General features: G+C 65.1%; 55 protein-coding genes (1 of these 55 only partly in view). 15 read left to right on the top strand and 40 right to left on the bottom strand.

Features of this window, described 5'->3' with window-relative positions; translation table 11 throughout:
• The 7 genes in view from arnF to arnB are tightly spaced (each overlapping or abutting the next) and all read right to left on the bottom strand, a layout consistent with a single transcriptional unit that may run on beyond the window.
• Positions 1-89 carry the start of a 4-amino-4-deoxy-L-arabinose-phosphoundecaprenol flippase subunit ArnF gene (arnF, locus tag F3J45_RS23435; RefSeq protein WP_167068643.1) on the bottom strand. Its footprint begins 325 nt before the window's first position, so 89 of the gene's 414 nt are visible here — the first part of the coding sequence; its start codon is at positions 87-89; the stop codon falls past the left edge of the window.
• On the bottom strand, positions 86-430 hold the full coding sequence (arnE, locus tag F3J45_RS23430; protein ID WP_167068640.1) for a 4-amino-4-deoxy-L-arabinose-phosphoundecaprenol flippase subunit ArnE: 345 nt from the start codon (positions 428-430) through the stop codon (positions 86-88). Before arnE ends, arnF begins: the two co-directional genes overlap by 4 nt.
• Entirely contained in the window at positions 427-2076 is a 1650-nt protein-coding gene (gene arnT / locus F3J45_RS23425; protein WP_167068637.1) for a lipid IV(A) 4-amino-4-deoxy-L-arabinosyltransferase, read from the bottom strand. The genes arnE and arnT (F3J45_RS23425) overlap by 4 nt, the downstream gene beginning before the upstream one ends.
• On the bottom strand, positions 2073-2960 hold the full coding sequence (gene arnD / locus F3J45_RS23420) for a 4-deoxy-4-formamido-L-arabinose-phosphoundecaprenol deformylase (protein WP_205300654.1): 888 nt from the start codon (positions 2958-2960) through the stop codon (positions 2073-2075). Before arnD ends, arnT (F3J45_RS23425) begins: the two co-directional genes overlap by 4 nt.
• Complete coding sequence (gene arnA / locus F3J45_RS23415) at positions 2957-4963, bottom strand: bifunctional UDP-4-amino-4-deoxy-L-arabinose formyltransferase/UDP-glucuronic acid oxidase ArnA (protein ID WP_167068631.1); 2007 nt, start codon at positions 4961-4963, stop codon at positions 2957-2959. The genes arnD and arnA overlap by 4 nt, the downstream gene beginning before the upstream one ends.
• Positions 4960-5982: an undecaprenyl-phosphate 4-deoxy-4-formamido-L-arabinose transferase gene (gene arnC / locus F3J45_RS23410; protein ID WP_167068628.1), complete on the bottom strand. Its 1023-nt coding sequence runs from the start codon at positions 5980-5982 to the stop codon at positions 4960-4962. The genes arnA and arnC overlap by 4 nt, the downstream gene beginning before the upstream one ends.
• Complete coding sequence (gene arnB / locus F3J45_RS23405; protein ID WP_167068717.1) at positions 5979-7127, bottom strand: UDP-4-amino-4-deoxy-L-arabinose aminotransferase; 1149 nt, start codon at positions 7125-7127, stop codon at positions 5979-5981. The genes arnC and arnB overlap by 4 nt, the downstream gene beginning before the upstream one ends.
• A 102-nt stretch (positions 7128-7229) precedes the next feature.
• Here arnB and F3J45_RS23400 point away from each other — a divergent pair, with 102 nt between their 5' ends.
• Positions 7230-7409: a hypothetical protein gene (locus F3J45_RS23400; RefSeq protein WP_167068625.1), complete on the top strand. Its 180-nt coding sequence runs from the start codon at positions 7230-7232 to the stop codon at positions 7407-7409.
• Between the two features lie 102 nt (positions 7410-7511).
• On the opposite strand, the gene F3J45_RS23395 is transcribed toward F3J45_RS23400, so the two are convergent.
• From F3J45_RS23395 to F3J45_RS23385, 3 genes are all read right to left on the bottom strand, one after another.
• Positions 7512-9026 carry a glycosyltransferase family 39 protein gene (locus F3J45_RS23395; protein ID WP_167068622.1) on the bottom strand — a complete coding sequence of 505 codons (1515 nt, stop codon included), beginning with the start codon at positions 9024-9026 and terminating at the stop codon, positions 7512-7514.
• Positions 9023-10744, bottom strand: a complete 1722-nt coding sequence (gene arnT / locus F3J45_RS23390) for a lipid IV(A) 4-amino-4-deoxy-L-arabinosyltransferase (RefSeq protein ID WP_167068619.1) — start codon at positions 10742-10744, stop codon at positions 9023-9025. Before arnT (F3J45_RS23390) ends, F3J45_RS23395 begins: the two co-directional genes overlap by 4 nt.
• Before the next feature lie 587 nt (positions 10745-11331).
• Positions 11332-11499, bottom strand: a complete 168-nt coding sequence (locus F3J45_RS23385) for a hypothetical protein (RefSeq protein ID WP_167068616.1) — start codon at positions 11497-11499, stop codon at positions 11332-11334.
• Positions 11500-12190: 691 nt separating this feature from the next.
• Here F3J45_RS23385 and F3J45_RS23380 point away from each other — a divergent pair.
• Positions 12191-12385: a hypothetical protein gene (locus tag F3J45_RS23380; protein WP_167068612.1), complete on the top strand. Its 195-nt coding sequence runs from the start codon at positions 12191-12193 to the stop codon at positions 12383-12385.
• 116 nt (positions 12386-12501) lie between these two features.
• Here the strand turns inward: F3J45_RS23380 and F3J45_RS23375 are convergent, their stop codons facing one another.
• Positions 12502-13422, bottom strand: a complete 921-nt coding sequence (locus tag F3J45_RS23375; RefSeq protein WP_167068609.1) for a LysR family transcriptional regulator — start codon at positions 13420-13422, stop codon at positions 12502-12504.
• A gap of 100 nt (positions 13423-13522) precedes the next feature.
• On the opposite strand from F3J45_RS23375, the gene F3J45_RS23370 reads away from it, so the two are divergent.
• Positions 13523-14284: a TSUP family transporter gene (locus F3J45_RS23370; protein ID WP_167068606.1), complete on the top strand. Its 762-nt coding sequence runs from the start codon at positions 13523-13525 to the stop codon at positions 14282-14284.
• Position 14285: 1 nt separating this feature from the next.
• Here the strand turns inward: F3J45_RS23370 and F3J45_RS23365 are convergent, their stop codons facing one another.
• The 4 genes from F3J45_RS23365 to F3J45_RS23350 all read right to left on the bottom strand — a co-directional run bounded on the left by F3J45_RS23365 (position 14286) and on the right by F3J45_RS23350 (position 20262).
• Entirely contained in the window at positions 14286-15695 is a 1410-nt protein-coding gene (locus F3J45_RS23365) for a GGDEF domain-containing protein (protein ID WP_205300651.1), read from the bottom strand.
• Between the two features lie 155 nt (positions 15696-15850).
• Positions 15851-17680 (bottom strand): SLC13 family permease, encoded by a 1830-nt coding sequence (locus F3J45_RS23360; protein ID WP_167068600.1) that lies wholly within the window; start codon positions 17678-17680, stop codon positions 15851-15853.
• 113 nt (positions 17681-17793) lie between these two features.
• Entirely contained in the window at positions 17794-19101 is a 1308-nt protein-coding gene (locus F3J45_RS23355; protein ID WP_167068597.1) for a substrate-binding domain-containing protein, read from the bottom strand.
• Between the two features lie 66 nt (positions 19102-19167).
• The gene (locus F3J45_RS23350) at positions 19168-20262 is read right to left on the bottom strand and encodes a tartrate dehydrogenase (RefSeq protein ID WP_167068594.1); all 1095 of its coding nucleotides are present in this window, start codon (positions 20260-20262) and stop codon (positions 19168-19170) included.
• Between the two features lie 97 nt (positions 20263-20359).
• Here F3J45_RS23350 and F3J45_RS23345 point away from each other — a divergent pair, with 97 nt between their 5' ends.
• On the top strand, positions 20360-21271 hold the full coding sequence (locus F3J45_RS23345; RefSeq protein WP_167068591.1) for a LysR substrate-binding domain-containing protein: 912 nt from the start codon (positions 20360-20362) through the stop codon (positions 21269-21271).
• Positions 21272-21886: 615 nt separating this feature from the next.
• Here the strand turns inward: F3J45_RS23345 and F3J45_RS23340 are convergent.
• The 5 genes from F3J45_RS23340 to ribBA form a co-directional block, all read right to left on the bottom strand.
• Positions 21887-23035, bottom strand: coding sequence for an ABC transporter ATP-binding protein (locus F3J45_RS23340; RefSeq protein WP_167068588.1), 1149 nt, complete (start codon positions 23033-23035; stop codon positions 21887-21889).
• Positions 23036-23054: 19 nt separating this feature from the next.
• The gene (locus F3J45_RS23335; protein WP_027919924.1) at positions 23055-23864 is read right to left on the bottom strand and encodes an ABC transporter permease; all 810 of its coding nucleotides are present in this window, start codon (positions 23862-23864) and stop codon (positions 23055-23057) included.
• Between the two features lie 6 nt (positions 23865-23870).
• Complete coding sequence (locus tag F3J45_RS23330; RefSeq protein WP_167068585.1) at positions 23871-24788, bottom strand: ABC transporter permease; 918 nt, start codon at positions 24786-24788, stop codon at positions 23871-23873.
• A complete protein-coding gene (locus tag F3J45_RS23325; RefSeq protein ID WP_167068582.1) occupies positions 24785-25810 on the bottom strand; it encodes an ABC transporter substrate-binding protein in 1026 nt (341 codons plus the stop codon). The genes F3J45_RS23330 and F3J45_RS23325 overlap by 4 nt, the downstream gene beginning before the upstream one ends.
• Positions 25811-26096: 286 nt before the next feature.
• Positions 26097-27218: a bifunctional 3,4-dihydroxy-2-butanone-4-phosphate synthase/GTP cyclohydrolase II gene (ribBA, locus tag F3J45_RS23320; protein WP_167068579.1), complete on the bottom strand. Its 1122-nt coding sequence runs from the start codon at positions 27216-27218 to the stop codon at positions 26097-26099.
• Positions 27219-27296: 78 nt separating this feature from the next.
• Between ribBA and F3J45_RS23315 the strand changes: the two genes are divergently transcribed.
• The gene (locus F3J45_RS23315) at positions 27297-27590 is read left to right on the top strand and encodes a DUF1330 domain-containing protein (RefSeq protein ID WP_060510889.1); all 294 of its coding nucleotides are present in this window, start codon (positions 27297-27299) and stop codon (positions 27588-27590) included.
• Between the two features lie 80 nt (positions 27591-27670).
• On the opposite strand, the gene F3J45_RS23310 is transcribed toward F3J45_RS23315, so the two are convergent.
• On the bottom strand, positions 27671-28393 hold the full coding sequence (locus tag F3J45_RS23310) for a pirin family protein (protein WP_167068576.1): 723 nt from the start codon (positions 28391-28393) through the stop codon (positions 27671-27673).
• 250 nt (positions 28394-28643) lie between these two features.
• On the opposite strand from F3J45_RS23310, the gene F3J45_RS23305 reads away from it, so the two are divergent.
• Complete coding sequence (locus tag F3J45_RS23305; RefSeq protein ID WP_167068572.1) at positions 28644-29993, top strand: PAAR domain-containing protein; 1350 nt, start codon at positions 28644-28646, stop codon at positions 29991-29993.
• 37 nt (positions 29994-30030) lie between these two features.
• On the top strand, positions 30031-30429 hold the full coding sequence (locus F3J45_RS23300) for a hypothetical protein (protein WP_167068569.1): 399 nt from the start codon (positions 30031-30033) through the stop codon (positions 30427-30429).
• A gap of 224 nt (positions 30430-30653) precedes the next feature.
• Here the strand turns inward: F3J45_RS23300 and F3J45_RS23295 are convergent, their stop codons facing one another.
• Positions 30654-31673, bottom strand: a complete 1020-nt coding sequence (locus tag F3J45_RS23295; RefSeq protein WP_167068566.1) for an alpha/beta hydrolase — start codon at positions 31671-31673, stop codon at positions 30654-30656.
• A gap of 146 nt (positions 31674-31819) precedes the next feature.
• On the opposite strand from F3J45_RS23295, the gene F3J45_RS23290 reads away from it, so the two are divergent.
• A complete protein-coding gene (locus tag F3J45_RS23290; RefSeq protein ID WP_167068563.1) occupies positions 31820-32704 on the top strand; it encodes a LysR family transcriptional regulator in 885 nt (294 codons plus the stop codon).
• Between the two features lie 76 nt (positions 32705-32780).
• Here the strand turns inward: F3J45_RS23290 and F3J45_RS23285 are convergent, their stop codons facing one another.
• Genes F3J45_RS23285 through purU form a run of 6 tightly spaced genes read right to left on the bottom strand, consistent with a single transcriptional unit; the run spans position 32781 to position 39573 of the window.
• Positions 32781-33356 carry a sarcosine oxidase subunit gamma gene (locus F3J45_RS23285; protein WP_167068560.1) on the bottom strand — a complete coding sequence of 192 codons (576 nt, stop codon included), beginning with the start codon at positions 33354-33356 and terminating at the stop codon, positions 32781-32783.
• A 3-nt stretch (positions 33357-33359) separates the two neighbouring features.
• Positions 33360-36263, bottom strand: a complete 2904-nt coding sequence (locus F3J45_RS23280) for an FAD-dependent oxidoreductase (protein ID WP_167068557.1) — start codon at positions 36261-36263, stop codon at positions 33360-33362.
• Complete coding sequence (locus tag F3J45_RS23275; RefSeq protein WP_167068554.1) at positions 36260-36565, bottom strand: sarcosine oxidase subunit delta; 306 nt, start codon at positions 36563-36565, stop codon at positions 36260-36262. The genes F3J45_RS23280 and F3J45_RS23275 overlap by 4 nt, the downstream gene beginning before the upstream one ends.
• Positions 36566-36575: 10 nt before the next feature.
• Complete coding sequence (locus tag F3J45_RS23270; RefSeq protein ID WP_167068551.1) at positions 36576-37817, bottom strand: FAD-dependent oxidoreductase; 1242 nt, start codon at positions 37815-37817, stop codon at positions 36576-36578.
• Complete coding sequence (gene folD, locus F3J45_RS23265) at positions 37799-38710, bottom strand: bifunctional methylenetetrahydrofolate dehydrogenase/methenyltetrahydrofolate cyclohydrolase FolD (RefSeq protein ID WP_167068548.1); 912 nt, start codon at positions 38708-38710, stop codon at positions 37799-37801. The genes F3J45_RS23270 and folD overlap by 19 nt, the downstream gene beginning before the upstream one ends.
• Positions 38707-39573: a formyltetrahydrofolate deformylase gene (gene purU, locus F3J45_RS23260; RefSeq protein ID WP_167068543.1), complete on the bottom strand. Its 867-nt coding sequence runs from the start codon at positions 39571-39573 to the stop codon at positions 38707-38709. Before purU ends, folD begins: the two co-directional genes overlap by 4 nt.
• 233 nt (positions 39574-39806) lie before the next feature.
• On the opposite strand from purU, the gene F3J45_RS23255 reads away from it, so the two are divergent.
• The 5 genes from F3J45_RS23255 to F3J45_RS23235 all read left to right on the top strand — a co-directional run bounded on the left by F3J45_RS23255 (position 39807) and on the right by F3J45_RS23235 (position 43081).
• Entirely contained in the window at positions 39807-40208 is a 402-nt protein-coding gene (locus F3J45_RS23255; RefSeq protein ID WP_167068540.1) for a hypothetical protein, read from the top strand.
• A 244-nt stretch (positions 40209-40452) separates the two neighbouring features.
• Positions 40453-40674, top strand: coding sequence for an MbtH family protein (locus F3J45_RS23250; RefSeq protein ID WP_016711157.1), 222 nt, complete (start codon positions 40453-40455; stop codon positions 40672-40674).
• A complete protein-coding gene (locus F3J45_RS23245) occupies positions 40671-41390 on the top strand; it encodes an alpha/beta fold hydrolase (protein ID WP_167068537.1) in 720 nt (239 codons plus the stop codon). Before F3J45_RS23250 ends, F3J45_RS23245 begins: the two co-directional genes overlap by 4 nt.
• A gap of 57 nt (positions 41391-41447) precedes the next feature.
• A complete protein-coding gene (locus tag F3J45_RS23240) occupies positions 41448-41999 on the top strand; it encodes a hydrolase (protein ID WP_167068534.1) in 552 nt (183 codons plus the stop codon).
• A complete protein-coding gene (locus F3J45_RS23235) occupies positions 41996-43081 on the top strand; it encodes a DUF1615 domain-containing protein (RefSeq protein WP_205300653.1) in 1086 nt (361 codons plus the stop codon). Before F3J45_RS23240 ends, F3J45_RS23235 begins: the two co-directional genes overlap by 4 nt.
• A gap of 104 nt (positions 43082-43185) precedes the next feature.
• Here the strand turns inward: F3J45_RS23235 and F3J45_RS23230 are convergent, their stop codons facing one another.
• The 9 genes from F3J45_RS23230 to F3J45_RS23190 all read right to left on the bottom strand — a co-directional run bounded on the left by F3J45_RS23230 (position 43186) and on the right by F3J45_RS23190 (position 50773).
• The gene (locus F3J45_RS23230) at positions 43186-44055 is read right to left on the bottom strand and encodes a metal ABC transporter solute-binding protein, Zn/Mn family (RefSeq protein ID WP_167068531.1); all 870 of its coding nucleotides are present in this window, start codon (positions 44053-44055) and stop codon (positions 43186-43188) included.
• The gene (locus F3J45_RS23225) at positions 44052-44951 is read right to left on the bottom strand and encodes a metal ABC transporter permease (RefSeq protein ID WP_167068528.1); all 900 of its coding nucleotides are present in this window, start codon (positions 44949-44951) and stop codon (positions 44052-44054) included. The genes F3J45_RS23230 and F3J45_RS23225 overlap by 4 nt, the downstream gene beginning before the upstream one ends.
• Positions 44951-45697 carry a metal ABC transporter ATP-binding protein gene (locus tag F3J45_RS23220; protein WP_167068525.1) on the bottom strand — a complete coding sequence of 249 codons (747 nt, stop codon included), beginning with the start codon at positions 45695-45697 and terminating at the stop codon, positions 44951-44953. The genes F3J45_RS23225 and F3J45_RS23220 overlap by 1 nt, the downstream gene beginning before the upstream one ends.
• Positions 45694-46596: a metal ABC transporter substrate-binding protein gene (locus tag F3J45_RS23215; RefSeq protein ID WP_167068522.1), complete on the bottom strand. Its 903-nt coding sequence runs from the start codon at positions 46594-46596 to the stop codon at positions 45694-45696. The genes F3J45_RS23220 and F3J45_RS23215 overlap by 4 nt, the downstream gene beginning before the upstream one ends.
• A gap of 17 nt (positions 46597-46613) precedes the next feature.
• Positions 46614-47198 carry a DUF6162 family protein gene (locus tag F3J45_RS23210; protein ID WP_205299835.1) on the bottom strand — a complete coding sequence of 195 codons (585 nt, stop codon included), beginning with the start codon at positions 47196-47198 and terminating at the stop codon, positions 46614-46616.
• An 11-nt stretch (positions 47199-47209) separates the two neighbouring features.
• Entirely contained in the window at positions 47210-47530 is a 321-nt protein-coding gene (locus F3J45_RS23205) for a hypothetical protein (protein WP_167068516.1), read from the bottom strand.
• The gene (locus F3J45_RS23200) at positions 47530-48078 is read right to left on the bottom strand and encodes a thiamine pyrophosphate-binding protein (protein WP_167068513.1); all 549 of its coding nucleotides are present in this window, start codon (positions 48076-48078) and stop codon (positions 47530-47532) included. Before F3J45_RS23200 ends, F3J45_RS23205 begins: the two co-directional genes overlap by 1 nt.
• Positions 48075-49268, bottom strand: coding sequence for a PepSY domain-containing protein (locus F3J45_RS23195; RefSeq protein WP_167068510.1), 1194 nt, complete (start codon positions 49266-49268; stop codon positions 48075-48077). Before F3J45_RS23195 ends, F3J45_RS23200 begins: the two co-directional genes overlap by 4 nt.
• Positions 49269-49438: 170 nt before the next feature.
• Entirely contained in the window at positions 49439-50773 is a 1335-nt protein-coding gene (locus tag F3J45_RS23190; protein WP_167068507.1) for a lysine N(6)-hydroxylase/L-ornithine N(5)-oxygenase family protein, read from the bottom strand.
• Positions 50774-50972: 199 nt separating this feature from the next.
• On the opposite strand from F3J45_RS23190, the gene F3J45_RS23185 reads away from it, so the two are divergent.
• Positions 50973-51422 carry a hypothetical protein gene (locus tag F3J45_RS23185; protein ID WP_167068504.1) on the top strand — a complete coding sequence of 150 codons (450 nt, stop codon included), beginning with the start codon at positions 50973-50975 and terminating at the stop codon, positions 51420-51422.
• 52 nt (positions 51423-51474) lie between these two features.
• On the opposite strand, the gene pbpG is transcribed toward F3J45_RS23185, so the two are convergent.
• The 3 genes from pbpG to F3J45_RS23170 all read right to left on the bottom strand — a co-directional run bounded on the left by pbpG (position 51475) and on the right by F3J45_RS23170 (position 53263).
• A complete protein-coding gene (pbpG, locus tag F3J45_RS23180) occupies positions 51475-52401 on the bottom strand; it encodes a D-alanyl-D-alanine endopeptidase (RefSeq protein WP_167068501.1) in 927 nt (308 codons plus the stop codon).
• A gap of 255 nt (positions 52402-52656) precedes the next feature.
• Entirely contained in the window at positions 52657-52839 is a 183-nt protein-coding gene (locus F3J45_RS23175; RefSeq protein WP_167068498.1) for a hypothetical protein, read from the bottom strand.
• Between the two features lie 94 nt (positions 52840-52933).
• Complete coding sequence (locus F3J45_RS23170; RefSeq protein WP_167068494.1) at positions 52934-53263, bottom strand: hypothetical protein; 330 nt, start codon at positions 53261-53263, stop codon at positions 52934-52936.
• 160 nt (positions 53264-53423) lie between these two features.
• Between F3J45_RS23170 and F3J45_RS23165 the strand changes: the two genes are divergently transcribed.
• Complete coding sequence (locus F3J45_RS23165) at positions 53424-54245, top strand: shikimate 5-dehydrogenase (protein ID WP_167068491.1); 822 nt, start codon at positions 53424-53426, stop codon at positions 54243-54245.
• Positions 54246-54588: the final 343 nt, after the last annotated feature.

Below are 54588 nucleotides of genomic sequence, written 5' to 3'. Positions count from 1 at the left end.
CGGGTCATGCTCCAGCGCATGGCCAGCTGCGCGCTGCTTACCAGCAGCACGCTGCCCAGGGCGTAGGTGATGCCCAGGCGCGGGTTCATGCCTGTTGCCCCAGCAAGGCCACGCCGGCAATCACCAGCGCCACGCCCAGCCAGTGGCGGCGGTCCACCGGCTCATGGAAGGCGAAGCGGGCAATCAGGGTGACCAGCACGAAATTCAGGCTGAGCATCGGGTAGGCGATGCCGACCTCCATGCGCTGCAGCACCAGCAGCCACACCAGCAGGCCGCTGCCGAGTGCGGCGAGGGCCAGCCACAGCCATGGCGAGCGCAGTTTGCCGGCCCAGCCGCTGGGCTGGGCACGCCAGCTTTCCACGGCGAATTTCTGCGCCACCTGGCCCAGGCAGGTCAGCAGGCAGGCACTGAGCAGCAACAGCCAACTCATGGCGCAGCTCCTGGAAGTATCACGATCACCAAGTTGCCTTGCTGATAGCGCGTGCCATCGTCTGGCAGCAAGTCGAGATCATGGCGATCATCTTTGTCCTTCACACGCATGAGCACTGCGACCGAACCGTTTCGGCGGGCATCGGCCACCCATTGCCGCAGCTGTTCGCTGGCGACGTGGCGTGCGGCTGCCTCAGGATAGGCCAGGCCATATTTCAGTTCGCCGATGGTGTTGATCAGCGTCACGTCGTTGCGCTTGAGGCGCCAGGCCAGTGCCGACGCCGCGCCCAGGTCGTTGCTCATCAGGTAGGTGGCGCCGGCCAGCTCGCCCTGGTGTTGCAGCACGAACTGGTCGGGGGTTTTGCTGGCCTCCACCGCCTTGGGCAGTGCCGCCGGCAGCAGGCCGACCAAAAGCAGGCTGCCCAGCGCCGGCGCGGCCCAGCAGCGCAGCGGCGACAGCGCCTGGGCCAGGCTGCTGACCAGCCAGCCGGCCAGGCCCACGCACAGCCACAACAGGCTGGGCAGTTCGTGCTCGTACACCGGTTTTTTCAGCTGCAGCCAGGCCAGGGCGACCAGGGCAACCGCCCCCAGCGCGACATTGAGCCAACCGTTGAGGCCCAAGGCACGGCCTTGCTGCGCGTGCAAACGCTCGCCCAGGGCGTGGCCCAACAGCAGGGCCAGGGGCAGCAGGCAGGGCAGGATGTAGGTCGGCAGCTTGCCTTTGCTCAGGCTGAAGAACAGCAGCGGCATCAGCAGCCACAGCAGCAGGAAGCCGATGCTGGCCTGGGCGCGGCTGTGCCAGGCCTGTTTCAGCGCCGTGGGCAGCAGCCCGGCCCAGGGCAGGCTGAATGCCACCAGCAGTGGCAAGTAGAACCACCAGGGCGCAGCATGCTGGGCATCTTCCCCGGCAAAGCGGCGGATGTGCTCATGCCAGAAGAAGAACCGCCAGTAGTCCGGTTCCTGGGCGTGCACGGCCAGCACCCAGGGCAGGCTCACCAGCACCGCCACGGCGATGGCCAGCGGGCCGTATACCAGCAGCTCGCGCCAGCGTTTCTGCCACAGCATCCACGGCAGGGCGATCAGCACCGGCAAGGCCCAGGCGAGAAAGCCCTTGGTCATGAAGCCCATGCCACAGGCCAGCCCCAGCACGGCCCAGGCGGCCAGGCGCTGGCCGCCGCCGTGGCTGGTCAGGGCGAACCACAGGGCCACCAGGCTGAGGTTGACCCACAAGGTGAACTGCGGGTCGAGGTTGGCGTAGCCGGCTTGGCCTGCAACCATCACGAAGCTCATGTACAGCAGGGCGCTGGCCAGGCTCTTGCGTGGGTCGTTCCACAGCCGCCGTGCCACCACGTAGCACAGCAGCACGCTCAAGCCTGTGGCCAGCGCCGAGGCGAAGCGCGCACCGAACAGGTTCTGGCCGAACACGCCTTGGCCAAGGGCAATCATCCAGTAGCCGGCGATGGGTTTTTCGAAGTAGCGCAGGCCCATGAAGTGCGGCGAGATCCAGTCGCCGGTCAGCAGCATTTCCTGGCTGATTTGCGCATAGCGGGTTTCATCGGGAATCCACAAGCCATGGCTGCCCAACGGCAGCAGGTAGGCAAGCACGAACAGGCCCAGCAGCAACGGTAGCGTCCAGCGTTTGCTCATGCCCCTTGCACTCCCAGCCAGCCTTCACGGCCGCCGAGGGTGCCGCGTTGCACGCAGGCAACGGGCAAGCTGTCGAGCGAGGCGGGCAACAGCTCGCCCAGCGGTTTGAACGTGATGCCTTGCTGGCGTGCAGTGGCCAGCAACTGGCGAAAATCCTCGGCCATCAGAATCCCTTCTACCTCTGCGTGAATGGTGTAGACGTTGAGTGCCTGGGGCAGGAACTGCCTCAGGATGAAGGCGTTGAAGTCGGCGGCGGCCACCTGCGGGCCCACCACCTCGTCGAAGGTGGGCAAGTCCACCGGTATTTGCGGCGCCCCCGGCGAGCCGTCGGCCAGGCGCGGGCGGAACAGGCTGGCGCCGCGGCAGTCGCTGTTGTAGCGAAAGCCGAACGCCTGCTTGGCCTCGATCACCCGCTCGTCGGCACGCCAGCCGGCGGCGGCCGAGCAGTCCACCTTGGCCCCCAGGATGTCGCTGAGGGTGTCGACCCCACGGCGGATCTGCTCGCCCAGCTGCGCCGCCGTCCAGCGCCCGGCATTGGCCTGCCAGCCGTGGTGGTCCCAGGCGTGCAGGCCCACCTCATGGCCGGCCTCGCGGGCGCGGCGCATCAGGTGGCCGAGGTCGCGGCCAATCGGCTTGCCGGGCCAGGCGGTGCCGGCCAGCAGAATGTCCCAGCCGTACAGCCCGGCCGCATTGGAGCGCAGCATCTTCCACAGGAACTGTGGCCGCACCAGGCGCCACAGGTGGCGGCCCATGTTGTCCGGGCCGACACTGAAGAAGAACGTTGCCTTCACCTGCGCTTCGTCCAGCAGCTCCAGCAAGCGCGGCACACCTTCACGGGTGCCGCGGTAGGTGTCGACATCGATGCGTAGCCCGGCCTGCATCAGCGTGCATCTTCTGCCGGGCGGGCTTCGACCTCGCGCAGGGCTTCGCGCAGGAAGAAGTCCAGCGTGTTGCCGATGGTTTCGCGCATCTCTACGGTCGGTTCCCAGTTCAGCAGGCGCTTGGCATTGGCAATGCTTGGCTTGCGGTGGGACACGTCCTGGTAGCCGCCGCCGTAGAACGCCTTGCTCTCGACATCGCGGAAACCGGCGAACGGCGGGAAGTGGCTGCGCAGCGGGTGGGCTTCGAACTGGCGCAGCAGTTCTTCGCCCAGCTGGCGAATGCTGGCTTCGTTGTCCGGGTTGCCGATGTTGATGATCTGGCCGTTGCAGGCATCGCCGTCGTTGTCGATGATCCGTGCCAGGGCCTCGACGCCATCGGCGATGTCGGTGAAGCAGCGCTTCTGCGCGCCGCCGTCGAACAGGCGGATCGGCGTGCCTTCCACCAGGTTGAGGATCAACTGGGTGATGGCCCGGGAGCTGCCGATGCGCGCCGAGTCCAGGCGGTCCAGGCGCGGGCCCATCCAGTTGAAGGGGCGGAACAGGGTGAAGTTCAGGCCCTTCTGGCCATAGGCCCAGATCACCCGGTCGAGCAGCTGCTTGGACACCGAGTAGATCCAGCGCTGCTTGTTGATCGGCCCGACCACCAGGTTGGAGGTGTCTTCATCGAAGTTCGGGTCCTGGCACATGCCATAGACTTCCGAGGTGGACGGGAAGATCACGCGCTTGTTGTACTTCACGCAGTAGCGCACCAGGCGCAGGTTTTCCTCGAAGTCCAGCTCGAACACGCGCAGCGGGTTGCGGGTGTATTCGATGGGCGTGGCGATGGCCACCAGCGGCAGCACCACGTCGCACTTCTTGATGTGGTATTCGATCCACTCGGAATGGATGCTGATATCGCCTTCGACGAAGTGGAAGCGCGGGTGGTTGCGCAGGCGTTCGATGGCGTCGCAGCCGATGTCCAGGCCGTACACCTCATAACGCTCGTCGCTGAGCAGGCGTTCGGACAGGTGGTTGCCGATAAAGCCGTTCACACCCAGGATCAGCACCCGGGTGCGGCGAACGGCGCGGCGTGAGTCGGCGGCGCGCAGCAGCGAGCCCTCGACCAGGCCCAATTCACCGGCCAGTTGCGGGCCGCTCAGGTACAGGCCGTTGTCGTTGCGCTGGCCGGCGTGGATCACCAGCGAATCCTCGCCACAGGCAACGCGCAGCGGGTCGGTGCTGATTACCCGGCCAGGGGCCAGGCCCTCGTTGCCCTTGGCGACATCCGCCTGCCACACGATCAGTTTGTGCTCGCCCACCGGGCAGAACGCGCCGGGGTAGGGCTGGGTGACGGCGCGCACCAGGTTGAACAGAGTTTCGGCAGGTTGCTGCCAGTCCAGGCGGCCATCGGCGGCGGTACGGCGGCCGAACACGGTGGCCTTGGCCTCGTCCTGCGGGGTTTCGCTGAGCTTGCCCTGGCGCAGCGCCGGCAAGGTGTCGCGCAGCAGGTCGGCGGCGGCGGCGCGCAGCTTGCCGTGCAGGCTCAGCGCCGTGTCGCTGCGTTCGATGGCCACCGGCAGCTGGGCGACGATGGCGCCGGCATCGGCACGCTTGACCATGCGGTGCAGGGTCACGCCGGTTTCGCTTTCGCCGTTGACCAGCACCCAGTTGGCCGGCGCCCGGCCACGGTAGCGCGGCAGCAGTGAGCCATGCAGGTTGAATGCGCCCTTGCGCCCGGCGGCCAGCAAGGGTTCGCCCAGCAGGTTGCGGTAGTAGAAGGAGAACAGGTAGTCCGGTGCGAGGGTGTTGATGCGCTCCACCCACAGCGGGTGGTTGACGTCCTCGGGGGCGTGCACCGCAATGCCCTTGCGGGCGCACAACTGGGCTACCGAGCCGTAGAAGGTGTTTTCCTTGGGGTCGTCGGCATGAGTGAACACCGCTGCAATGTCATAGCCGCAGGCAAGCAGGGCTTCAATGCCGGCGCAGCCGATATCGTGGTAGGCGAAGACAACTGTTTTTGCACTCATGAATGAACCTGACCAGAAGTGGAGGAAGTGAAACCGTCAACGGTGACTGGGGTTGCAGGGGTGGGCGCAGGGCCGCTGCGCAGCACTTTTTCGATGAAGAACCGTGGGCGGGCGCGCACATCGCTGTACATGCGGCCCAGGTACTCGCCCAGCAGGCCCATGCCGATGAACTGGCCACCGGTGAACACGAACAACACGGCGAACAGCACGAACAGGCCGTTGCCCGCCCAGCCCGGGCCGAAGGCCAGGCGCAGCACGATCAGCGCCACGGCGAACAGCACGCCGAGTGCGGCCATGCTGAAACCGACGATGCTCAGCAGGCGCAGGGGCGTGGTGGTCATGCAGGTGATCAGGTCGAACATCAGGCTGATCAGGCGCATGGGGCTGTACTTGGAGTCGCCGTGTTCGCGCTCGGCGTGGTGCACGGTGATTTCGGTGGTGTGGCGGGCGAAACTGTTGGCCAGGATGGGGATGAACGTGCTGCGCTCGCGGCAGGCGAGCATGGCGTCGATCACCGTGCGCCGGTAGGCGCGCAGCATGCAGCCGTAGTCGCTCATGGCAACGCCGGTGGAGCGCTTGACCGCGTAGTTGATGACCTTCGACGGCCAGCGGCGCAGGGCCGAGTCCTGGCGGTTGCTGCGCACCGTGCCGACCACGTCGAAACCGCGCTCGGCCTCGGCGACCAGCCGCGGGATCTCCTCCGGCGGGTTCTGCAGGTCGGCGTCGAGGGTAATCACCACATCGCCCTGGCACTGCTCGAAGCCGGCCATGATCGCTGCGTGCTGGCCGTAGTTGCGGTTGAGGATCACCGCCACGAACGGGCTGTTCTCGGCCTTGGCGGCGTCTTCCAGGATGCTGGCGGATTCGTCGCGGCTGCCGTCGTCGACCAGCACGATTTCATAGGGGTGATGCAGTTGCTGGCAGGCGGCTGCGGTGCGGCGCAGCAGCTCCGGCAGGCTCTGTTCTTCGTTGTACACCGGGATGACGATGGACACGCGGTGGATCGGGTAAGGTCTCACGGGCGATTTCCCACAAGCTGTTCAATGGCGGTGACGACCCGCTCGAGGTCGTGGTCGGTCATGTCCGGGAACAATGGAATCGAGCACAGCCGCGCCGAGTTCCATTCGGTGTTGGGCAGCGACAGCTGCGGGTCGCGCTGGCGGTACCAGGTGTGCAGGTGGGTGGCGATGAAATGAATGCCGCTGCCGATGCCACGTTCCTGCAGGCCTTTCATGAAGGCTTCGCGGTCCAGGCCACAGCGTTCGCTGTCGATGCGCAGGATGTACAGGTGCCAGGCGTGCTGCTGCGGGTAGGCCGGCAGCGCCAGCGGTTGCACCGGCAGGCCTTCAAGGCGCTGCTGGTAGCGCGCGGCCAGCTCGCTGCGGCGGGCGTTGATCGCATCCAGGCGCTTGAGCTGCACCAGGGCGATGGCGGCGTTGATGTCGGCCAGGTTGTACTTGAAGCCAGGCTCGATGACCTGGGCCTGGGGCTTGCGGCCGTGGGTCAGGCGGTCGTAGGCATCAACGCCCAGGCCATGGAACTTGAGCATGCGCACGCGGCTGGCCAGGGCTTCGTCGTCGCTGACGAACATCGCGCCTTCGGCGCAGGTCATGTTCTTGATCGCGTGGAACGAGAAGATCGCCGTGCCACGGGCACCGACATGGCGGCCTTTGTAGCGGGTGCCGGCGGCATGGGCGGCGTCTTCGATCACGGCGATTCCATGCTTGTCGGCCAAGGCGTACAGCGGGTCGAGGTCGAATGCGGCGCCGGCGTAGTGCACCGGGATGATGGCCTTGGTGCGTGGGGTGATGGCCGCTTCGATACGGGCGGCGTCGGTCATCAGGGTGTCGCGGTCGATGTCGACGAACACCGGCGTGGCGCCGATCAGCGAAATCATGTTGGCGGTCGAAACCCAGGTTTGCGACGGGGTGATCACTTCGTCCCCTGGGCCAATGCCCAGGGCCAGCAGGGCGATGTGCATGCCGCCGGTGGCCGAGGACAGGGCCACGGCATGGCGACAACCGACGTATTGGGCAAACTGTTCTTCCAATGCCTGGTTCTGTGGCCCGGTGGTGATCCAGCCCGAGCGCAGAACGTGGCCGACAGCTGCAATTTCTTCTTCGCCCATGCTAGGGCGAGAGAAGGGGAGAAACGCCTCACTCATGAACACCTCGGTCATGCAATAAATAACAGAACCCATTGATTTCATTGAATCCATTCCCAGCGTAGACGCAATAAATGCTTTTGCATCAAGGGCACTGGCAAAATGATTAATGGTTTGCGCGAAGTCAGTCTTTCGGTGTTTGCCGCCGCGGCTAATACCGGGGCTTATCCAATCAAGGTTATGCCTGAATTTGTGAAAGAAACATCAAAAAACAGTCGCGCCAGCGTGACATCTTGCTGTTGGACAGCTCAGGTTCAGGTTGCCATTCAAATGGATGGATAACGAATAGTTAGAACCGCCGTAATGCATTGTTTTATTAAATATTTATTAATGTCCGGCGTTGGCTGCACGGTGCGCTTAAGTTGCACGCTCGGGCGTTAAACATCACGCCTTGGGTATATAAGCCACGCTGTGCTCAGCGCCGGAGTGCAACAGCCGTTCCCCTCGGCTTGGCTGGGTGGTGATGACCTGGTGATCGTGGCTCAGGTAGTCGAGCGGTGGCGGTTGGCCGGGCCGGTAATGGGCCACGATGATGGTGCGGTGCGGGTCCCAGTGCTGGCCGCTGTCGCGCTCCAGCCAGGCCATCAGCGTGGCGGTGTCGCCGCTGCGCGGGTAGTCCTCGGTGTCGGCGACATAGCGGAAGGGGGCGCCACCGGTTTGCAGGTACATCGGCACTTTGTTGTCTACCTCGACCATCACCAGGTGCCACTGCGCCAGCGGTGCCTGTGCGCTGGCCAGCTCGCGTACGGCCTTGCCAAAGCCGATCACGCCGCCGCCACCGTTGCTCCATGGCACCAGGATGCCCAGCACCGCCACCAGCAGGGCCGCCGTTGCCGCAAAGCCCAGGTGCAAGCCGCGGCCTTGGCTGTTGCGTACGGCCAGCCAGCGGGTGACCCACCAGGCCCCGAGCAGTTGGGCGAACGGCACCAGCGGCAATACGTAATAGCTGCGCCGGCTGCCGCTGGCGGTGAAGAACAGCATCAGCAGGGCGAGCCCCTGGACCAGCCAGCGGGTGTTCGGCTCGATGTGCCGCCATTGGCGTAGGGCAACCCACAGGGCGATCATCCAGCAAGGGGCCCAAGGCAGGGTATATACCGGCAGGTACAGCAGGTAGGTGTAGAGCGGGCCGAGGTTGTCGAAGGGCTGGAAGAACCGCACCAGGTTTTCCCGCACCACCAGGCCAAGGCCACTCTCGGCATAGTTCGCCGCGCCATACAGGTGCGACAGCAGGAACGGCGTGATGTACAGCGCCCCGCCCAGCAGCAGCGCCGCTGCCAGCCTGAGGTTCAGGTGGCGCTTCCAGCGGCCTTGGCCCAGCAGGTGGGGCAACAGCAGCAACCCTGGCAGGATGAAGCCGATCAGGCCCTTGCACAGTGATGTCAGTGCCAGCAGCCCGACGAACACGCTGTAGCGCCAGAACCCTGTGTCGTCCGGCCCGCGCCAGTACCACCAGAGCGCCGCCAGCACACCGCATACGGTGAGAATGTCGGCGGTGGCCACCCGTGCCCAGAACACGAAATAAAAGGTGGTGGCCAGCATCCAGCCGGCGATCAGGCCAGTGCCCCGTTGCAGCAGGCGCTCGCCCAACAGGTACACCAGCCATACGCTCAACCACGCCGCCAGCACCGAAGACAGCCGCAGCGACCAGGCGCCCAGGCTACCGGTCAGCCAGGCGCTGGCGGTGATCAGCCAGTACGACAGCAGCGGCTTGTCATAGTAGGCGCCGCCCTTGAGGTAGGGGTCGAAGTAGTCGCCGCTCTGCAGCATTTGCAGGCTGATATTGGCCCAGCGGGTTTCTGCGCCCCACAGCTCGCGGTTGCCCAGGCCAACCAGCAGCATCAGTGCCGTGGTGGCCAGCAACAGCAGCAGGGCGCGCCGGTCGTTACGGAGCAGCCTCATGGCTGGCGCTGGGGAATGATGAAGATTTCCAGGTTGCCGCGGCGGAAGTGCTCGCCCTCCTTGGGCATGGCCTGGGCTTCCTGCACTTCGTCCTGGCTGTTGATGCGCAGCACCACGCCCACCGAGCCCTTGCTGCGCGCTTCGGCCATCCAGGGGCCGAGGTCGTCGAGGCCAACCTTGCGCGCGGCCATGGCGGGGTCGCTGAGGCCGTACTTGAGTTCGCCAACGGTGTTGAACAGCACCACTTCAGGCCGGCGCAGGCGCCAGGCCAGCGCGGACGCGGTGCCCAGGTCGTTGCTCAGCAGGGTGTGGGCCTGGCCCAGGGCCTGCTGGTGCTCGGCAATGAAGGTGTCGGGCATCTTGCTGTTGACGATGCTCGCCGGCATGGCCGCTGGCAGCAGCGCCACCAGCATGCCGATGCCCAGCGCTGGCATCGCCCATAGGGCCAGTGGGCGCATGGCCTGCAGCGCATTGGCGATCAGCCAGCTGGTGAGCACGACGCACACCAGCAGCAGGCTGTACATTTCGACGTGCTGGTAAAGCTGGCGAGTGGCCTGCAGGTACACCAGTGCCACCAGGGCGACCGCTGCCAGCAGGGTGTTGACCGCGCCGTTCAGGCGCAGCACGCGCGTGTCCTGGTTGTGCAGCCAGCCGTTGATACTGCAGGCCATCAACAAGGCCAGTGGCAGCAGGCACGGCATGATGTAGGTTGGCAGCTTGCCGCTGCTGGCGCTGAAGAAGGCCAGGGGCAGCAGGAACCACAGCCCCAGGAAGGCCATTTTCGGCACCCGCCGCTCGCGCCAGGCGCGCAGCAGGGCGCTCGGCAGCAGCACGGCCCAAGGCAGGCTGGCGGCGAACAGCAGCGGCAGGTAGAACCACCATGGCCGTGCGTGCTGGGCATCGGCACCGGCGGCAAAGCGGCGGATGTGCTCGTGCCAGAAGAAGAACCGCCAGAAGTCCGGTTCACGCACCTGCACCGCCAGCACCCAGGGCAGGCTGACGGCCACCGCCACCAGGATGGCGACCGGGCCGTAGCGCAGCAGCTCGCCGAAGCGCCGCTGCCAGAGCATGAATGGCAGGGTGACCAGCACCGGCAGCAGCAGGGCGAGAAAGCCCTTGGTCATCAGGCCCATGGCGCAGGCCACGCCCAGCAATGCCCAGCTGAGCAGGCGGGCGCGGGTGCTGTGGCTGTCGATGGCGAACCATACTGCCACCAGGCTCAGGTTGACCCACAGGGTGAACTGCGGGTCGAGGTTGGCGTAGCCGGCTTGGCCTGCGATCAGGCCGAAGCTCATGTACAGCAGGGCGGCGCTGGCGCTGATCCGTGGGTTGTTCCACAGCCTGCGGGCGATCAGGTAGGCCAGGCAGATGCTGATGCCGGTGCTCAAGGCCGAGGCGATGCGCACGCCGAACAGGTTCTCGCCGAAAATCGCCTGGCCCAGGGCGAGCAGCCAGTAGCCGCCGATTGGCTTTTCGAAGTAGCGGATGCCCATGAAGTGCGGGCCAACCCAGTTGTCGCTCAGCAGGATCTCCTGGCCGATCTGGGCATAGCGGGTTTCATCGGGTATCCACAAGCCGTGGTTCATCAGCGGAAGCAGGTAGAACAGCATGAACGCCAGCACAAGGCCGGGGATGGCCATGCGTTGGGCCAGCGAGGGGGTGGCTAGGGTAGGCAGTGAGCGGGCAGACGGGCGCAGCGGGCGGATGTCGGACGTCATGGGTAGGCCTTGGTGCCAGACGGTTTTCGGTTTCAACGGTGCGCCCGGGGCAATCCGGTGCGAGCGCGGCGTTGGGTGGGGTGAGTACAACGAACGGGGGCGTGCTTCCAGCACGGTGTTCTGCGTGCAAGCCAAGCGTGAATGGGAAAAATGTCCAGCACAGGTAACAAAATGTTTGTGTCTGGGTGTTTAGCGGGGGCAATCGTAGGGGGGGTGTTGTTTGGGGGCGGTGAAGGGGATGTGAAAAAGTTGCTGGGGGGAGGTGTTTGGCGGGAGGGTGTGTTGTGGGCGCGATCACGCGCCGCGCTTGCGGGTTGCGTCTTGTAGCGCCTGTGAGATCGAGCGCCGCCCGCGCGGCGCTTCGCGAGCTACGCTCGCTCCTACGTTTGTTTCGGGCCAATGTTCATGTTAGCTGCGCGCGCGCCCTGGCGTACGACGCGACATCGAAGGGAACCAACAAGGCGGTCGCGCGCGACGGTACAGGCATAACTGGCCCGAAACAAACGTAGGAGCGAGCGCAGCTCGCGAAGCGCCGCGCGGGCGGCGCTCGATCTCACCGGCGACAAACAACCCAAGCCATACCCCTTTCACTCCCTAAGGCGCAACCGAGCCAGCATCCCCTCGATCCGCTTGATCTCACGATTCAGCAACCGCGCCGCCCCCACCTTCCCCTCAGCCAGCAACTTGTCCCGATCCCGACGCAAATTCAGCAGGCTCTGCTGCAACCCCAGGCCCGAACTAGTGAACTCGTCCATCACTCCCTCATGCGCTAAAGCATCCGTGCTGTTGTAAGAAAAAATGACCGTAACAGGTCAAATTCCGCAATTAGCACTGGGATTTTATACAGTAAAAAAGCACTTTGTAGATTCTACCTACTACCAGCGGTAAGACTTCCTACAAATCACCGCACTGGTTGTTTCCATTCATGTACCGAAAAAAACCGCCATAGGCCTGTATCCGCTGGGTTTCTGGCCGGGAAAATTCGACCAGCCGGCGAATCCCCCCCAACCGCCGGCTTTTACACGAACCGAAATGTTAAGTAGCAATTCCCCAGCCCCCCACACGCATCTGATCCGCTTTTTTCTCACCAACCTGCATCTGTATCCGTATCAGTCGAGCGCCGACAATGGGTGTGTCCCGATATCACTGTGAAGAGGTTCCGATGGGCAAGCTCGCGCTGTTTCTGGGTGGCTTTCTGCTGTTGACCCTACTGGTAGGCCTGCTCGGCACCATCCCGCCGGGCTGATCTGCTCCTGCCCCCTGCGGCCCGTCTATCTCGCGGACGGGCCCACCGCCTGCCCGCTCGCGGCAGCGCTGCCTACCCGTACCGTTGGACTAGCGGTCGTTGTCAGTCATTCTCAAGTGCAAAGTGCTCGTGTAGTCTCGGCCGCGTCATAATGAGTCGTGAAACGCGGCCTGGTCTTTTGCCTTGGAGTCAGTGAACAGATGGAATGCAAGAAGGGCACTTCAGCCATGCTGGAGTGGCGCAGCCGTTTTCTCAGCGCGGGTATTCTCGAAGAAGAGGACTATGACCAGGCGCTGCGCAGCGCAGAAGCGCTGGAGCAAGCGGGGGTGATCAGTGCATTGGAATGGATCGAGCTGGTCAAGGCCGCCAATGCCGCATTGCTAGGCCTGCGATAAGTCCTTCTTTGTACGGGGAAATCTGTCCACAAAAATCGTGGGTAGGTCTGTGGATAACATTCTGCAAGCCAAGCGGGTGGCGGCCTCTGTTAAATTGAGCAGAAATTGAACAGCATTTAACGCTGCGCCTGAATGGCCTTTTCGCCGGCCTGGCGCAGTGCCAGCAGCAGTTCGCGTACCCGTGCCGGCAGCTCGCCGGTGGGGTACACCGCGTGCATCTGCGGGTCGTGGCCGGTGCTGGAGGTCAGGCGGTAGTCCGCGCACACGCGCACCAGGCGCCCGGCCTTCACTTGCGCTTGCGCCGCCCAATCGGCCAGGCGGGCGATGCCGGCACCGGCCAGGGCGCTGTGGTACACCGCATCACCCGAACCCAGGCGCAGGCGCGGGTGCGGCCGCAGGCTGGTGATTTGCCCGTCGCGGCAGAAATGCCAGGCCTTGAGGATGCGCGGGGCGGTATGCAGGATCAGCGCATGCTGCTGCAACTGCTCGGGGCGCTCAGGGGTGCCGGCCCGGGCCAGGTAGGCTGGGCTGGCGTACAGGTGACGGCGGTAGCGCCACAGCGGGTAGCCGATCAGCTCGCTGGACTGGGGGAAGGCGCCGCGCACCACAAAATCGAATTTGCCCAGCAACGGGTCCAGTGCTTCGTCGCTGTACTGCACATCCAGGGTCACTTGCGGGTGGCGTTGGCTGAAGGCTGCCAGCACGCCGGGCAATACATGCTCGCCCAGCAGTTGCGGCACGGCAAAACGTACCCAGCCCTGTGCGCTGCCACTGAGCGCTGCCAGTTCGTCGGCGGCGTCACGTTGCACATCCAGCAAGCGCTCGGCGTGGGGCAGCAGGCGTTCGCCGGCCTCGGTCAGGGTCACCGCATTGGCGTTGCGGTACAGCAGCTTGCACCCGCTGTTGTCTTCCAGGGTTTGCACCGCACGGGTGACGGCGCTGGGCGAGCGCCCCAGGGCGCGGGCGGCGGCAACGAAGCTGCGCTTGTGGGCGACGCTGACGAAGGCCTGGATTTCACGCAGCATGTCCAATGCCATGGAAACACTCCTGATTGCAGTTTTCGCAATATGGCATTTCAACACAAGTGCGTCACTTTGATTAGCCTTGCAGTCTGCTTCTACTGCCAGGACCTGCCCCATGATGGATATCGCCGTACTTTCCCTGTTCGCCTTCGCTGCCGGCCTGATCGATGCCGCCGTGGGAGGCGGCGGGCTGATTCAGATCCCGGCGCTGTTCAACGTGCTGCCCAGCGCACAGCCGGCGGCCCTGCTGGGCAGCAACAAGCTGGCGTCGGTGTGTGGCACGGCGTTTGCGGCGCGTTCGTTCATTCGCAAGGTCACCCTGGACTGGGGCCTGATCGTGCCAGCGGCGCTCAGCGCCTTCGTCATGTCGTTCGCCGGGGCGGCCACGGTGTCGCTGGTGCCGCCCAGCGTGATGCGCCCGGCGGTGCTGGTACTGATCGTGTTGATGGCCATCTACACCTTCTGCAAGAAGGACTTCGGCACCCTGCACAAACCGGCGAAGATCGGCCGCAAGGAGCAATGCCTAGCGGTGCTGATCGGCGGCGCCATCGGCTTCTACGACGGCCTGTTCGGCCCAGGCACCGGCAGCTTCCTGATCTTCCTGTTCATCCGCTTCTTCGCCCTGGACTTCCTGCACGCCTCGGCCTCGGCCAAGGTGGTGAACATCGCCACCAACCTGGCGGCGCTGGTGTTCTTCGTGCCGTCGGGCAATGTGCTGTATGCCATCGCCCTGCCCATGGCCGCGTGCAATATCCTCGGCGCACTGACCGGCACCTGGCTGGCGGTACGCAAGGGCGCAGGCTTCGTGCGCGGGCTGTTCCTGGTGTTGCTCTGCGTGCTGATCGCCAAGCTGTCGTGGGACTTGCTGGGCGGCTGAGTCAGACCGTTTGGCGCTGCCGCTCGGCCTGCTCCACCCGGTTGCGCCCGCGCGCCTTGGCGCGGTACAGGGCCTGGTCGGCGCGGGCCAGCAGTTCGTCCAGCTCAGGCGCCTGCTCGTCGCCCGCGCAGCCATCCAGGCCGATGCTCACGGTGATCTGCACCCGGGTATCGCCCTGCATCACCTGCAAGTCCTGCACGGCGCGGCGCAGGCGTTCGGCATTGAACGCCGCCCGCTCCGGGGCCAGGCCTGGCAGGATCACCACGAACTCCTCGCCGCCCAGGCGCGCCAGCAGTTCGCCGTCGTGCAGCTGGTCTTGTAAGGCGCGGGCGAATTGGCGCAGCACCTGGTCGCCCACGGCATGGCCGTGCTGGTCGTTGATCGACTTGAAGTGGTCGATGTCCAGCATCATCAGTGTCAGCGGCAGCGCCTGGGCGTGTTGCTGGCGGCTGTCGAGCAGGGCGTTGGCACGGCGGGTGAAGGCGCTGCGGGTCAACACGCCGGTCAGGTGGTCGACGGTGGCCTGGTGCGCCAGGCGTGCCAACAGGCTGCGGTTGGCCTGGCTGACGCAGGCCACCACCAGCGGGCCGAGCACCAGCATGGCGATGCCCAGGCGCGCCGACATCAACGTGGTGACCCCAGGCTCGCTCTGCGGCACGCTGAAATGCATCAGGTTTTGCGCCACGGCAACGATCAGCGTGCTGCCGGCGCTGAGGGTCAGCAGCGAAACCAGGAACGGCGAGTAGGTCCAGGCGCACCACAGCAGCGCGGCGATCGGGAAGGCAATGGCCCCCGGCCCACCGAACACGATGCTGAACACCAGCGACAACAGCAGCACCAGCAGCGGCGCCAGGCGAATGGCCTGGGCAGAGCTACGCACCAGGGCGCGGGTGGAGGGCGCGGTGAGCAATACCGGCAGCACCAGCACGCTGGTGGAGAACTGTTCGCTGAACCAGGCCAGCCAGGTGGCCTGCAATGACTGCTGGAACCACGGCGTGGCCATCACGCAGGCCAGGCTGGCGGCAACCATGGCGCCGGCTGCGCAGGCGCCGAACACGCTGAGCACGCCGTGCGGGGTGCGCATGCGCCGGTGGATGCGCGGCAGGCGCGACAACAGCAGCCACACCGTCACCACCACGCCCAGGTTGCACAGGTTGAACCACAGGGCCGGCGCCCAGGCGCTGCCGCAGGCAAGGTCCGCGGCCACCATCGCCAGCCACACCAGGCTGAAACCGGTGAGGCTGGCCTGGCGTGGGTAGCGCAGCAGGACCCCGGCCAGCACCGCATTGACCGGCCAGAACAGCGACAGCGATTCGATCGGCCGGGCCAGAATACCGCCCAACGTCAAGGTGAACGTCAGGATGAACAACAGCAGGTAGGGCAACAGGCGCGACTGTGCTGGAAAAACCATAGGCTCGACCGACAAGCGGAAACGAAATCCAGGACAACGGCTATAGGCACCTGGGGCAATTGCCCTTAAGTGTGTTTCCACTGGCTAGTTGATGTCAATTCGCCGCGATCGCCCAGGATAATGCCAGCGGCCGGCCAGCTTCTTGTTGGCCCGCCTCACAGGCCGAAGATCCACGGCACCATGACCACCGTGACCAGCATCACCAGCACCGTGAACGGCACGCCCACCTTGACGAAGTCAGCGAAGCGGTACTGGCCAGGGCCCAGCACCAGGGTATTGACCGGCGACGACACCGGCGTCATGAATGCCGCCGACGCCGCCAACGCCACGGTCATGGCGAACGGGTAGGGCGACAAGCCCAGCTGCGTGGCGGTACTGATCGCCACCGGTGCCATCAGCACCGCCGTGGCGGTGTTGGAAATGAACAGGCCGATCACTGCGGTGACCGCGAACAGGCAGGCCAGCATGGCCATCGGCCCGGCGCCGCCCAGCAGGCCGACCAACCCGCCCACTGCCAGGTCGATGCCGCCGGTTTGCTGCAGGGCCTGGGCGAACGGCAGCATGCCGACGATCAGCACCAGGCTCTGCCAGTGGATGGCGCGGTAGGCGCTGTTCATGTCGATGCAGCGCCCGGCGCCCATCAGCAGGCAGCCGATCAGCGCGGCAATCACATTGGGCACCGCACCGCTGACCATCAGCCCGACCATGACCGCCAGGCTCACCAAGGCCTGGGGCGCACGGTTGCGGGCCGGGGCAACCTGGTCGATTTCGGCGGGCAGGCTCAGCACCAGGAAGTCCCTGGGCTCGCTCTGCAACTGGCGCACCGCCTTCCACGGGCCAACCACCAGCAGGGTATCGCCCAGGCGCAGCTTTTCTTCCAGCAGCTGTTCCTCGATGGCGGCCTGGTCGCGGCGCAGGCCGACCACGTTGAGGTCGTAGCGGCTGCGAAAGGTCAGCTCCAGCACGCTTTTACCGATCAGTTGCGAGCCCGGTGGCAGCGACACTTCGGCCATGCCCAGCTCCTGGGACTGGTCGATGAAGTAGGCGGCCTTGAAGTGCAGGGGCTCCAGCTGCATGGCCTGGCACAGGCTGCGCAGGTCGTCGCGCTTGGCGAACAGGTCGAGCAGCAGCACATCGCCGGCGTGCAGCACGGTGTTGGAGTCGGCGGTGATCACCCGGGTGGTGAACTTGTGCTGGCGCTCGATGCCGATGACGTTGGCGCCATGCCGGGTGCGCAGTTCCAGCTCGCCCAGGGTATGGCCAATCAGCGGCGACTGTGGGCGAATGCGCAGGCGCCGCTCACGGCCGTTGAGCTTGTAGTCGAGCACCAGGTCCAGCAGGGTGCGGCGGGTTTCCATTCGGCCGTCCTTGCGCACCTCGCCATTGAGCCAGTGCCGGGTCAGCAGCATGTAGCCGATGCCCAGCACCAACACCACCAGGCCGAACGGGGTAAAGCTGAAGAACTGGAAACCGGCCTCGCCGTGGCGCACCAGTTCGCTGTGCACCACCACGTTGGGCGGGGTGGCCACCAGGCTGAGCATGCCGCTGATCAGCCCGGCGAAGCTCAGCGGCATCATCAGCCGGCTGGGCGAAAGCTTCAGGCGCGCGGCGATGCTCAGCACCACTGGGATGAAGATCGCCACCACGCCGGTGGAACTCATCACCGAACCCAGCCCGGCCACCGACACCATCAGCAGTACCAGCAGGCGGGCTTCGCTGTTGCCAGCCTTTTCGCTCATCCACTCGCCGATGCGGTAGGCGATGCCGGTACGCACCAGGCCCTCGCCGATCACGAACAAGGCGGCAATCAGCACCACGTTGGGGTCGCTGAAGCCGGCCAGGGCCTGCTCCACGGTGAGGATGCCCAGCAGCGGCAGGGCAAGGATCACCAGCAGGGCGACCACATCCATGCGCGGGCGGTTGATGACGAAGAGCACGACGACGACAGCCAGCAGGCCGAGGACCCAGAGCAGTTCCTGGTTCATGGGGCGGGTATGTTCCTTCACGCAAAGGGGCACGGATGACAGTAGCAGTCAGTGTGGCAGGTTGGGCGCGAAGGGGTGTTGATGAAGGTCAGGGCGCCGTGCCAGGCTGCGGGTCAATACACCCACACTTCGACCCGGCGGTTGCGCAGGCGGCCTTGTTCCAGGTCATTGCCGGCCACCGGCAGTTCATCGCCCATGCCGGTCACTTCCAGCACCTCGACGCCGTCGCGGGCCAGTTCGCGGCGCACCGCCTGGGCCCGCAAGCGCGACAGCAAGGCGGCCCGGCCCGGGGTTTCCTTGGGGTCGCCAAAGCCCACCAGCACCGCCTTGCTCTGTAACTTGCCGGCCTGGCGCAGGTATTCGGCCACCCGCTGCACATCGCGCAGGGCCTTGTTGTCGAGGCTGGCGCTGCCTTCCTGGAAGCGGAAGTTGACGCTCAGGCGCTGCGCCTGCTGCGCCAGGCTGCGGTAGCGCGGCGGCATGCCGGCCTGGGCCGGTACCGGCTGGGCCTGGACTTGCTGGGAAACGAACCCTTGCGCGGCGACGATGGCCTGGCCCGCCGGGCTTTGGGCGAAGTCGGCCAGGGCGCGGGCCTGGGGCTTGGCGTTGGCGGGCAGGTAGAAGTACAGGCGCCGTGACAGCGGGTAGTCCTCGCTGGCCACCAGCGGGCGGTCCGGCAGCATGGCCGGCCCTTCGCCTTCGGCCACGGCCAATACCTTGGCCCCGTGCACCGCCGCCAGGCTGCTGAAGCCAATGGCCTGGCGGTCGCTGCTGACCTGCGCGGCCAGCGCCTCGCTGGACTCGAAGCGCTGTGCGTGGGCATCCAGCGTGGCCTGGTGGGGGTCGAGCACCAGCGCCTTGAAGGTTTCGAAGGTGCCGGAGCGGTCATCGCGGGCGTACAGGTGGATGGCGCCTGCAGCCACGCCGAGCTGTTCCCAGCGCTGTACCTGGCCCGAGAAAATCTGCGCCAGCTGCGTGGTGGTGAGCTGCGGCAGTGGGTTGTCGGGGTGAACGATCACCGCCACCCCATCCAGGCCGATGACCTGTTCGGCACTGGCTGCGCGCAGGTCGCCCAGGGCCTTGAGGCGCACCGCTTCGGCTTCGGTAATGGGCCGGGAGGCCGCTGCCAGGTCGGCCTCGCCTCGGCCCAGGGCGGTAAAGCCGGTGCTGGAGCCGTGCGCGGCGACGTCGATGCGCAGCGCCTGGCCCTGGGCATCGCGCGCGGTGATGACGGTTTCGTTGGCCACCGCGCCGGGCACCTGCTGGATGTCGGTCGCCTGCTGCGCCCACAACTGCCCTTGCACCAGTGCCGGCAACAGGGCAGCACCGATGGTATTGGAGCCCTGGATGCGCAGGTGCGCAGGCTCGGCCTGGGCGCTCAGGGTCAGCAGCAGGAGTAACGAAAGCAGCGGGCGCAGCATGCCGGGCAACCTTTGGCATAGAGTTGCCCGGCAGATTACGACGGTTGCGTGACCGAAATGTGACGATCAGGCGCCGCCCAGGGCTTCGACGATGGCCTGGCCAACGGCCTCGGTCGAATGCTTGCCGCCCATGTCCGGCGTGGTGGTGCCACGGGCGATCACCTGCTCGATGGCCTGCAGGATGTCATCGTGTGCGGCCTGGTAGCGGCCATCCGGCGCCTGCTTGCCAAGGAACTCCAGCATCATCGCCCCCGACCAGATCATGCCGATCGGGTTGGCGATGTTTTGCCCGTAGATGTCCGGTGCCGAACCGTGCACCGGCTCGAACAAGGAGGGGAACTTGCGCTCCGGGTTGAGGTTGGCCGATGGCGCGATGCCAATGGTGCCCGTGCAGGCCGGGCCCAGGTCGGACAGGATGTCGCCGAACAGGTTGGACGCCACCACCACGTCGAAGCGTTCAGGTTGCAAGACGAAACGCGCACACAGGATGTCGATGTGCTGTTTGTCCCAGCTGATTTCCGGGTAGTGCTCGGCCACGGCGGCGGTGCGTTCGTCCCAGTACGGCATGCTGACGGCCATGCCGTTGGACTTGGTCGCCGAGGTGACGTGCCGGCGTGGGCGGTTTTGCGCCAGTTCGAAGGCATATTCGAGGATGCGGTCGACACCTCGGCGGGTGAACACCGATTCCTGCACGACGATTTCATGGGCCGTGCCTTCGAACATGCGCCCGCCCAGCGACGAGTATTCGCCTTCGGTGTTTTCCCGCACCACCACGAAGTCGATGTCGCCAGGCTGCTTGCCGGCCAGTGGGCAGGGCACGCCGGGGAACAGGCGCACCGGGCGCAGGTTCACGTACTGGTCGAAGTCGCGGCGGAACTTGAGTAGCGAGCCCCACAGCGAGACATGGTCAGGCACCTTGGCGGGCCAGCCGACGGCGCCGAAGTACAGGGCATCGAAGCCCTTGAGCCGGTCGAACCAGTCGTCTGGCATCATTTTGCCGTGGGCCAGGTAATAGTCGCAGTTGGCCCATTCGAAAAATTCGAAGTCCAGGGCCAGGCCGTGTTTGCGCGCAGCCGCTTCGAGCACGCGGATGCCTTGCGGGAGCACTTCATTGCCGATGCCGTCTCCGGGGATGGCGGCAATTCTGAATGTCTGGGTCATGGGCACACCTTGGGGCAGGGGGAACAGGTGTGGGCCATGCTATAAGAGGCTTCATTGAAGATAATCTGCCATTCCATGCATTCTTAGTGTACGAAACGTGAATAAACTACCCAGCCTCGACGACCTCGACATCTTTCTCCAGGTGGCCCGCCGCGCCAGTTTCGCGGCAGCGGCCGAAGCCCGCGGCATGTCGGCGGCCTTTGTCAGCAAGCGCATTCGCCTGCTGGAGGCCGACCTTGGCGTGCGCCTGCTGCACCGTACCACCCGGCGGGTGACGGTGAGCGAGGAGGGCGAGCGGGTTTACCAATGGGCCCAGCAGATGTTCGAAGCCCTGCAGCGCATGGGCGAGGACCTGGAAGCCGGCCAGCGCGAGCCGGCCGGGCAGCTGCGCATTGCCAGCAGCCTGGGGCTGGGCCGGCGCATGCTGGCGCCGGCACTGTCGGCGCTGGCGGCGCGCTACCCGCGGCTGGACATCCGCCTGGATGTGCATGACCGCCTGGTGGATTTGGTGGCGGAGGGCATCGACCTGGATATCCGCGTGGGCAACACCATTGCGCCCAACCTGATCGCCAAGCGCCTTGCCCGCAACTGGCGGGTGCTGTGTGCCGCGCCGGATTACCTGGCTCGGCGTGGCACGCCAAAGCACCTGGCCGACTTGGCCGGGCATGATTGCCTGGCGATCAAGGAGCGTGACCACCCCTTCGGCGTGTGGCACCTGGAAGGGCCGGAGGGCGAGCAGAGCGTGCGGGTGACCGGGGCGCTGTCGAGCAACCATGGCGAAGTGGTGCACCAGTGGTGCCTGGATGGGCGGGGTATCGTGCTGCGGTCGTGGTGGGATGTGCACGACAGCCTGGCGGACGGGCGGCTGGTGCAGGTGTTGCAGGGGTATCGGCAAAGTGCCGATATCTGGGCTGTCTACACCGCGCCGTTGGCCGGGTCGGCCAAGGTGCGCGTGGCCGTTGAGTTTTTTCGGGCGTACTTCGCTGACAGGTTTCAGGGTTGTGATTGACCTTGGCGGCCTCTTCGCGGGGCAAGCCCGCTCCTACAAATCGTTGTAGGAAATAACCCAGCCCTGGGGGCTGCGCTGTCGCGCAGGGAACAATGCCAGCAGCCGCGCCGCAATTCCCCTGTGGGAGCGGGCTTGCCCGCGAAGATAGCGACGCGATGGATGGCACCGGCTTCGCCGGTGTTCGCGGCGGTTCGACGCCTCGACAAGCCCGCTCCCACAGGATTGTCAGTTAAATCAAATAGTTATGTTTTGCTCCATGAGAGCCTACCCAGCCCTACGGGCTGCGCTGTTGCGCAGGGAACCGTGCCAGCAGTCGCGCCGCAATGCGTGGGTGCCCAAAAATGCGATACGTGAACACCGGCGCTTGACCTACACCACAACCCTGGGCTGCCGATCAAGCGCCCATCTCCAGGCCAGCGCCGCCCCGGTAGGAGCGAGCGTAGCTCGCGATGGGGCGCGCAGCGGCCCCAGGGTTTCAGCCTCGCGGCTCATAGTGCTGGGGCTGCTTTGCAGCCCATCGCGAGCTGCGCTCGCTCCTACAGGATTCACCGTTAAATCAGATGGTTACGATTTGTTCCATAGGAGCGGGCTTGCCCCGCGAAAGGGCCGGTAGGGTCAGTGCGCCCCAGCCGACTTGCTCAAGTCGCTCTCGGCCCACTCGGTGTAGATACAGGCATCCGCCACCGCCCAGCGTACCTTCACACTGTCCCCCGGCTGCATCGGCATACCCGCGGCAGACAGCGCCTTCACGGTAAGCTCGGTACCGCCTGCGGTCACCACGTGGCAGGTCTGGCTTTCCCCCAGGAACAGCACTTCACCGACCTTGGCGCTGACTTCGTTCCAGCCCGCCGGCAGCGGCTCGCGCGCGGCCTGCTCGGCGGTCAGGGCCAGGGCTTTCTCCGGGCGCACCATGATCAACGCCTGTTGGTCGGCGCTGATGCCTGGGGTCAGGCGGATCGCCACCGGCTGCCCTTCGAAGCTGCCGGCGCCGTTGCTGTTGGCCTTGATACGCAGGAAGTTGGAGTTGCCCAGGAACGAGGCCACGAAGGCATTCGGCGGGTTCTGGTAGAGGTCGTAACCGGTGCCCAGGCCGACGATCTTGCCGTGGCTGAAGATGGCGATGCGCTGGGACAGGCGCATGGCTTCTTCCTGGTCGTGGGTGACGTAGACGATGGTGATGCCCAGCCGGCGGTGCAGCTGGCGCAGTTCGTCCTGCAGGTCTTCACGCAGTTTCTTGTCCAGCGCGCCCAGCGGCTCGTCCATCAGCAGGATCCGCGGTTCATACACCAGCGCCCGGGCAATGGCCACCCGTTGCTGCTGGCCACCGGACATCTGCGATGGCTTGCGGTGGGCGAATTTCTCCAGTTGCACCAGCTTGAGCATGGCATCCACGCGCTTGCTGGTTTCGCTGGCGCTGAGCTTGCGAATGGCCAGCGGGAAGGCGATGTTGTCGCGCACGTTCAGGTGCGGGAACAGCGAATAGCGCTGGAACACCATGCCGATGTCGCGCTTGTGCGGCGGCACGTTGACCAGCGACTGGCCGTCGACCAGGATCTCGCCGCTGCTGGGGGTTTCGAAGCCCGCCAGCATCGACAGGGTGGTGGATTTGCCCGAGCCGCTGGAGCCGAGGAAGGTCAGGAATTCGCCGTCCTGGATTTCCAGGTCGAGGTTGTCCACGGCGGTGAAGTCGCCGTAGTGCTTGTTCAGGCCACGCAGGCTGACCAGGGTCTTGCCGGGCGCGTTGTCTTTGATCACTGCACTCATTGTTGTTTTCTCCGCGCGCTCAGGCGTTGACTTCGGTGCGCCGGCGCAAGGCGGCGGCAATGAACATGACGAGAAGCGACAGGCCGATCAGCAAGGTCGAGGCCACGGCAATGACCGGGCTCAGGTCCTGGCGCAGGGTGGTCCACATTTTCACCGGCAGGGTTTGCAGGTCGGGGCTGGCCATCATCACGCTCAGCACCACCTCGTCCCACGACACCAGGAAGGCGAACAGGCCGCCGGCGATCATGCCCGGGCGAATGGCCGGGAAGGTCACCTTGAAGATCGCCTGCAGGCGCGAGGCACCGCAGATCACCGCGGCATCCTCGATCGACTGGTCGAACAGCTTCAGCGAGTTGATGATCGAGATGATGGTGAACGGCAGGGCGACGATCACATGGCTGACCACGAAGGCGAACAGCGTGCCGGTGTAGCCAAGCTTGAGGAACAGTGCGTACACGGCCACGGCGATGATCACCAGTGGCACGATCATCGGCATGGTGAACAGGCCATAGAGCATTTCACGCCCAGGGAAGCGGCCGCGCACCAGGGCGAATGCGGTGGGCAAGCCCAGCAGCACGGCGGCGATGGTGGTCAGCACGGCGACCTTCAGGCTGGCCAGGGCGGCGTCCATCCACTCCGGGTTGGAGAAGAACTGGCCGTACCACTTGAAGGTCCAGCCCGGCGGCGGGAACACCAGCCACTGGGAGGAGCCAAACGACAGCAGCACGATGAACACCACCGGCAGCAGCAGGAAGGCGGCGATCACCCCGGTGGTCAGGTACAGCCCGGTGCGCAGCGGGCGCCCCATGGCATTGGGAGACAGAAGCATGGTGAATTACCTCGCGTTGCCAACCGGGGATTCCGGCTGCAGCTTCAGGTACAGGTAGAAGAGCACCAGGGTGATCACCACCAGCAGTGCGGCGGCGGCGCTGGCCAGGCCCCAGTTGAGGAACGACTGCACCTGCTGGATGATGAACTCGGGCAGCATCATGTTCTGCGCCCCGCCCAGCAGGGCCGGGGTGACGTAGTAACCGAGCGACATCACGAACACCATCAGCGCACCGGAGAACAGCCCCGAGCGGCACAGCGGCAGGAACACCTTCCAGAAGTTGGTCCAGGGGCTGGCGCCGCAGATCGACCCTGCCTGCAGCACCATCGGGTCGATGGCATGCATGGTCGCCTGCAGCGGCAGCACGATGAACGGGATCATGATGTAGCTCATGCCGATCACCACGCCCGTGAGGTTGTGCACCATTTCCAGCGGGGCATCGATGATGCCCATGGCCATCAACGCCTTGTTGATCACCCCCGAGCTTTGCAGCAGCACCAGCCACGAGTAGGTGCGTGCCAGCAGGCTGGTCCACATCGACAGCAGCACGATGTTCAGCAGCCAGCGGCCCCAGCCCTTGGGCACCAGGGTGATCGCCCAGGCCAGCGGGAAGCCCAGCAGCACGCTAATCAGGGTGACCACGCCGGCCACCGAGAAGGTGTTGAACAACACCCGTGCGTAAGCCGAGTTGGCGAACAGCTGCTCGTAGTTACCCAGGCCCGGCGTGGGTTCCAGCACCCCGCGCAGCAACAGGCCGACCAGTGGCGCGAAGAAGAACAGGCCGAGGAACAGCAGGGCCGGCAGCAGGTTGCGGCTGCCTTTCCAGCGCTGGCTCAGGCTCACGCGGCGGGGGGCCGTTCCCGGGGCGCCGGTGCCCGTGGGGGCACCTTGCGCATTGTGCAGGGCGTTGATGGCGACTTTCATTTGACCAGCCACTCATTCCAGCGCGCGGCGATGGCCTGGCCGTTCTTCGCCCAGTAGGCGAAGTCCAGGGTGACCTGGTCCTGGGCGTAGGCGGTGGGCAGGTTCGGCGCGAGGTTCTTGTCCAGCTTGGCGACGCTGTCGAGGTTCACCGGGGCGTAGGCGGTCTTGTTGGCGAACTCGGCCTGGCCTTCGGCGCTGCTGGCGTTGGCCAGGAACTTCATGGCCGCGTCCTTGTTCTTCGAGCCTTTGGGGATGACCAGGAAGTCGGCCATGACCAGGTTCTGCTTCCAGCTCACGCCCACCGGTGCACCGTCTTGCTGCAGGGCATAGACGCGGCCGTTCCAGAACTGGCCCAGGGACGCTTCACCGGAGGCCAGCAGTTGCTGGGACTGGGCGCCACCGCCCCACCAGACGATGTCTTTCTTGATGGTGTCGAGTTTCTTGAAGGCGCGGTCCAGGTCCAGCGGGTAGAGCTTGTCGGGGGCGACGCCGTCGGCCAGCAGGGCCAGCTCCAGCACGCCGGGGCTTGGCCATTTGTACAGGGCGCGCTTGCCGGGGTAGGTCTTGGTGTCGAACAGCGCGGTCCAGTCGACGGGCTTGTTGGCACCGAGTTTGCCTTCGTTGTAGCCGAGCACGAAGGAGAAGAAGAACGAACCTACGCCATGGTCGGAGACGAAACGGGGGTCGATCTTGTCGCGTTTGATCTGGTTGAAATCGAGGGGTTCGAGCAGGCCTTCGTTGGCGGCGCGCAGGGCAAAGTCGGCTTCGACGTCCACCACGTCCCACTGCACATTGCCGCTTTCGACCATGGCCTTGAGCTTGCCGTAGTCGGTGGGGCCGTCTTGCACGACCTTGATGTCGGTGGCCTTGGTGAAGGGAACTGCCCAGGCTTCTTTCTGGGCGTCCTGGGTGGTACCGCCCCAGCTGACGAAATTGAGGCTGTCGGCGGCCTGGGCGGCCTGACATGCCAGGGTCAGCAGGCTGGCGGACAGCACTGCGGTTACACGTTTGCTCAACAGCATGGTTACGCCCTCGTTGCTTTTGTTATTCGAGGCGGGGCTTTTTGGTGCGCCCGCCAACAGTGTTCGGGGAGCAGCTAAAACAAAGTGTCTTGTGGCCGTTTGTGATTGTAGGTGCCGGCCTGAAATTTTAAGGTCTACGGGATATCATATTATGGTATTCCAAGCTTTTGGCAAGAGGCAGGAGGCGACCGGCCATCACTCCGTCCTTGCCGAGCCTGTGCAAGCCCTGTGGGGGCGGGTAAACCCGCTGCCACAGGGCCCTGCAAGCCCTGCTGCTTACGTAGGCTCAGCTCACCAGGCCCGGCTCGAAGGGAATGCTCTGCACCACCTCCAGCTCGTAGCCGGCCAAACCTGCATATTTCAGCGGTGGCCCCAGGTGACGCAGCTTGCCCACGCCCAGGTCCTGCAGAATCTGCGCGCCGGTGCCCACTTCCGAGTACACCTTCGACTGCCCCCGTTGGTACGGCCTTACCGGCTGGGTCAGCTGCGGTACGCGCTCAAGCAGCGCCTGGGACGACTCGTGGTTGGCCAGGATCACCACCACCCCGGCGCCTTCGTCGGCCACTTTCTGCAGCGCCGCCCACAGCGTCCAGTTGGCCGGGCCGGCATATTCGGCGCCCACCAGGTCGCGCAGCGGGTCGATCACGTGCACGCGCACCAGGGTCGGTTGCTCGCGGCGGATATCGCCCATGACCATGGCCATGTGCACGCCACCTTCGATGCGGTCTTCATAGGTCACCAGGCGGAACGTACCGTGCACGGTCGGCAGCTCGCGCTCGCCGATGCGCTTGATGGTCTGTTCGGTGCTCAGGCGGTAGTGGATCAGGTCGGCGATGGTGCCGATCTTGATGCCATGCTGCGCGGCGAACACTTCAAGGTCGGGGCGCCGGGCCATGGTGCCATCGTCGTTGAGCACTTCGACGATCACCGAGGCCGGGGTGAAACCGGCCAGGCGGGCCAGGTCGCAGCCAGCTTCAGTGTGGCCGGCACGGGTCAGCACGCCGCCTTCGCGGGCGCGCAGGGGGAAGATGTGGCCGGGCTGCACCAGGTCTTCGGGGCGGGCGTTGGGCGCCATGGCAGCGGCCACGGTGCGCGCCCGGTCGGCGGCGGAGATGCCGGTGGTGACGCCGCTGGCGGCTTCGATCGACACGGTGAAGGCGGTGCTGAACACGCTGCCGTTAGCCGGCACCATTTGTTCCAGGCCCAGGCGCTGGCAGTGCTCGTCGGTCAGGGTCAGGCAGATCAGGCCGCGCGCCTGGCGGGCCATGAAGTTGATGGCCTGGGCGTCACAGCGCTCGGCGGCGATCAGCAAGTCGCCTTCGTTTTCCCGGTCTTCGTCGTCCACCAGCAGGACCATCTTGCCTTGCCTGTAGTCCTCGAGGAGTTCTTCGATGCTGTTGAAAGCCATGCTGCACGCTCACTGTGGTGGGGTGATTTTTATGGTATACCATCATACACAAATATTTTTGTAACTGGAGAGCAGCGGATGAAGGCCTATTGGATCGCCCATGTCGATGTGACCGACCCTGAGCAGTACCAGCAATACACCCAGCGTGCCCCCGCTGCCTTCAAGGCATTCGGCGGCCGCTTCCTGGCCCGTGGCGGGCGCAGCGAGGCGATGGAAGGGCGGCCCACCCCACAGCGTAGCGTGGTGATCGAGTTCGACTCGTATGAGCAGGCGCTGGCGTGTTATCGGTCTGCGCTGTACCAGGAGGCATGCAGCCACCGCCAGGGGGTGGCGAAGGCTGAGGTGATTATTGTCGAAGGGTTCGAGCCCTAATCGTGTGCGCCTTGTCGCGAGCTGCGGGCCCTGTGCTCCCCCACCGGTAGGCGCGCAGCTCGCGATAAGGCCGGCCCTGCTTACGGCATACCCGGCAACTCATGTGGCCGCAGGTCGAACACCAACACCTCGGCATCCACGCCATTGCCCAGTTCCAGCACGTGCTCCTGCCGCACGCGCACCCCATCTCCTTCATTCAGCACTTGCCCATTGAGCTCGATGCTGCCACGGGCCACATGCACATAGGCATGGCGGTTCTGCGCCAAGGTCAAGGTGGCGCGTTCCGCACCGTCGAACAACCCGGCGTACACCCGCGCATTCTGCCGCACCTGCAGCGACCCCTCGGCGCCATCGGGGGAAATGATCAGGCGCAACTTGCCGCGTTTTTCCTCGGCGCTGAAGTGCTGTTGCTGATACCGCGGCGTCGCCCCCCGGACGTTGGGCACGATCCAGATCTGCAGGAAATGCACCGGCTGCGCCTTGCTGTGGTTGAACTCGCTGTGCGCCACGCCGTGCCCGGCACTCATCAGTTGCACGTCACCGGGGCGAATCACCGAGCCAGTGCCCAAGGTGTCCTTGTGCTCCAGCGCGCCTTCGAGCACGTAGGAGAAGATTTCCATGTCCCGGTGCGGGTGCTCGCCAAAGCCCTTGCCGGCAATGACACGGTCGTCATTGATTACCAGCAGGTCGGAGAAACCCTGCTCGTCGGGGTTGCGGTAATGGCCGAACGAGAAGGTGTGGAAGGATTTCAGCCAGCCATGGAAAGCCAGGCCGCGGTCTTGGGCGTTACGGATGGTGAGCATGGGGATTCTCCTTGAAAAGCCGGGGCCGGGAGGGCCGCCGGGCTGTTGATGGGAGAATCTTACTGTCAGCCTGATGTGTTAAAAATAGGGGTAAACGAGTATCACTGTCTCGTTTTGGATGACGCATGTAGGACGCTTCCTACAGATATTTTTCCTTCGGTTGTAGGCCCTGTCTTGATTTCATCGGGGGTGGTTTTGAAGGGCCGTTCTGCTGCTAGCTTCCCGGTTCTCCACATCAGGAAGGGAAACCATGCGAACGGTGATGATTGACGGCAAGGGCCAGGCGGTGGACGGCGACAGCACGACCACCGGGGCGATCTGCGTGGCGACGGGCAACGGGTACTTCAGCGAAGGGCGCAGGGTACTGCGCTGCGGCGACCCAACCACAGCCTGCCCAATGTGCGGGGAGGAGGGGGTCGTTGTCGAAGGCTGCGCGAGCTTCATTTCAGACGGCCAACCGGTGGCCGTGGACGGTTCGCTGGTGGCGTGCGGGTGCCCCAGTGGCCGTAATCGGGTAATCGCTTCGATGACGGGTGCCTTGCCTTCTGGCAGCACGTTAGCGCCTGGCAACCCGGCGTCGACGGCGCTTTCTCCAGGCAGCCAAGCTGCCGGGTTGGAACCAGGCTTTCATATCGTCCAGCGCAGCATGTCGTTTGAGCAGGTGCTGGCGAGCCTGGACATGGCCCGTACACCCTTGCCGATTTCACTGCTGCAGCGCTTGAACCCCAGCCATGGCGAAGGGTTCAAGGCCGGTGAGATTTTCGTGCTCGGCAGCGCGGGCAGCGAGTTTGCCTGCAGCCCAGGGGAAACCGAGCTGATGATGGTGGCGGAGAAGGTGAGGGAGTCGCTGGGCATCCTTACCAAGGAAGAGGCCAACTTCATGATGCAGCACATTGGCGAGATTGCCGGGGTGCTCAGTGGGGCGAGCCAGTCGATGGGGGTGGGCAAGGATATGCTGGAGCGGGGAGTATCGCAGGTAAAGGACACGCTGAAAGGCATCGAGGCCTTGCACCAGCAGCAATTCACCCTGCACGGCCACCTTAAAAGCCCGGAGTTCTTTGCCTCGCGTCAGCAACTCTATAAGCAACTGGATAGCCAGCTACGCACCGCATTTCTTAACAAGTCACTGGGGTTAGGGAACTACGACAAGTTACGGCGCGATCTTGGTATCTCGACAAAAAGTTTGGTGCACCACTGGAAGAAAGCGGGTGTGCCTGGAAATATACCTGGCTATGCAACGCACTTGGATGAAGTGGCGAAAGTGTCGAAGTACCTCAAGTATGGGGGGGGGGTCGGGATTGGGCTTGGCGCAGGGTCATCTTCTTTAAAAGTCCACGAAGCTTGCCGGGAAGGGGAAACTGCAGAATGCAAAAAAATTCGATTTACAGAGGCTGGTAGTTTCTCAGGCGGGCTTGTAGGCGGCGCATTGGGCGCAGCCGCTGGAAAGACGGCAGCCGTTGCAGTTTGCAAGTTCGGAGGTTGGGGAAAAGCGGCTTGCGGCATCGTCACGGTTAGTGGACTCGCTTTCGGTACCTCGAAGGGAGTCGAAGCGGTGGGGGAGTATTTGGGAGAACAGATCTACGGGGCTTTTTATGATTAAGCTGGCCAAGTTCCTGATTAAGTAGGATTAACACTAAATGGAGTTTTATATAACCAGTATTCGTGATTGGCCTAATTACATTCAGTGGATTTATCTGTGCTGCCCCTTGGTCATGGGGGGAGTAGGCCTGTTGATCGACATACATATTGCAGGCTCGCGGCATTTTACCGTTATGTGCAATGCGTTCAAGCGGAGCACCTTGCTTGCCGAGGAGCTTAGTTATGCTGGGGCGAGTCTTCGGTCGAGGTTTATGGTCGTTGCAGGTATGACAAGTGCGCTGTTCTGGCCAGATATTTTTATTGGTCGAGGGCAGTTGCATCCTGATGACAATAGGGAATTTCCTAGTTATCTCAGAAAGCGAATGAAGTTGGCAATGCTACTGGTGGTGTTTGCAGTGATATGGTCAATGCTGAGCTATATCTTCGTAGAAATGTAAAAAGATGTCGGTAGAGCGTAAGTGCGGGGAGGAAGTAGCGTTCGGTCAGGCCAATCAGTTACTGCAAATTCACGTTATGCGCATCGCGAGCTGCGCTCCTACCTGGCTCAAGTAACTGGGGCCGCTTTGCGGCCCATCGCAGGCAAGCCAGCTCCTACAGGCGTAGCGTTGGCCTGTAGGAGCTGGCTTGCCTGCGATGGGCTGCGAAGCAGCCCCAGGTTTGCTTATTGCAAATGAACCTTCAATTCCCCAGCCGCCTGCCTCATCGCAGCCTTCACCGCCGGCACCTGGCTCAATGGGTTCAGCAGCCCGTAGTCATGGATCATCCCGTTGTAGCGCACCGAGGTCACGGTCACGCCGGCGGCATTCAGCTTGCGGGCATAGGCCTCACCCTCATCGCGCAGCACATCGAACTCGGCGGTCTGCACCAGCGCTGGCGGCAGGCCCTTGAGTTGTTCAGGCGTGGCGCGCAGCGGCGAAGCGTAGATCTGTTCCCGGGCCTTGGCGTCGGTGGTGTAGTTGTCCCAGAACCACTTCATCATCCCAGTGGTCAGGAAGTGCCCCTCGGCGAACTGCTTGTACGAGCCGGTTTCGAAGCTGGCATCGGTCACCGGCCACAGCAGCAGCTGGAAGCGCAGGGCCGGGGTGCCGGCCTCCTTGGCCTTGAGTGCGACCACCGCCGCCATGTTGCCGCCGACACTGTTACCGGCAACGGCCAGGCGCTTGCCGTCCACGCCGATTTCCTTGCCATGCTCGGCCACCCACTGGGTCGCGGCATAGGCCTGGTTGATCGCCGTTGGGTAGTGCGACTCAGGCGATGGGGTGTAGTCCACGTACACGGCCACTGCACCGGAACCCACCACCAAGTCGCGGATCAGCCGCTGGTGAGTCGGGAAGTCGCCCAGCACCCAGCCACCGCCGTGGAAGAACATGAACACCGGCAGGTCACCTTTGACATTGGCCGGGCGCACCACCTGCAGCGTGATCGACTGGCCGTTGGCCTGGATGCTGCGCTGCTTCACCTCGATACCGGACAGGTCGACCTTGACCGATGCCTGGGCACCGGTCAGTACGGCGCGGGCGTCTTTCGGGCTGAGCTGTTCAAGCGGCTTGCCGCCACCTTGCTCCAGCGCTTGCAGGAACGCCTGGGTGTGCTGTTCGACGCCTGGGCTGCCAGCGGCGAATGCGCTGGACACCGACAGGGCGAGGAGGGAAGCGGTGAGGGTTTTTTGGACAATGCTCATGGTCGAATCCTTTTCTGTTCAAGTGTTGGGAGTTGGCGTCTTGCCTGGCCTTCAGGGCCATCGCTGCAACCTGTGTGTAGATTAAGCAGATGCAGCTTCGGGAAAAAGCCGCTATAAAGCGTTTGACTGTCACTAAGAGCGAGACAATGAACCCCTACGAAGACATGCGCATCTTTGCCCAGGTCATGGAAGCCGGCAGCTTCACCGCCGCCGCCGACCGCCTGGGCATGTCCAAGCAATCGGTTAGCCGGCGCCTGATGCAGCTCGAAGAGCGCCTTGGCGTGCGCCTGCTCAACCGCTCCACGCGGCGCCTGGACGCCACCCCGCTGGGCCAGCACTACTACCAGTCGGCGCTGCGCCTGCTGGGTGAGGTGCAGCAGGTGGAGCACGACATCAGCGGCCAGGCCCAGGCCCTGCGCGGCACCCTGCGCCTGAGTGCGCCGTTGTCGTTCGCCATGGCCCACCTGGGCTGCCTGCTGACCGAGTTCCTGCAACTGCACCCGCAGGTGGACGTGGAAGTGGACCTTAGCGACCGCGCCGTGGACTTGATCGGCGAAGGCTATGACCTGGCGCTGCGCATTGGCGCGCTGGAGGACTCCAGCCTGATCGCTCGGCGTATTGCCGATGTCGAGCGGGTGTATTGCGCAAGCCCCGCGTACCTGCAAGCCCGTGGCGTGCCCACCCGGCCCGAGCAGTTGGCCGGGCATGATTGCCTGCCCTACGGGCACTCGCGGCAGGTGCAGTGGCAGTTCCGCCAGGGCGGCAAGGCCCAGGCGATCCAGGTGGCTGGGCGCATGCGTGCGAACAACGGCGAGATGCTGAGGGACGCGGCGATTGCCGGGATGGGGGTGACGTACTTGCCCACCTTCATCGTTGGCCAGGCGCTGGCGGATGGGCGCCTGGTCACCGTGCTGGATGAGTGGGTGACGCCGGCGTTGCAGTTGTCGGCGGTGTACCCGCAGCACCGGCAGGTGGCGCGGCCGGTGCAGGGGTTCGTGAGTTTCCTGCGCGAGCGGTTGGTGCAGCTTTAAAGCCGGGGCAGCCTACCCGGGAGACGCGATTTCCTGGGTAGGAGCGACCGCAGGTCGCGATAGCGCCATCAGCCCCTCAACACATCCCCCCGCCAAACTCGGCCATGGCATCGAGCACCGCGTCACGAAAATACGCCAGCGACGCCCGGTCGAACAGCAACTGCAGCGTCTCGTTCCCCACATTCACCACGATCACATTGATCCGCGCCGCCGACGTCTGCGCCACGGCGCCAACCGGGAACGCCGGCAGGCGCAGGTCCACGCCGCACAGCTTGGCCATTACTGCGCTGCAGTGGCTGCCGCACAACTGCAACCAGGCATGGCTGTCCTGGCGCGGTAGCAGGTAATTGCGCCGGGCATCCTGCACCCATTCACCTTCATCGGCGGCCACCCGCGCACCGTGGTCGGCCAGGCTGCCCAGCACCAGGTACTCGCTGGCCGACAGGCGCGCCACCCAGCTCCCGTCGTCCTGGCGCTGGGCCTGGTTGGGTAGCGCTGGCAGGCGATAGCCACGTGCTTGCAGGTACGCTGCGCTGTCTGCGCCGCGAAACCCCACCCGCGCCAGTTCAGTCAGGTCAGTCAGGCCGCAGGCCTGTTGCAGCCCGGCCTGGGGGCTGCGTGGAATGAAGGCTTCGGCTTTCAGGCTGGTCATGGCTCAGAGCTCCTGGCGCAGGTTGTCGGGATCATGGAAGGGCAAGGGCACCACCTTGGCATTGACCATCACACCGCCCTCCACGCGGATCGGGATGTGCATGCCAGGGGTCGCCTGGTGGGCGCCGGCATAGGCCAGGCCGATGATTTGCCCCAGGGTCTGGGAGTATTCGCAGGAGGTGACGTTGCCGCTGATATCGGCGCCGTCCAGCACCAGGTGGCCCTCCAGTGGCTGCGGGCTGCCCTTGGCCAAGGTGAAACCTACCAGCTTGCGCTTGAGCGGCTGCGCTTCGAGGATCTCGATGGAGCGCTTGCCGACGAAGAACGGCTTCTTGCGGCCAATGGCCCACTGCATGTCGATTTCTGCGGGATGGGTCATGCCATCGGTGTCCTGGCTGATGATCACATGGCCTTTTTCCAGGCGCAGCAGGCGCTGGGTTTCGACCCCGAACGGGCGAATGCCCAGGCCGGTGCCGGCCTGCATCAGCGCATCCCACAGGCGTTCGGCGTGGCGCGCCGGCACGTGCACCTCATAGCCCAGCTCACCGACGAAACCCACCCGCAGGATGCGCGCCGGGATGCCGGCCACCTTGCCCAGGCGCACCCCCAGGTAGGGAAAGGCCTCGGCGCAAAGGTCAACATCGTCACACACCTTGGCCAGCACCTGGCGAGACAGCGGCCCGGCCAGGTTCACCGCCGCCAGGGCCGCCGTGACGTTGGTGATGTCCACGTCAAGGCGCCATTGGGCGTTCCACTTGAGCATCTGCTGGTAGATGCGGTCGACCCCGCTGGTGGTGGCGGTGACATAGAAGTGCTGCTCGGCCAGGCGGGCGCACACGCCATCGTCAATCACCACGCCGTGCTCGTTGGTCATCAGCGCATAGCGGGTGCGGCCGATGGCCAGCTTGGCGAAGCCGAAGGTGTACAGGCGCTCCAGCAGCTCGGCCGCGTCCGGGCCGCGCACATCCAGGCCGCCCAGGGTGGAGACGTCGATCAGGCCGACCTTCTCGCGCACATGCCGGGCTTCTTCCTGCATGCAGCGCTCGCGTTCCTCGGGCTGGCCGTAGTAGGCCGGGCGCTGCCAGATACCGGCGGGCATCATCTTCGCCCCGGCTTGCAGGTGGCGCCGGTGCATCGGCGTTTGCCGGTACGGGTCGAAGGCGCGCCCGGCGACATGCGCCAGTTTCTCTGCCTGGAACGGTGGCCGGGCGGTGGTCACCCCGGTTTCGCTGATGCTACGCCCCGTGGCCTGGGCTACCAGGCGTGCGGTGGGCAGCGCCGAATGGCGGCCCTGGGACGGGCCCATGCCGACCGTGGAGAAGCGCTTTACCAACTGCACGTCGCGGTAACCACTGCGCGTGGCGTTGACGATATCGCGCACTTGCAGGTCCTCGTCGAAATCGACGAAATCCTTGCCCTTGGGGTGGGGGAAGATCGGCCAGGGGAAGTTCACCTTGGCCTCGGCTACGAAGGTTGGCGCTGCCTGGGCCTGCAGGCCCAGCGCGGCCAGCGCTTGCGCAGCTGCGCGGGTGGCGTCGGCCAGGACGTTGGCCAGCGCATGGCGGCCGTTCACCGAGCCTGCGATATCCAGCCCCACGGGCAGGTTGCTGATGGCGAACTCATCGCGGTTCACGTCATAGGCCAGCTTGCCGCCGGCCTGGCACAGCAGCTGGTACACCGGCATGTAGCCCGCCGACATGCACAACAGGTCGCAGCTTACGCGCAGGCCCTGTTCGCCCACCTTGCCCTGGCCTGTGATCGGGCGAATATCGGCGCCGGTGACATGGCGCATGCCCGCCTCGTGCAGCGCTTCGTACACCGTGCTGCCCAGGTGCAGGGGAATGTCGCGGCGTTTGAGTTCAGCCGCTAGCGCGGCATCGCCGGGCGCGGCGCGCATGTCGACCACAGCGGCGATGGCCACGCCTTGCTCCTGCAGGTCGAGGGCGGCCAGGTAGCCGTCATCGTGGCCGGTGAGGACAACCGCCCGCTGCCCAGGCTTCACCGCATAGAGCTTCATCAGCCGTTGCGCGGCGCTGGTCAGCATTACCCCGGGCAGGTCGTTGTTGCGAAATACCACCGGTTGGTCGAACGAACCGGCCGCCACCAGGCAGCGGGTGGCGCGTACCTTGTACAGGCGCTTGTGCTGGATCACCGGCAGGTAGTTGTCGGTGAACCAGCCGTTGCAGGTGGCCTCGCACAGCACCTGGATGTTCGGGTGGCCCTGAACGGCGGCCAGCAACTCCTGGCGCAGGCTGGCGGCGCGGGTGCCGGCGATGTCGAAGCGGGCGTAGGTCAGCGAGCCGCCGAGCACCGGCTGCTGCTCGACCAGCAGCACCTGGGCCCCGGCGTTGGCCGCATCCAGCGCTGCGTGCAGGCCGGCCGGGCCGCCACCAATGACCGCCACGTCAACAAAAAGGTAGGCCTTGTCGTAATACTGCGGCTTGAAATCGAGGTTCAGCACGCCCAGGCCGGCCTTTTTGCGAATCAGCGGCTCCCACACTTTCCACATGCCCTTGGGCTTGTAGAACGAGCGGTAGTAGAAACCCACCGGCATGAAGCGCGAGAACTTGCCCAGGTAGGCGTCGCGGTCGTGCTCCAGGCTGCCGTTGAAGTTCTGCCCTTCGACCACCAGGCCGTCGCGGGCAGCTTCCATATCGGCCAGCACGTTGGGCTCGTCAGGCAACTGCACCAGGCTGTTGGCATCTTGCCCGGCCATGCTCAGTGGGCCCCGTGGGCGGTGGTACTTGAATGAGCGCGACAGCAGCCAGCGGCCGTTGCCAAGCAGGGCGCTGGCGATGCTGTCACCGGCAAAGCCTGCGCAGGCCTGGCCGTCGAACTGGAAATGCACGGGCCGCTCGCGGTCGATCAGCAGGCCCATGGGCGCGGGGAGGCGAGTGTGGCTGTTCATCCGGCGATCTCCGGTGTGGCGGTTGGGGCGAAGTCGACGCGGCGGTCGAACAGTTCCTTGGGGTCGAAGGTGCGCAGCACCTGGTCGCTGACGGTGTGGCGCTCGGCCAGGAACCAGTAGCTGGAGGCGTTGTGCAGCCACCACTCGATGACCACGCCAGCCAGGTTGTCGCTGTTGAACACGTAGTCGGCCCATTCGGCGTCGCTGCAGGTGGCCGGGTCGGGCATGTACTTGAATTCGCCGCCGTAGGTGAACTCGCTGATGTTGCGCGGGCCGTTCAAGGGGCAGGTAAGAATTTTCATCAGGGTGCTCCTAGTGGCTGGCCGCGGTGGCGCCCATTTCGTTGACTTGCTGGAAGCGGCTGAAGCGCTCCAGGGCGAACGGCGCGATCATGCCCGGCACCTTGCCGCCGCTGGCGACCAGCTCGGCCATGGTCTTGCCGCAGATGGGCGTCGCCTTGAAGCCCCAGGTGCCCCAGCCGGCGTCCAGGTAGTAGTTCTCGACCGGCGACAGGCCCATGATCGGGCTGTAGTCCGGCGTCATGTCGGTGATCCCGGCCCACTGGCGCATCAGCTTGGCGTTGGCCATGAACGGGAACATCTCGATGGCGTGGGCCAGCAGGCTTTCCTTGAGGTCGAGGGTGGAGCGGGTGTTGTACAGCGGGTAGGGGTCCGAGCCACCACCGAAGACGATCTCGCCGCGGCTGGTCTGTTGCACGTAGCAATGCAGCGCCGACGAACTCACCAGCGGGTCGAGGAACGGCTTGAACGGCTGGGTGACCATGGCCTGCAACGGGTAGGTGTGAATGGGGGCGCGGATGCCGGCCTTGGCCAACAGCTGCGAGCTGGCCCCGGCCACCGCCTGCACCACGCACCCGCACTGCACGGTGCCGCGGTTGGTTTTCACCGCTTCGATGCGGCCATTGCGGATCAGCAAGTCCTGCACTTCAGTCAGTTGATGGATCTCCACGCCACGCTTGGCGGCCTGCTTGGCATAACCCCAGGCGACCGCGTCGTGGCGCGCGGTGGCGCCGTCGATATGCCACAGGCCAGCGAGCACCGGCAGGTGGCCGGGGTCCAGGTTCAGGCTGGGCACCAGCTCGCGGATCTGCTGGCGGTCGATCATCTCGGTGCGCCCGCCAAAGTGTTTGTTGACCTCGGCGCGCTGGCGGAAGGCGCGCACGGTGGCGTCGGTGTGCGCCAGGGTGAGCTGGCCGCGCTCGGAGTACATGATGTTGAAGTCGAACTCGTTGGACAGGTTCTGGAACATCCGCACCGATTCCGCGTAGAAGCGCACGCCTTCGGAGGTGAGGTAGTTGGAGCGGATCACCGCCGTGTTGCGCGCCGTGTTGCCGCCGCCCAGGTAGGCCTTTTCCAGCACCGCAACGTTGGTCACGCCGTGGTACTTGGCCAGGTAATAGGCGATGGCCAGGCCGTGGCCGCCGCCGCCGATGATCACCACGTCATAGCGCGGCTTCAATTCACAGGGTGGCGGCAGGTCGACTTCCACCGGGTAGTCGGCGCTCAGGCCGTATTTCAGCAGGGCGAAAGGCATGGGATGCGCTCCGGGTGGGCGGCCTGTTGCTGCAGGTCGAGGGCGAGCAGGGTGTTTTTCATCAGGTAAGCGATGGTCATTGGGCCGACGCCGCCGGGCACCGGGGTGATGGCGGCGACCTGGGGCAGGGCGGCGGCGAAGTCGACATCGCCCACCAGGCGGCTGTGGCCGCCTTCCTCGATACGGTTGATGCCCACATCGATCACCACCGCGCCCGGCTTGAGCCAGCTGGCGCCAATCAACCGTGGCTTGCCCACCGCCGCGACGACGATGTCGGCCTGGCGGCACAGCGCCGGCAGGTCGTGGCTGCGCGAATGCACCACGGTCACCGTGCAGTCGGCCTGCAGCAGCAGGGCGGCCATGGGCTTGCCGACGATGTTCGAACGGCCGACCACCACCGCGTGCTTGCCGCGCAAATCGCCGCAGGCATCGCGCAGCAGGCGCATGCAGCCGCTGGGCGTGCAGGGGGTGAGCACGTCACGGCCCTGGGCCAGGCCGCCGACGTTCTGGCTGTGGAAGCCGTCCACGTCCTTCAACGGGCTGATCGCCTGGAGAATGCGGTGTTCATCGACCTGCGCGGGCAAGGGCAGTTGCACGAGGATGCCGTTGACCTCGGGGTCGCGGTTGAGGCGGTCGATCAGGGCCAGCAACTGGGCCTGGGTGGTGTCGGCCGGCAGGCGATGCTCCAGCGAGCGAATGCCCACCTCCTCGGCGCGCAGCACCTTGTTGCGCACATACACTTGGCTGGCGGGGTCGGCTCCCACCAGCACCACGGCCAGCCCCGGTTGCAAGCCGCCCTGGCGCAGGGCCTGAACTTGCTCGCGAACTTCGGCCAGCACCCGCGCCGCGGTGGCCTTGCCGTCGATCAGCTTGATGCTGGGAATGGCGTTCATTTGAAGATCACCGTGCGGTCGTGGTTGAGGAACACCCGGTGTTCGAGGTGGTACTTCACCGCGCGGGACAGGGCGATGGTTTCGGTGTCCCGGCCAATCGCCACGAGGTCGTCCGGGGCGTAGGCGTGGTCAACGCGCTGCACTTCCTGCTCGATGATCGGCCCTTCGTCGAGGTCGCTGGTGACGTAGTGGGCGGTGGCGCCGATCAACTTGACCCCACGCTGGTAGGCCTGGTGGTAGGGCTTGGCGCCTTTGAAGCCGGGCAGGAACGAGTGGTGGATGTTGATTGCCCGGCCCGACAGCTGGCGGCACAGGTCGTCGGACAGAATCTGCATGTAGCGCGCCAGCACCACCAGTTCGGTGCCGGTGTCCTCGACGATGCGCATCAACGCCGCTTCCTGGTCTGCCTTGGTGTCCTTGGTCACTGGCAGGTAGACGAAGCGAATGCCCTGGCGCTCGGCCATTGGGCGCAGGTCCAGGTGGTTGGACACCACCGCGGTGATCTGCATGTCCAGCTCGCCCTTGGCGTGGCGGTACAGCAGGTCGGCCAGGCAGTGGTCGAACTTGCTGACCATCAGCAGCACGCGCAGCGGCCGGGCGCTGCTGTGCAGGCTCCAGTCCATGTCGAAGCGCCGGGCCACATCGGCGAAACCGGCTTCCAGTTGTGGGGTGTCACCGCTGACCCCGGTGTTGTAGCGGAATACGGCACGCATGAAGAAGCGGCCATTGTCCTCGTCGTCGAACTGCGCCATCTCGCTGATGTAGCAACCGTGCTCGGCCAGGTAGGTGGTCACCGCGGCGACGATGCCGGACACCGCCGGGCAGCTGACGCGCAGGATGAAGTGATCGGGAGCGGGGTGCATGTCGGATAGGCCTCGTGATGGAGTGGGGCAGGTCGGCACAAGGGCAAAAGAGGTTTCGCGAGCAGCGAAGAGTGTTTCTTGGTAGGAATATAAATTTCCTTTTGGCGATTTATAGGCGAATTGAGGGGTGGTGGTCCAGCGGTTTGTGAAATTTTTTATCCTGGCAGGAAAGTTTTTCGGCGCGCGGAAGGTGGCTTGGCCGCGGCCGGGCGAGTGGGGCTATGCTTAGGGCCATGACCACCGCCCCTGCGCTTCGCCAACCCTGCCCCCCTGGCGCCTGTGATTGCGGCCGAGAGCAACTGGCCGAGCACCCGCCTGCAGCCCAGCGCATCCTCCTGCTCACGCGCCAGGAGGAAAAGCGCCTGCTTGAGCGCCTGGAAAACCTCAAGGACCTTGAAGACCTGCAACGCCTGCAGGTGCGGTTGTATGAAAACCTGGGCATCCGCGTGCATATCGTGCCCGGCTTCAATGAGGTGCGTACCATGCGCGGGATCGTGATCGAGCTCGATGCCCAGCCTGGGTTGTGCCGCAGGACCCGGCAGTCGATCCCGGCGGCGATTCGCCGGGGGTTGGAGCGTAATCCGCAGGTGGCGTTTCGGTTGCTTGATGCCCACGATTTGCTTCGGGATGCTTGAGGTGGTTGGCGTTAGGTGGGTGGCGACTGTGAGATCGAGCGCCGCCCGCGCGGCGCATCGCGAGCTTTGCTCGCTCCTACGTTGTTTGTTTCGGGCCAGTGAGGCCTGGGGGATTGAGCGCGAATGCTTTGGCGCATGGCGCAATATGGCGTCGTAACTAATTTTTCCAAACCTTCCCACGTCTACTTGAAAGCCCCCCTACGCCATCCCCCGTAGCGGCACCATTCATTCAAGGAGACCGGCAATGACTTCCGTATTCGACCGCGACGATATCCAGTTCCAGGTAGTGGTCAACCACGAAGAGCAGTATTCCATCTGGCCCGACTACAAGGCGATCCCCAACGGCTGGCGCGCCGTGGGCAAGAGCGGCTTGAAGAAGGAATGCCTGGCCTACATCGACGAAGTCTGGACCGACATGCGCCCGCTGAGCCTGCGCCAGAAAATGGCCGAAGCTGCTGCCCAGTGACCACCGTCAACCTGCTGTGCCTGCCGTATTCGGGGGCCAGTGCGATGGTCTACAGCCGCTGGCGGCGCAAGCTGCCAGCCTGGCTGCAGGTGCGCCCGGTCGAACTGCCCGGGCGAGGCGCGCGCATGGGCGAACCCCTGCAAACCGACATGCAGGCGCTGGCCCGTCAACTGGCGGCCGAGCAGCGCCTGTGCACCCACGCGCCCTATGCCTTGCTCGGCCACAGCCTGGGGGCGTTGCTGGCCTTCGAGCTGGCGCACGAACTGCTGGCACTCGGCTGCCCGGCACCGTTGGCGCTGTTTGCCTGCGGCACGGCGGCGCCCACCCGGCGCGAAGACTACGACGGCAAGAACTGGCGCGACCCCAAGAGCGACGATGAGTTGAAGCACGAGCTGCGTGAACTCAACGGCACGCCCGAGGAAGTGCTGGCCAATGCCGAGTTGATGAGCCTGACCCTGCCGATCCTGCGTGCCGACTTCCTGCTCTGCGGCCGTTATGCCTACCGCGAGCGCCCCACGCTGTCGTGCCCCGTGCAGGTGCTGGGCGGCGCAGACGACCGTGCCAACCCGGAGCAACTGCAGGCCTGGGGCAAGGAAACCCATGGCGCGTTCGACGTGCAGATGTACCCCGGTGGGCACTTCTTCATCCACGAGCACGAAGACCAGGTGCTGGCCACGCTTGCGGCCTCCCTGGAACCGTTGAGGCTGTCGGCCTGATTGACGCCACCGCGTGCCTGGGGGAGGCTAGGGCTTTTCCCAGGTTAAGGGCAGACAATGCTGATCGATCCTCTCAAGGCCACGCTGTTGGTCGTCGACATCCAGGAAAAACTCATCAACGCCATGGGCGACCCTGAGGGCACTCGCGCCCGGGCCTGCTGGTTGCTGGCCGCCAGCACCGAGCTGGAGCTGCCGGTGGTGATCTCCGAGCAATACCCCAAAGGCCTTGGCCACACCTTGCCTGAGCTGCTGGCTGCCGCGCCTGGCGCCCAGGTGGTGGAAAAGACCCATTTCTCCTGTGTGGCTGCCCAGTGCCTGCCCGCCAGCCTGATGGGCCGCGAACAGGTCATCGTGTGCGGCATGGAAACCCACGTGTGCGTATTGCAGACCGTGCTCGGCCTGCTGGCGCTGGGCAAGCAGGTGTTCGTGGTCGAGGATGCCTGCGATAGCCGCACCGCCGCCAGCAAGGCTGCCGGGATTGCGCGCATGCGCGACGCCGGGGCGCAGGTGGTGACCCGCGAGATGGTGCTGTTCGAACTGATGGGCAGCGCCAGCCACCCGCAGTTCCGCCACATCAGCAAGGCTTACCTGGTCGGTGAGCAGCCCTGAACGGCCGGCGGCTGGCGGCAGGGCTGCTGGCCCTGGCGCTGCTGCAGGGGTGTGCCGGGCGCCATGGGGAAGAAACGCCCGAGGCAAGCCCGGCCACGGTGCGCGCGCAGCTGCTGCGCTTGCTGCCGGCCCAGGCCAAGGACCGCGAAGGCTGGGCCACGGACATCCAGACGGCGTTCGAGGCCCAGGGCATTACCCCGAGCAAGAGCAACCTGTGCGCCGTGCTGGCGGTGACCGAGCAGGAATCGACCTTCAACGCCGACCCGCAGGTGCCCAACCTGGGGCGCATCGCCCGCAGCGAGATCGACCGCCGCGCGGCGCGCCTGCATATTCCCACGCTGTTGGTGGACGCTGCGTTGAAGACGCCCTCCGGCAATGGCCAGAGCTACCAGCAGCGGCTGCTGGCGGTGCGCAGCGAGAAACAACTGAGCGCGCTGTACGACGAGTTCATCGCCCGCCTGCCGATGGGCAACACCTTGCTGGGCGGGTTGAACCCGGTGCACACCGGCGGGCCGATGCAGGTCAGTGTCGAGTTTGCCCAGCAGCATGCCAAGGATTACCCCTACACCTATGACGGCACTATTCGCCAGGAGGTGTTCAGCCGCCGGGGTGGCATGTACTTCGGCATCGCCCACCTGCTCGGCTACCCAGCGCACTACGAGCGCCCGTTGTACCGTTTTGCCGACTTCAATGCCGGCTGGTACGCCAGCCGCAACGCGGCGTTCCAGGCAGCCTTGAGCCGGGTGACGGGGGCCTCGCTGGCGCTCGATGGCGACCTGATTGCGCCGGGGGCGATCATGCCGGGCAGCACCGAGCAGGCGGCGCGCAAGCTGGGGGTGAAGCTGGGGCTGCGCAACCCGCAGATCCGCAGCCAGTTGGCGTTGGGGGACCGCCTGGCGTTCGAGGACAGCACGCTGTACCACGGGGTGTTCGCCCTGGCTGACGCGGCGGCGGGCAAGGCCGTGCCGCGGGCGGTGCTGCCGGGAATCGAGCTGAAAAGCCCGAAGATCACCCGCAAGCTGACCACGGCGTGGTTTGCCGGGCGGGTGGATGAGCGCTATCAGCGGTGCCTGAAACGGTAGCATTAGCCTGTGGCGCCCTTTCGCGAGCTGCGCTCGTTCCTACCGGGTTTTGCGACCCCTGGTAGGAGCGAGCGCAGCTCGCGAAAGGGCCATCACAGGCAACATCACCCCTCGCTCAACGCACCGACCACGTCCTCGACACTGGCCTTGAGTCCCGCCACGGTATCCTCGGCATCGCTCTCCACTACCAGCACCTTGGCCCCGGCCGCCTCGATCACCTGAACCACTGCCGCCTCCGGCTGCCGGTGATCCAGCACCAAGGCCACGTCCTGCGCCTTCAGGTTCTCCCCCAGCGCCTTCAACGCGGCGGCATCCCATTTGCCATCCGGCGGCAAGGGCTGCTCCACCACATCCAGGTTCAACCCGCTGGCCAGGTACCCCAGCCGCTCCGACAGGCTGACCACGCTCAAATTGTCCACCTCGGCCAGCTTCACCTGGCTGGCCGCCGCCACTTCCAGCAACTGGCGCTTGAGCGCGGCCAGGTTACCCTGGATTTTCGCTTTGTCCGCCGGTGCCAGGCGTTCCAGGTCATTGGCCAGTACATCGGCCATGCGCCCAAGGTTGGTCGGGTGCAGCCAGGGGTAGCCGGCATAGGCGTCATCGCCGCTGACCGCGATGCCCGGCAGTGCGCCGTCCACCGGCCGCGCCGCGTCGATCTCGACAATGCGAATGTTGCTGCGCCGGGCCATCGGGTACAGCGGGTCGTCACGCCAGATCGAGCGCACGCCGATCACCGCGTCAGCCTTGTGCGCGGCCTTGGCCAGGCCGGCAGCACCGCGGCTGCTGAAGTACGAGGGCTGGCGGCTGGCCGGCAGATTGGCCGGGGCGGCGCGGGTAAGCTGCACGCTGGTGCCGGCCAGCAGGGCGCTGGCCAGGCTGTGGGTAACGGGCAGGGTGGTCAGCACTTCGGTGGCGCTGGCCAGGCTGGCCGCGCCGCTCAAGGCGAAGGCCAGCGTCAGCTGTTTCAGGGTCATGCCGGGTTTCCTTGCAGGCGGGGAACGAGGGCGCGGGCCAGGGCAGCGAGGGCAAAGCAGATCCCCGCCACCAGGATGATCGCGGCGCCCGAGGGCACCGGCAGGTCGAGGGTGATCGGCAGCAGGATGCCCAGCAGCGTGCTCAGGGTGGCGATCAGCACCGAGATGAAGAAGAACCCCTTCAGCGACTGGCTGACCAGGCGTGCGGCAGCCGCCGGAATCACCAGCAATGCACCGACCAGAATGGCCCCGATGACTTTCACCGACGCCACCGTCACCAGGGTCACCAGCACCACGAACAGGTAGTCCAGGGTTTTCACTGCCACCCCGCGCACCGCCGCCAGTTGCGGGTTGAAGCTGGCCAGCATGATGCGGTTGTACAGCGGCAGGGCCAATGCCAACACCAGTACCGCGACGATGCCCAGCACCACCAGGTCCTGGGCGCTGACGGTCAGCACCGAGCCAAACAGCACGTTTTCGAGGATATGCACGTTGATCTTGCCGGCCAGCATCAGCAGCAGGCTGGCGCCGAGGGCCAGCGACACCGAAAGGAACACGCCGATCAGCGTGTCCGGGGCCAGCCCGGTGCGGTTGCGCAGGAAGTTGAGCAGGATGCCGAACAGCAGGCAGTAGCCGAACAGGCTGCCGTAGGGCCCGGTGTAGGGCTCGCCGAGCAGGATGCCGATGGCCACGCCGGTGAGCGCGGCGTGGCCCACTGCTTCGCTGAAGAAGGCAAAGCGCTTGACCACGACCAAGGTGCCCAGGCCCCCCAGTACCGGGCCGATCATCAGCCCGGCAAGCAGGGCGTTGACCACGAAACCGTAGGCCAGCGCCTCCGGCAGCACGCCTGCATCGGCCCAACCCTGGACCCATTGGCGGAAGGCTTCAAAACTCATCAGGCAAGGCTCTCGCTACGTGGGTGAACGGAGAACAGGCCGAGCAGGCGCTCGGGGGTCAGGGCTTCGGCGGGCGGTGCGTCGAACAGCACCCGGCGGCTCAGCCCGGTGACCCGGTCGGCCAGGCGCAGCACGGCTTGCAGGTCGTGCTCGATCCACAACACGGTGGTGCCGGCCTGGCGCCAGCCCTGCAGCAACTGCTCGAACACCTGGATACCGGCTTCATCGAGTGCCGACATCGGCTCGTCGAGCACCAGCAGTTGCGGCTCGGGAATCAGCCCCTGGGCCAACAGCACGCGCTGGCGCTCACCCCCGGACAGCGCGCCCATGCGCCGTTTGCGCTTGTCGAGCATGCCGACCCGCGCCAGCGCCGCTTCCACCGCCGGTTGCACGCGCCGTGAAAGGCCAAGAAAAGCCGGGCGCCGTTGGCACATGGCAGCCATGAAGTCATCGACGGTCATGGGCAGGCCCCGGTCGAACTCCAGCGCCTGGGGGACGTAGCCGATCACCTGCTGCTCGCCCGACCAATGCAGGGTCAGTTCCCCCTGGTGCGGCATTTGCCCGAGCAGGGTCTTGATCAGCGAGCTCTTGCCGCCGCCGTTGGGGCCGACGATGGCGTGCACGCTGCCGGCGGCGACGCCGAAGCGCACCTGGTCGAGGATGCGGGTGCGGCCCAGGGTCAGGTCGATGCCGGCGAACTCGATGCGCGGCCCGCGAGGCACGGCGAGGGTGGCGGCCGCGGTCATGCGCGGTTCTCCTGAATGGCACGAACCACCGTGTCGAGGTTGCGCTTCATCTCCACCTCGTACTTGTCCTTGGTGTATTCGCCGTAGGAAATATGCGTCAGCGGGTACAGGCGAACGCCAGACTCACGCTGGATGGTTTCCACATAGGCCGAAGGAAAATCCATTTCCGAGAAAATCACCTTCACATCCAGTGCCTTGAGCTGGTCGATGGTCTTTTTCAACTGCGCCGGGCTCGGCTCGATGCCATGGGCAGGCTCCACCACGGCGGTCACTTCCAGGCCGAAGTCTCGCACCAGGTAGTCGTAGGCCGCGTGGATGGTGGCCACGCGGAAGGTCGCGGCGGGGGCCTCGGTGACCTTGGCCAGGGCTTCGGCGCGCAGCGCACGCAGGCGCTTGGCGTAGGCGCGGGCATTCTGGGTATAGAACTTGGCGTTGTCCGGGTCGAGCTTGCCCAGTTCCCGGGCGATGTTGTTGACCTGGGCAATGGTGGTGCTGATCGACAGGAAGGTGTGCGGGTTGACCACCTTGCCAGCGCCGCGGGCCGCGATGCCGGTGGCGGCCAGCAACGGCACGTTCTGGTTCGCCTCGATGGTGGGCACGCCCGGCTTTTCGCTGGCGGCGATCATGCGGTCGGCAAAGTCGTCATGGCCCACGCCGTTGAGCACCACCACATCCAGGGTGCCGATGCGCTTGATGTCTTCGGCACGCGGCTCGTAGGCATGCGGGTTGAAGCCTGCCGGAATCAGCGGCACCACTTCGGCCTTGTCACCGACGATATTGCTGACATAACTGTAGTACGGGTGCAGGGTAATACCGATGCGCAGGGGCTTGCCGCTGTCGGCCTGGGCCAGGGCGGGCAAGGCGCAGGCCAGGAGCAGGGCGAGGGCTTTGCGGAGCATGGGGAGAGTCCTTGGGTTCAGTGACGGTGTTCGCGGGTAACCCCGGCGTCGTAGTGGCTGACCACCTGTTGCCAGCCGGCGGCAATCAGTGCGGCCTGGCCGAGGTCGTCCGGGGCCAGGGCGGCGCTGTCGCGGCGCAGCCAGACATCGGCCTGGCCTGTGCTGTCGCCGGGCAGAATCAGCAGGAAACTGCCGGCCACCTGCGGGGCCTGGCTGTGGCCCAGGTAGGCGCCGCTGGGCAGCCATTGCCACTGGTGGTTGCCACGGCTCTGGCTGCCGGCATCGACCACGAACGGTGGCAGGCCTTCATCGGCCAGCGCCTGCACGTCGGGGGTGCTGGCCGACTCCTCGCGCAGCAGCAGGATTTCGTCGAAGGCCACCCGCAGGTCGGTGTAGATGCCCTGTTCGGCGGCGCTGAGGTCGCGGCGCGCGTCGATCTGGTGGCTGGCGATGGCCTGTTCGTCTTCGCGCTCGCCGCGCAGCCAGACCACGCCGGCGGCCAGCAGCATGATCAGCAGGCTGGCCAGCAGCACGTAGAGGGTTTCGTGCCCGGCACCGGCGGGGCGCACCCGCTGGGTGCGGCCCTGGGTTGGGCTGCTCAAGGTTGGGCTACTCATGGCTGGGCGATATCGGCGTGGTCCACTTCCACCACATGGCCGGGGCCTGCGTCGAACAGCACGTAGAACTCCCCGTCCGGGCGCTTGAAGGTCAAGGTCGAGTCATCGCCGAGCTTGCCGCCGACCAGCACCTGTTCGTCGTAGCCGATCACATCGAGGGTGACCCCCGGGGCGCCGCTGCCATCGGAGAAACCACCTGTGCACTTGACCTGGCCACCGGCGATGTCCTCGCACTCGCACATCGGGTTGTGCGCCAGGGCAGGGCCTGCGCCCAGCACCAGCAGGGGCAGGGCAAGCCTGCGGATCAGGGTGTTCATCATTTGCCTCCTTGTTTTTCGAGCCAGGCCACGGTCGCCGGCGAAGCCTTGGCCAGCGCCACGGCGGCCTGGTGCATGCTGCCGTCCCAGCCTTCGACGGTGATCCACACCTGGGCGTCGGCTTTGGTGCGTGGCGGAATCGGCAGGTTGGTGCCCATGCGGTAGGGCGCGCCGAAGAAGATGGTGCCGGCGGCGCGCAGGCTGCGCGGCTTGCCGATGCGCAGGTAAACGGCCTTGACCTCCTGGATGCAGGCCTTGCACAGCGCTGCATTGAAGGATTTGAAGTGGCCCGCTGGGCCGTCGGCGCGTGGCGCTTCATCGCGCAGTTCGGCCAGGTCCAGGTGGTAGGGGCCAACCTGGATGTCGCGAATCACGTTCACGCCCAGCCCGGCATCGCCGCGAAACAGCTTGGCATCGGCGAAGTACTTGGGCATGAAGCCCAGCGGAATCAGGATCAGCAGGATGTTCAGGTGAAAGCGCCACTTCAGCCACCATTGCTTGAGTGCGCTGCCTGGGCGGGCGTTGCTGTGGGCCGGGGCCTGGCTCATGGCTGGGTCTCCAGGGTGGTTTCACGGTGGCGGGGGCGTGGTGCACGTTCGCTGCGCTTGAGCGCGGCAGCGGTGGCCTGGGCGGTGCGCTTGGTCCAGATCAGCAGGCCGCTGAGCACCAGCAGGGTGAGGACCAGGCCAAAGAAGAACCACACCAGCTTGATGGGCAGGCCGCCGAAGTCGCCGGTGTGCAGGGGGCGCATGGACTCGGTCACGAACTCCAGGGCCGAGCGGTCGCTGATCAGGAACTGGCTGTCGACATTGCGGGTGTACGGGTTGACCGTGGCGCTCTGGAACATCAAGGGGTACCAGCCCGGGCCGCTCAAGTTGATGTGGCTGTAGGCGGTGGCGGGCAAGCTGATGAAGTTGATTTCCAGCCCGGGCACCGCCAGCCCGGCAATGCGCGCCGCTTCGTCCAGGTCGATGCGTGGGGCAGGGCTGCCATCGGGCATCTGCGGTACGTCCTCGCGGGCAATCACCGGCACGATCGGGCGGCTGGAAATGGTGATGTGGTTGTCGAACAGAATGGCCTGGATCAGGAACCAGGTGCCGGTGATGGAAATCACCGCAATGAACCAGATCGACCACACCCCCGCCAGGCGGTGCAGGTCACCCCAGAAAATGCGCGACCCGTGGCCGGTGCGCACTGGCTTGAAGAAGCCTTTCCAGAACTTCTTGTAGACCACCAGCCCGGTTACCAGCGAGGCCAGCATCGGCAAGCCCAGCAGCGATACCAGGTACCAGCCCCAGCTGAAGCCATTGGTGAAGGGCACCAGCCACCAACCGTGTAGCGCCCGGGTGAAGGCTTCGAAGTTGAAGTCCGGCACCTTGCCCTGGATTGCTCCGGTGTAGGGGTTGATGTAGAGGGTAGGGCTGGTGCCATCGGGGTAGGTGACCCCGGCATTGAGGGCGAAATGCGAGCCGTCGGGCACGCGCAACGAGCGTACCACCAAGTCTGGTTCGGCCTTGTGCAGGGCATCGAGCACCTGCTGGTAGCTCAGCCGTTCGGTGGCGTCGTCCGGCGGGTTGGCGCGCACGTCGGGGTTGGCCAGCCAGACGATCTCCTGGCTGACCACGGCAAGCATGCCGGTGAAGCACACGATCAGGACAAAGAACCAGATCGGCAGGGCGAGCCAGCTGTGCACCAGGAACCACAGCTTGGATTTGGATTTTTTCGGAGGTTTGGCCATCGGTCCGTCTTCTGCAAATGAGCGGTCGAGCCTACGCCCAACCTGATTGGCTGCATTGATAAGGACGAATGAGAATGGAAATCCTGCCAGTTTAAGTGCAAGCAAATGTTTCAGATGGCACACAGCCGGCAGCGTGCGGGGCACGTTGCCGGCTGTGTGAGGGGGGCGGGTCAGGCGCTGGTCAGCGCTACGCTGGGCTGGGGTTTGCCGTGCAGGTGGGCCAGGTCCTGGTACAACGCCTGGCCGATTTCGGCGGCCCGGGCCGGCAGTACCGACAGCAGGGTGTCGCTCAGGCCGTGGCTGTTCTCGCAGAAGCCTTGCAGGTAAACCGAGGCCTGCAGTTGCGGGCTGGCCAGCACGCGGTAGTTGCGGTCGACCTTGAAGTCTTCCAGGTACTCGGCCAGGGGGGCCAGCAGGTCACGGTGCGAGCTGCGCTCGTAGCCGGTGGCGAGGATGATGGCATCGTAGCGGTGGGTTTGCTGCTGGCCGGTGGCGAGGTCGCGCAGGGTCAGTTCGATGCCGTCGCGGGTGGCGACCACGGCTTCCACCTGGCGACGGCACAGCACGTTGTGACGGAACTGGTGGGCAACCTTCTGCCGGTAGAGGATGCCGTAGATGCGCTCGATCAGGTCAAGGTCGACCACCGAGTAGTTGGTGTTGTGGTATTCGCCCACCAGCTTGGCGCGCTGGTCGGCCGGCTCGTTGTAGACCAGGTCGGTGTAGTCGGGCGAGAAGATTTCGTTGACGAACGGGCTGTCGTCCGCCGGCTTGAGTGCCGAGCCGCGCAGCACCATGTCGACCTTCACCGACGGGTAGCTGTCGTTGAGGTCGATGAATGCCTCGGCGGCGCTCTGGCCGGAGCCGATCACGGCAATGCGCATCGGCTTGCCGGCGCTGCAAGGCAGCTTGTTCAGGCTGCTCAGGTACTGGGAGTGGTGGAATACCCGCGGATCGTCCTTGAACGCGCCGAATTTCTCCGGGATTTTCGGCGTGCCGCCGCTGCCTACCACCACCGAGCGGGTGCGGCGGGTGTATTCGCGGCCCTGGCTGTCGCGCGACACCAGGCGCAGGTGCTCGACGCGGCCGGCTTTCACTTCCGGCTCGATGCGCAGCACCTGCTCGCCGTACACGGCCTGGGTGGCAAAGTGCTCGGCGGCCCAGCGCAGGTAGTCGTTGTACTCCAGGCGGCAGGGGTAGAAGGTGCCCAGGTTGATGAAGTCGGCCAGGCGCTGCTTCTGGTGCAGGTAATTGACGAAGCTGTAGGGGCTGGTGGGGTTGCGCAGCGAAACCAGGTCCTTGAGGAAGGAAATCTGCAGTTCGCTCTGGGTGGCCAGGGTTTCACCGTGCCAGCGGTAGTCCTGCTGTTTGTCGATGAACAGCGCGTCGAGCGCGTGGCCCTGGGTTTGCGCAAGCTCTTCCAGGGCGATGGCCAGGGCCAGGTTGGAGGGGCCGAAGCCCACGCCGATCAGGTCCTTGATACTTTCCGGGTGTGCAGACTGGCTCATGGCTGCGGTTCCATAGTGGGCAAATGTTGGCGAACGCCGGGGCTCCGGCGCCTGCGTGGGTTCATTGGGTGGAACGAGCCAAGGGAGGGGGAATTTACTGAACGCTGGTCATCCGGGGTGAATGCCGGGCTAAAGGTTTGCGCGGTTCAGCCGATACGCAAGTCAACTCAAGGACCCATCGCAACACAGGGAGAACGACATGGTAGGTATCGCGGCAATCAGTATCAGCAACCCATCGGCCCAGGCCACAACCGCCACCACGGCCACCCAGGCGGCCGACACCGAGGAGTCGGGCAGCGGTTCGCTGCAGGTCGACACCTCGTCCCTGCGCAGCAACGGCCAGGCCCAGGGCGCCGGTGGCGCAGGCGGCGCCAAGGACAGCAGCGACAGCGATGAGCCGTCGCACATCAAGCAACTGCGCGAGATGATCAAGAAGCTGCAGAAGCAGTTGGCCGACGAGCAGAAGCAACTGGCCGAGTTGATGGCGAAGAAGAGCGACGATGTCGCCAAGGTTGCGCAGATCAGCGCCAAGCAGGCCAACGTCGCCACGCTCAACGGCGAGATCCTGGCCGCTACTGCGCAGCTGCTGACGGCGCTGCAGGAAAGTGGTGGCAGCAGTGCCGGCAGCGTGGTCGATACCCAGGCCTGAGGCAAGCCGGTAAGCGGCCTTGCCGTCAGGCAGCAAGGCCGCTTGGGTCGGTTTACTCCGAGGCCAGGCGGCCCTTGTTCTGACGGTCCGACTTGTACTGCAGGGCCACTGCCGGGGCCGGCTTGGTCGCACCGGTTTCCAACCACTGGCGCAGGCGGCTGGCATCGGCGAAGTGGGTGTACTTGCCGAACGCGTCGAGAATCACCATGGCCACCGGGCGGTTGTCCATGCGCGTCAGCAGCACCAGGCAGTGCCCGGCTTCGTTGGTGAAGCCGGTCTTGGTCAGCTTGATGTCCCAGTTGCTCTTGTTCACCAGGTGGTCGGTGTTACGGAAGCCCAGGGTGTAGTTGGGCTTGCGGAAGGCCACGGTTTTCTCGCGGGTGGTCGACAGCTCGCTGAGCATCGGGTACTTGCGCGCAGCCATCAGCAACTTGCCCAGGTCGCGGGCAGTGGACACGTTCTGCGTCGACAGGCCGGTCGGCTCCACGTAGCGGGTGTGGCTCATGCCCAGGGCGCGGGCCTTGGCGTTCATCGCCTTGATGAAGGCCGGGTAGCCGCCCGGGTAGTGGTTGGCCAGCGTGGTGGCGGCGCGGTTTTCCGAGGACATCAAGGTAATCAGCAGGGTTTCGCGGCGGTTCAGCTCGCTGCCCAGGCGCACGCGCGAATACACGCCTTTCATGTCTGGGTTGTTGGCGATGGTCATGGTGAGCATCTCATCCATGGGCAGCTTGGCGTCCAGCACCACCATCGCCGTCATCAGTTTGCTCACCGACGCGATGGGCAGCACGCGGTCGGCGTGGCTCGAATACAGTTCCTGGTTGGTGTTGAGGTCGATCAGCAGGGCGCTGCCGGAGGCCAGGTGCAGTTTGGATGGGTCGCGTTGAACCTGGGCCGGGGGTTGTGCAGCAGCGGTCGACGGTAGAGTCGCGGTACCTGTGAGCAACAGCAGCAGGCTGAGGATGGACAGGGATGTTTTCACGTTGAGGCTCACTAAAAGTTGGTATGTCGTTGGCTGTGCAAGGGTTTTCCCCCAGGAAACCGCTGCATTGTGGAGTATGGTCGAAGTGCTGTCGATTGCTCGTTGATTCACCCTATCGAAATGAAAAAAGCTTCATGCTGTAACGGTTTTTCGGTGCTTGGGCGGGGGGGCTGGCGGGTAGGCGCGAGCAGGCAAAAAAAGACCCGCCAGGGAGCGGGTCAGAGAGGTGGAGAGAGCAACGCACAACAAATTCGGTCAGGCGATCAGGCAGTCGGCCTGCAATTGGGCGGCCAGGGCCTGGGCAGACGCACGGCTGGCCATCGGGCCACTGACCGCTTCGCCATTGCGCACCAGGTACCAGCAGGCCAGCAGGCCTTGTTTACGCAAGGTGGCGGGTACGGCGCTGCCGATGACGGACATGATCTGGATAGTGGCCATGGGGACCTCCTGTGAAACATGGCACTACCTTACCCAGCCGCCGCGGCGCTTTGAAATCGACCCGCTCAATAGTGTTCATTGATTCCATCAACGGTTACCAGCGAGGCGGACCGTAGTACACCGGTGGTGGGCCGTAGGTGCGGTACACCGGAGGTGGCGGCGCCGGCACGTAGTACGGCTGGTAATAGACGGGCTGTGGCGGCGCCTGGACATACACCGGGGGCGGCCCGTAGTAGGCAGGCTGACGCTCTACATAGACGGTCCGGTCGTGGCCGCCGCTGACTGTCGCTCCAACCACGGCACCGACCACGGCTGCGCCAAGCAGCGGGCCAGGGCCATACCAGCCACCACCGTGGGCGGAGGCCTGCCCGCTGATGGCCAGGGCGCCTACCAGCAGGGCGATTCCGGGGATGAAACGGTTCATGGGACTTCCTCGTAGAAAACCCCTCGCTTGGGGCCTTGTTACTATGACCGCAGTTATCGTCAACTGAGCACAGGGGAAGGGTAAAGGTTGTGTAAGGGACGACCAGCGGTTGGCTCTGGTACGCTGCACAAACGTTTCAGTCATGAAGAAGGACCGGTTTATGGCGACAACTCCTAGCAGAAACACCGTGTTGTGCATCTCCCTGGCCGGGCGGCCGGGCACCTTCGGTGTGCGCTTTCATAACCACCTCTACCAGCAGCTGGGCCTGGACTACTACTACAAGGCCATGACCACCGACGACCTGCCGGCCGCCGTGGCCGGTATCCGCGCCCTGGGCATCCGTGGTTGCGGGGTGTCGATGCCCTACAAGGAAGCGTGCATGGCCCTGGTGGATGAAATCGACCCGTCGGCAGCGGCCATCGAATCGGTCAATACCTTGGTCAATACCGGCGGCCACCTCAAGGCATACAACACCGATTACCTGGCGGTGCGCCAGTTGCTGGAGCAGCACCGTGTCGACCCGGCCACTGCCTTTGCCTTGCGTGGCAGCGGCGGCATGGCCAAGGCCGTGGCCAGCGCCCTGCGCGATGCGGGGTTTGCCGAAGGCATCATCGTCGCGCGTAACGAGCAGGCCGGCCGGCAACTGGCGGATGTGTGCGGCTACCGTTGGGTGCGTGAACTGGGCGACCTGTGCCCGCCGATGCTGGTGAACGTGACGCCGATTGGCATGGCCGGTGGCCCCGAGGCAGATGAACTGGCGTTCCCCGAGCAGGCCATTGCCGCTGCCGAGCGGGTGTTCGACGTGGTGGCGATGCCTTCGCGCACGCCCTTGATCCAGCGTGCCGAGGCGTTGGGCAAGCCGGTGATCACTGGGCTTGAGGTGATCGCGTTGCAGGCCCTTGAGCAGTTCGTGCTGTACACCGGGGTGCGGCCTACGCTGGAACAAGTCAAGGCTGCCGTGGCTTTTGCAAGGCAGCAATAGGCCAACCCGCGTTATTGGCGCAGGGCCCGGTAGGAGCGAGCGTAGCTCGCGATGGGCTGCAGAGCAGCCCCGGCACTCTGAGCCGCGAAGCTGAAAACCTCGGGCCGCTGCGCGCGCCATCGCGAGCTACGCTCGCTCCTACCGCGTCCGCGCAACGGGGTGCGGCCTACGCTGGAACAAGTCAAGGCTGCCGTGGCCTTTGCACGACAGCAATAAGCCAACCCGCGTTGTTGGCGCAGGGCCTGGTAGGAGCGAGCGTAGCTCGCGATGGGCTGCAGAGCAGCCCCGGCACTCTGAGCCGCGAAGCTGAAAACCTCGGGCCGCTGCGCGCCCCATCGCGAGC

It is taken from the genome of Pantoea sp. Ap-967, from assembly GCF_011752565.1.
Lineage (GTDB): Bacteria > Pseudomonadota > Gammaproteobacteria > Pseudomonadales > Pseudomonadaceae > Aquipseudomonas.
Note: the sequence above shows the minus strand (reverse complement) of the source record. Positions and strands in the feature narration are given on the sequence as shown.

Excerpts from the sequence above, each read along its gene's own strand:
- arnB (WP_167068717.1), bottom strand. The coding sequence starts at position 7,127 with ATGAGTGAGGCGTTTCTCCCCTTCTCTCGCCCTAGCATGGGCGAAGAA.
- F3J45_RS23350 (WP_167068594.1), bottom strand. The coding sequence starts at position 20,262 with ATGACCCAGACATTCAGAATTGCCGCCATCCCCGGAGACGGCATCGGC.
- ribBA (WP_167068579.1), bottom strand. The coding sequence starts at position 27,218 with ATGGCTTTCAACAGCATCGAAGAACTCCTCGAGGACTACAGGCAAGGC.
- F3J45_RS23230 (WP_167068531.1), bottom strand. The coding sequence starts at position 44,055 with ATGACCCTGAAACAGCTGACGCTGGCCTTCGCCTTGAGCGGCGCGGCC.
- F3J45_RS23190 (WP_167068507.1), bottom strand. The coding sequence starts at position 50,773 with ATGAGCCAGTCTGCACACCCGGAAAGTATCAAGGACCTGATCGGCGTG.
- F3J45_RS23330 (WP_167068585.1), bottom strand. The coding sequence starts at position 24,788 with ATGAAAGTCGCCATCAACGCCCTGCACAATGCGCAAGGTGCCCCCACG.
- F3J45_RS23250 (WP_016711157.1), top strand. The coding sequence starts at position 40,453 with ATGACTTCCGTATTCGACCGCGACGATATCCAGTTCCAGGTAGTGGTC.
- arnA (WP_167068631.1), bottom strand. The coding sequence starts at position 4,963 with ATGAGTGCAAAAACAGTTGTCTTCGCCTACCACGATATCGGCTGCGCC.
- F3J45_RS23285 (WP_167068560.1), bottom strand. The coding sequence starts at position 33,356 with ATGACCAGCCTGAAAGCCGAAGCCTTCATTCCACGCAGCCCCCAGGCC.
- F3J45_RS23175 (WP_167068498.1), bottom strand. The coding sequence starts at position 52,839 with ATGGCCACTATCCAGATCATGTCCGTCATCGGCAGCGCCGTACCCGCC.
- F3J45_RS23270 (WP_167068551.1), bottom strand. The coding sequence starts at position 37,817 with ATGCCTTTCGCCCTGCTGAAATACGGCCTGAGCGCCGACTACCCGGTG.
- F3J45_RS23215 (WP_167068522.1), bottom strand. The coding sequence starts at position 46,596 with ATGCTCCGCAAAGCCCTCGCCCTGCTCCTGGCCTGCGCCTTGCCCGCC.
- F3J45_RS23385 (WP_167068616.1), bottom strand. The coding sequence starts at position 11,499 with ATGGACGAGTTCACTAGTTCGGGCCTGGGGTTGCAGCAGAGCCTGCTG.
- F3J45_RS23315 (WP_060510889.1), top strand. The coding sequence starts at position 27,297 with ATGAAGGCCTATTGGATCGCCCATGTCGATGTGACCGACCCTGAGCAG.
- F3J45_RS23205 (WP_167068516.1), bottom strand. The coding sequence starts at position 47,530 with ATGAACACCCTGATCCGCAGGCTTGCCCTGCCCCTGCTGGTGCTGGGC.
- arnT (WP_167068619.1), bottom strand. The coding sequence starts at position 10,744 with ATGACGTCCGACATCCGCCCGCTGCGCCCGTCTGCCCGCTCACTGCCT.
- folD (WP_167068548.1), bottom strand. The coding sequence starts at position 38,710 with ATGAACGCCATTCCCAGCATCAAGCTGATCGACGGCAAGGCCACCGCG.
- F3J45_RS23185 (WP_167068504.1), top strand. The coding sequence starts at position 50,973 with ATGGTAGGTATCGCGGCAATCAGTATCAGCAACCCATCGGCCCAGGCC.
- F3J45_RS23195 (WP_167068510.1), bottom strand. The coding sequence starts at position 49,268 with ATGGCCAAACCTCCGAAAAAATCCAAATCCAAGCTGTGGTTCCTGGTG.
- F3J45_RS23220 (WP_167068525.1), bottom strand. The coding sequence starts at position 45,697 with ATGACCGCGGCCGCCACCCTCGCCGTGCCTCGCGGGCCGCGCATCGAG.
- F3J45_RS23240 (WP_167068534.1), top strand. The coding sequence starts at position 41,448 with ATGCTGATCGATCCTCTCAAGGCCACGCTGTTGGTCGTCGACATCCAG.
- F3J45_RS23380 (WP_167068612.1), top strand. The coding sequence starts at position 12,191 with ATGGAATGCAAGAAGGGCACTTCAGCCATGCTGGAGTGGCGCAGCCGT.
- F3J45_RS23165 (WP_167068491.1), top strand. The coding sequence starts at position 53,424 with ATGGCGACAACTCCTAGCAGAAACACCGTGTTGTGCATCTCCCTGGCC.
- arnE (WP_167068640.1), bottom strand. The coding sequence starts at position 430 with ATGAGTTGGCTGTTGCTGCTCAGTGCCTGCCTGCTGACCTGCCTGGGC.
- F3J45_RS23275 (WP_167068554.1), bottom strand. The coding sequence starts at position 36,565 with ATGAAAATTCTTACCTGCCCCTTGAACGGCCCGCGCAACATCAGCGAG.
- F3J45_RS23305 (WP_167068572.1), top strand. The coding sequence starts at position 28,644 with ATGCGAACGGTGATGATTGACGGCAAGGGCCAGGCGGTGGACGGCGAC.
- arnT (WP_167068637.1), bottom strand. The coding sequence starts at position 2,076 with ATGAGCAAACGCTGGACGCTACCGTTGCTGCTGGGCCTGTTCGTGCTT.
- F3J45_RS23395 (WP_167068622.1), bottom strand. The coding sequence starts at position 9,026 with ATGAGGCTGCTCCGTAACGACCGGCGCGCCCTGCTGCTGTTGCTGGCC.
- F3J45_RS23365 (WP_205300651.1), bottom strand. The coding sequence starts at position 15,695 with ATGGTTTTTCCAGCACAGTCGCGCCTGTTGCCCTACCTGCTGTTGTTC.
- F3J45_RS23375 (WP_167068609.1), bottom strand. The coding sequence starts at position 13,422 with ATGGCATTGGACATGCTGCGTGAAATCCAGGCCTTCGTCAGCGTCGCC.
- F3J45_RS23200 (WP_167068513.1), bottom strand. The coding sequence starts at position 48,078 with ATGAGCCAGGCCCCGGCCCACAGCAACGCCCGCCCAGGCAGCGCACTC.
- F3J45_RS23290 (WP_167068563.1), top strand. The coding sequence starts at position 31,820 with ATGAACCCCTACGAAGACATGCGCATCTTTGCCCAGGTCATGGAAGCC.
- purU (WP_167068543.1), bottom strand. The coding sequence starts at position 39,573 with ATGCACCCCGCTCCCGATCACTTCATCCTGCGCGTCAGCTGCCCGGCG.
- F3J45_RS23300 (WP_167068569.1), top strand. The coding sequence starts at position 30,031 with ATGGAGTTTTATATAACCAGTATTCGTGATTGGCCTAATTACATTCAG.
- F3J45_RS23280 (WP_167068557.1), bottom strand. The coding sequence starts at position 36,263 with ATGAACAGCCACACTCGCCTCCCCGCGCCCATGGGCCTGCTGATCGAC.
- F3J45_RS23255 (WP_167068540.1), top strand. The coding sequence starts at position 39,807 with ATGACCACCGCCCCTGCGCTTCGCCAACCCTGCCCCCCTGGCGCCTGT.
- F3J45_RS23400 (WP_167068625.1), top strand. The coding sequence starts at position 7,230 with ATGATTAATGGTTTGCGCGAAGTCAGTCTTTCGGTGTTTGCCGCCGCG.
- F3J45_RS23170 (WP_167068494.1), bottom strand. The coding sequence starts at position 53,263 with ATGAACCGTTTCATCCCCGGAATCGCCCTGCTGGTAGGCGCCCTGGCC.
- F3J45_RS23295 (WP_167068566.1), bottom strand. The coding sequence starts at position 31,673 with ATGAGCATTGTCCAAAAAACCCTCACCGCTTCCCTCCTCGCCCTGTCG.
- F3J45_RS23370 (WP_167068606.1), top strand. The coding sequence starts at position 13,523 with ATGATGGATATCGCCGTACTTTCCCTGTTCGCCTTCGCTGCCGGCCTG.
- F3J45_RS23355 (WP_167068597.1), bottom strand. The coding sequence starts at position 19,101 with ATGCTGCGCCCGCTGCTTTCGTTACTCCTGCTGCTGACCCTGAGCGCC.
- F3J45_RS23325 (WP_167068582.1), bottom strand. The coding sequence starts at position 25,810 with ATGCTGTTGAGCAAACGTGTAACCGCAGTGCTGTCCGCCAGCCTGCTG.
- F3J45_RS23360 (WP_167068600.1), bottom strand. The coding sequence starts at position 17,680 with ATGAACCAGGAACTGCTCTGGGTCCTCGGCCTGCTGGCTGTCGTCGTC.
- F3J45_RS23225 (WP_167068528.1), bottom strand. The coding sequence starts at position 44,951 with ATGAGTTTTGAAGCCTTCCGCCAATGGGTCCAGGGTTGGGCCGATGCA.
- F3J45_RS23335 (WP_027919924.1), bottom strand. The coding sequence starts at position 23,864 with ATGCTTCTGTCTCCCAATGCCATGGGGCGCCCGCTGCGCACCGGGCTG.
- F3J45_RS23310 (WP_167068576.1), bottom strand. The coding sequence starts at position 28,393 with ATGCTCACCATCCGTAACGCCCAAGACCGCGGCCTGGCTTTCCATGGC.
- F3J45_RS23340 (WP_167068588.1), bottom strand. The coding sequence starts at position 23,035 with ATGAGTGCAGTGATCAAAGACAACGCGCCCGGCAAGACCCTGGTCAGC.